Origin of the sequence: Bartonella sp. AP258QHHD, from assembly GCF_042196145.1 — a bacterium.
Taxonomy (GTDB): Bacteria; Pseudomonadota; Alphaproteobacteria; order Rhizobiales; family Rhizobiaceae; genus Bartonella.
Map to the genome: position 1 here is coordinate 57,672 of NZ_JBHIPR010000077.1, position 57,671 is coordinate 115,342.

At 37.2% G+C, this 57,671-nt stretch carries 45 protein-coding genes and 3 pseudogenes (2 of these 48 cut by a window edge); 18 read left to right on the plus strand and 30 right to left on the minus strand.

The genetic code is table 11. The features are described 5' to 3' along the window. The 4 genes and pseudogenes from ACFIMM_RS08550 to ACFIMM_RS08565 form a co-directional block, all read left to right on the plus strand. A protein-coding gene (locus ACFIMM_RS08550; RefSeq protein ID WP_375627650.1) for an asparaginase crosses the window boundary here: on the plus strand, positions 1-296 show its final stretch. It extends 694 nt beyond the left edge of the window; the window shows 296 of its 990 coding nt (coding positions 695-990); its start codon lies off the left edge, out of view; it ends in the stop codon at positions 294-296. Between the two features lie 123 nt (positions 297-419). Further along, complete coding sequence (gene coaA / locus ACFIMM_RS08555) at positions 420-1,418, plus strand: type I pantothenate kinase (RefSeq protein WP_375627680.1); 999 nt, start codon at positions 420-422, stop codon at positions 1,416-1,418. Positions 1,419-1,431: 13 nt separating this feature from the next. Beyond that, positions 1,432-2,799 carry a M17 family metallopeptidase gene (locus ACFIMM_RS08560; RefSeq protein WP_375668330.1) on the plus strand — a complete coding sequence of 456 codons (1,368 nt, stop codon included), beginning with the start codon at positions 1,432-1,434 and terminating at the stop codon, positions 2,797-2,799. A 159-nt stretch (positions 2,800-2,958) separates the two neighbouring features. Further along, a pseudogene (locus ACFIMM_RS08565) lies at positions 2,959-3,823 on the plus strand (NlpC/P60 family protein). Between the two features lie 898 nt (positions 3,824-4,721). Here the strand turns inward: ACFIMM_RS08565 and mutT are convergent. The 3 genes from mutT to ACFIMM_RS08580 all read right to left on the minus strand — a co-directional run bounded on the left by mutT (position 4,722) and on the right by ACFIMM_RS08580 (position 7,576). Continuing rightward, positions 4,722-5,135, minus strand: a complete 414-nt coding sequence (gene mutT / locus ACFIMM_RS08570; RefSeq protein ID WP_375627652.1) for an 8-oxo-dGTP diphosphatase MutT — start codon at positions 5,133-5,135, stop codon at positions 4,722-4,724. A 125-nt stretch (positions 5,136-5,260) separates the two neighbouring features. After that, positions 5,261-6,493, minus strand: coding sequence for a bifunctional glutamate N-acetyltransferase/amino-acid acetyltransferase ArgJ (argJ, locus tag ACFIMM_RS08575; RefSeq protein WP_375638357.1), 1,233 nt, complete (start codon positions 6,491-6,493; stop codon positions 5,261-5,263). A gap of 129 nt (positions 6,494-6,622) precedes the next feature. Continuing rightward, complete coding sequence (locus ACFIMM_RS08580) at positions 6,623-7,576, minus strand: peptidylprolyl isomerase (RefSeq protein ID WP_375611828.1); 954 nt, start codon at positions 7,574-7,576, stop codon at positions 6,623-6,625. Between the two features lie 435 nt (positions 7,577-8,011). On the opposite strand from ACFIMM_RS08580, the gene secA reads away from it, so the two are divergent. The 4 genes from secA (at position 8,012) to prmC (ending at position 13,323) form a co-directional block, all read left to right on the plus strand. After that, positions 8,012-10,729: a preprotein translocase subunit SecA gene (gene secA, locus ACFIMM_RS08585; RefSeq protein ID WP_375682820.1), complete on the plus strand. Its 2,718-nt coding sequence runs from the start codon at positions 8,012-8,014 to the stop codon at positions 10,727-10,729. Continuing rightward, positions 10,668-11,195 (plus strand): Fur family transcriptional regulator, encoded by a 528-nt coding sequence (locus ACFIMM_RS08590; protein ID WP_375692697.1) that lies wholly within the window; start codon positions 10,668-10,670, stop codon positions 11,193-11,195. The genes secA and ACFIMM_RS08590 overlap by 62 nt, the downstream gene beginning before the upstream one ends. A gap of 188 nt (positions 11,196-11,383) precedes the next feature. Further along, the gene (gene prfA, locus ACFIMM_RS08595) at positions 11,384-12,460 is read left to right on the plus strand and encodes a peptide chain release factor 1 (protein WP_375682819.1); all 1,077 of its coding nucleotides are present in this window, start codon (positions 11,384-11,386) and stop codon (positions 12,458-12,460) included. Next, positions 12,457-13,323 (plus strand): peptide chain release factor N(5)-glutamine methyltransferase, encoded by an 867-nt coding sequence (prmC, locus tag ACFIMM_RS08600; RefSeq protein ID WP_375682818.1) that lies wholly within the window; start codon positions 12,457-12,459, stop codon positions 13,321-13,323. Before prfA ends, prmC begins: the two co-directional genes overlap by 4 nt. Here the strand turns inward: prmC and nrdF are convergent. From nrdF to nrdH, 4 genes are read right to left on the minus strand one after another with little or no spacing between them, the layout of a single operon-like run. Beyond that, a complete protein-coding gene (gene nrdF / locus ACFIMM_RS08605) occupies positions 13,320-14,294 on the minus strand; it encodes a class 1b ribonucleoside-diphosphate reductase subunit beta (RefSeq protein WP_273722534.1) in 975 nt (324 codons plus the stop codon). The genes prmC and nrdF overlap by 4 nt on opposite strands. An 11-nt stretch (positions 14,295-14,305) precedes the next feature. Then, a complete protein-coding gene (gene nrdE, locus ACFIMM_RS08610; RefSeq protein ID WP_375638354.1) occupies positions 14,306-16,456 on the minus strand; it encodes a class 1b ribonucleoside-diphosphate reductase subunit alpha in 2,151 nt (716 codons plus the stop codon). Then, positions 16,438-16,836: a class Ib ribonucleoside-diphosphate reductase assembly flavoprotein NrdI gene (gene nrdI, locus ACFIMM_RS08615; RefSeq protein WP_375613294.1), complete on the minus strand. Its 399-nt coding sequence runs from the start codon at positions 16,834-16,836 to the stop codon at positions 16,438-16,440. Before nrdI ends, nrdE begins: the two co-directional genes overlap by 19 nt. Then, complete coding sequence (gene nrdH, locus ACFIMM_RS08620; protein WP_005774163.1) at positions 16,836-17,060, minus strand: glutaredoxin-like protein NrdH; 225 nt, start codon at positions 17,058-17,060, stop codon at positions 16,836-16,838. The genes nrdI and nrdH overlap by 1 nt, the downstream gene beginning before the upstream one ends. A 680-nt stretch (positions 17,061-17,740) precedes the next feature. Between nrdH and ACFIMM_RS08625 the strand changes: the two genes are divergently transcribed. The 3 genes and pseudogenes from ACFIMM_RS08625 (at position 17,741) to ACFIMM_RS08635 (ending at position 20,295) form a co-directional block, all read left to right on the plus strand. After that, on the plus strand, positions 17,741-18,493 hold the full coding sequence (locus ACFIMM_RS08625; RefSeq protein ID WP_375613293.1) for an ABC transporter ATP-binding protein: 753 nt from the start codon (positions 17,741-17,743) through the stop codon (positions 18,491-18,493). Positions 18,494-18,496: 3 nt separating this feature from the next. Further along, positions 18,497-19,366, plus strand: coding sequence for a metal ABC transporter permease (locus ACFIMM_RS08630; protein ID WP_375613292.1), 870 nt, complete (start codon positions 18,497-18,499; stop codon positions 19,364-19,366). A gap of 10 nt (positions 19,367-19,376) precedes the next feature. Continuing rightward, a pseudogene (locus ACFIMM_RS08635) lies at positions 19,377-20,295 on the plus strand (metal ABC transporter solute-binding protein, Zn/Mn family). Positions 20,296-22,219: 1,924 nt separating this feature from the next. Here the strand turns inward: ACFIMM_RS08635 and ACFIMM_RS08640 are convergent. The 7 genes from ACFIMM_RS08640 to ACFIMM_RS08670 all read right to left on the minus strand — a co-directional run bounded on the left by ACFIMM_RS08640 (position 22,220) and on the right by ACFIMM_RS08670 (position 31,278). Continuing rightward, a complete protein-coding gene (locus ACFIMM_RS08640) occupies positions 22,220-23,266 on the minus strand; it encodes a sn-glycerol-3-phosphate import ATP-binding protein UgpC (RefSeq protein ID WP_375613290.1) in 1,047 nt (348 codons plus the stop codon). A gap of 2 nt (positions 23,267-23,268) precedes the next feature. Further along, positions 23,269-24,120 (minus strand): sn-glycerol-3-phosphate ABC transporter permease UgpE, encoded by an 852-nt coding sequence (ugpE, locus tag ACFIMM_RS08645; protein WP_375613289.1) that lies wholly within the window; start codon positions 24,118-24,120, stop codon positions 23,269-23,271. 10 nt (positions 24,121-24,130) lie between these two features. Then, complete coding sequence (gene ugpA, locus ACFIMM_RS08650; protein ID WP_375627662.1) at positions 24,131-25,015, minus strand: sn-glycerol-3-phosphate ABC transporter permease UgpA; 885 nt, start codon at positions 25,013-25,015, stop codon at positions 24,131-24,133. A 95-nt stretch (positions 25,016-25,110) separates the two neighbouring features. Further along, entirely contained in the window at positions 25,111-26,445 is a 1,335-nt protein-coding gene (gene ugpB / locus ACFIMM_RS08655; RefSeq protein WP_375618067.1) for a sn-glycerol-3-phosphate ABC transporter substrate-binding protein UgpB, read from the minus strand. 965 nt (positions 26,446-27,410) lie between these two features. After that, positions 27,411-28,133: a glycerophosphodiester phosphodiesterase gene (locus tag ACFIMM_RS08660; protein WP_375611843.1), complete on the minus strand. Its 723-nt coding sequence runs from the start codon at positions 28,131-28,133 to the stop codon at positions 27,411-27,413. Positions 28,134-28,302: 169 nt separating this feature from the next. After that, the gene (gene guaA, locus ACFIMM_RS08665; protein ID WP_375611844.1) at positions 28,303-29,859 is read right to left on the minus strand and encodes a glutamine-hydrolyzing GMP synthase; all 1,557 of its coding nucleotides are present in this window, start codon (positions 29,857-29,859) and stop codon (positions 28,303-28,305) included. A gap of 132 nt (positions 29,860-29,991) precedes the next feature. Next, positions 29,992-31,278, minus strand: coding sequence for an RsmB/NOP family class I SAM-dependent RNA methyltransferase (locus tag ACFIMM_RS08670; RefSeq protein WP_375627664.1), 1,287 nt, complete (start codon positions 31,276-31,278; stop codon positions 29,992-29,994). 466 nt (positions 31,279-31,744) lie between these two features. Here ACFIMM_RS08670 and ACFIMM_RS08675 point away from each other — a divergent pair, with 466 nt between their 5' ends. Next, a complete protein-coding gene (locus ACFIMM_RS08675; protein WP_273722522.1) occupies positions 31,745-31,891 on the plus strand; it encodes a hypothetical protein in 147 nt (48 codons plus the stop codon). Positions 31,892-32,069: 178 nt separating this feature from the next. Here the strand turns inward: ACFIMM_RS08675 and guaB are convergent, their stop codons facing one another. The 3 genes and pseudogenes from guaB to ACFIMM_RS08690 all read right to left on the minus strand — a co-directional run bounded on the left by guaB (position 32,070) and on the right by ACFIMM_RS08690 (position 37,081). Further along, a complete protein-coding gene (gene guaB, locus ACFIMM_RS08680) occupies positions 32,070-33,569 on the minus strand; it encodes an IMP dehydrogenase (protein ID WP_375613284.1) in 1,500 nt (499 codons plus the stop codon). A gap of 150 nt (positions 33,570-33,719) precedes the next feature. Further along, positions 33,720-35,293, minus strand: a pseudogene (locus ACFIMM_RS08685) (phospholipase D family protein). 402 nt (positions 35,294-35,695) lie between these two features. Beyond that, positions 35,696-37,081 carry a sigma-54-dependent transcriptional regulator gene (locus ACFIMM_RS08690; RefSeq protein ID WP_375611848.1) on the minus strand — a complete coding sequence of 462 codons (1,386 nt, stop codon included), beginning with the start codon at positions 37,079-37,081 and terminating at the stop codon, positions 35,696-35,698. Positions 37,082-37,334: 253 nt separating this feature from the next. On the opposite strand from ACFIMM_RS08690, the gene ACFIMM_RS08695 reads away from it, so the two are divergent. Further along, positions 37,335-37,694: a hypothetical protein gene (locus ACFIMM_RS08695; RefSeq protein WP_375611849.1), complete on the plus strand. Its 360-nt coding sequence runs from the start codon at positions 37,335-37,337 to the stop codon at positions 37,692-37,694. A gap of 277 nt (positions 37,695-37,971) precedes the next feature. Here ACFIMM_RS08695 and ACFIMM_RS08700 read toward each other — a convergent pair whose 3' ends face one another. Both ACFIMM_RS08700 and ACFIMM_RS08705 read right to left on the minus strand, forming a co-directional pair. Continuing rightward, positions 37,972-38,964 carry an SIS domain-containing protein gene (locus tag ACFIMM_RS08700; protein ID WP_375613282.1) on the minus strand — a complete coding sequence of 331 codons (993 nt, stop codon included), beginning with the start codon at positions 38,962-38,964 and terminating at the stop codon, positions 37,972-37,974. Positions 38,965-39,003: 39 nt separating this feature from the next. Next, complete coding sequence (locus tag ACFIMM_RS08705; protein ID WP_375613281.1) at positions 39,004-39,894, minus strand: UTP--glucose-1-phosphate uridylyltransferase; 891 nt, start codon at positions 39,892-39,894, stop codon at positions 39,004-39,006. 265 nt (positions 39,895-40,159) lie between these two features. Between ACFIMM_RS08705 and ACFIMM_RS08710 the strand changes: the two genes are divergently transcribed. Beyond that, a complete protein-coding gene (locus ACFIMM_RS08710) occupies positions 40,160-41,416 on the plus strand; it encodes a lytic murein transglycosylase (RefSeq protein ID WP_375613280.1) in 1,257 nt (418 codons plus the stop codon). A gap of 14 nt (positions 41,417-41,430) precedes the next feature. After that, positions 41,431-42,507 (plus strand): SGNH family hydrolase, encoded by a 1,077-nt coding sequence (locus ACFIMM_RS08715; protein WP_375668325.1) that lies wholly within the window; start codon positions 41,431-41,433, stop codon positions 42,505-42,507. A 162-nt stretch (positions 42,508-42,669) separates the two neighbouring features. Here ACFIMM_RS08715 and ACFIMM_RS08720 read toward each other — a convergent pair whose 3' ends face one another. Beyond that, a complete protein-coding gene (locus ACFIMM_RS08720) occupies positions 42,670-44,694 on the minus strand; it encodes a M3 family metallopeptidase (protein ID WP_375632269.1) in 2,025 nt (674 codons plus the stop codon). 549 nt (positions 44,695-45,243) lie between these two features. Between ACFIMM_RS08720 and mgtE the strand changes: the two genes are divergently transcribed. From mgtE to ppa, 3 genes are all read left to right on the plus strand, one after another. Next, entirely contained in the window at positions 45,244-46,620 is a 1,377-nt protein-coding gene (mgtE, locus tag ACFIMM_RS08725; RefSeq protein ID WP_375627668.1) for a magnesium transporter, read from the plus strand. A 1,260-nt stretch (positions 46,621-47,880) separates the two neighbouring features. After that, complete coding sequence (gene typA / locus ACFIMM_RS08730) at positions 47,881-49,707, plus strand: translational GTPase TypA (RefSeq protein WP_375682816.1); 1,827 nt, start codon at positions 47,881-47,883, stop codon at positions 49,705-49,707. Between the two features lie 68 nt (positions 49,708-49,775). Further along, on the plus strand, positions 49,776-50,306 hold the full coding sequence (gene ppa / locus ACFIMM_RS08735) for an inorganic diphosphatase (protein WP_375613276.1): 531 nt from the start codon (positions 49,776-49,778) through the stop codon (positions 50,304-50,306). A 51-nt stretch (positions 50,307-50,357) separates the two neighbouring features. On the opposite strand, the gene ACFIMM_RS08740 is transcribed toward ppa, so the two are convergent. From ACFIMM_RS08740 to ACFIMM_RS08785, 10 genes are all read right to left on the minus strand, one after another. Further along, complete coding sequence (locus ACFIMM_RS08740) at positions 50,358-50,672, minus strand: DUF167 domain-containing protein (protein WP_375611858.1); 315 nt, start codon at positions 50,670-50,672, stop codon at positions 50,358-50,360. Positions 50,673-50,694: 22 nt separating this feature from the next. Then, positions 50,695-50,988 carry a YggT family protein gene (locus tag ACFIMM_RS08745; protein ID WP_375611859.1) on the minus strand — a complete coding sequence of 98 codons (294 nt, stop codon included), beginning with the start codon at positions 50,986-50,988 and terminating at the stop codon, positions 50,695-50,697. 325 nt (positions 50,989-51,313) lie between these two features. Beyond that, positions 51,314-51,874 carry an invasion associated locus B family protein gene (locus tag ACFIMM_RS08750; RefSeq protein WP_273790632.1) on the minus strand — a complete coding sequence of 187 codons (561 nt, stop codon included), beginning with the start codon at positions 51,872-51,874 and terminating at the stop codon, positions 51,314-51,316. A gap of 99 nt (positions 51,875-51,973) precedes the next feature. Further along, positions 51,974-52,501, minus strand: coding sequence for an RNA pyrophosphohydrolase (locus tag ACFIMM_RS08755; RefSeq protein WP_375611860.1), 528 nt, complete (start codon positions 52,499-52,501; stop codon positions 51,974-51,976). 39 nt (positions 52,502-52,540) lie between these two features. Beyond that, positions 52,541-53,851, minus strand: coding sequence for a S41 family peptidase (locus tag ACFIMM_RS08760; RefSeq protein WP_273790634.1), 1,311 nt, complete (start codon positions 53,849-53,851; stop codon positions 52,541-52,543). Next, positions 53,841-55,085, minus strand: a complete 1,245-nt coding sequence (locus ACFIMM_RS08765) for a murein hydrolase activator EnvC family protein (protein WP_375611872.1) — start codon at positions 55,083-55,085, stop codon at positions 53,841-53,843. Before ACFIMM_RS08765 ends, ACFIMM_RS08760 begins: the two co-directional genes overlap by 11 nt. A 133-nt stretch (positions 55,086-55,218) precedes the next feature. After that, complete coding sequence (rlmH, locus tag ACFIMM_RS08770; protein WP_375611861.1) at positions 55,219-55,701, minus strand: 23S rRNA (pseudouridine(1915)-N(3))-methyltransferase RlmH; 483 nt, start codon at positions 55,699-55,701, stop codon at positions 55,219-55,221. 1 nt (position 55,702) lies between these two features. Beyond that, positions 55,703-56,089: a ribosome silencing factor gene (gene rsfS, locus ACFIMM_RS08775; RefSeq protein ID WP_375610572.1), complete on the minus strand. Its 387-nt coding sequence runs from the start codon at positions 56,087-56,089 to the stop codon at positions 55,703-55,705. A gap of 111 nt (positions 56,090-56,200) precedes the next feature. After that, positions 56,201-56,794, minus strand: a complete 594-nt coding sequence (locus ACFIMM_RS08780) for a nicotinate-nucleotide adenylyltransferase (protein ID WP_375681871.1) — start codon at positions 56,792-56,794, stop codon at positions 56,201-56,203. 29 nt (positions 56,795-56,823) lie between these two features. Continuing rightward, a protein-coding gene (locus ACFIMM_RS08785; protein ID WP_375627674.1) for a glutamate-5-semialdehyde dehydrogenase crosses the window boundary here: on the minus strand, positions 56,824-57,671 show its 3' portion. Its footprint extends 409 nt past the window's final position; 848 of the gene's 1,257 nt are visible here — the last part of the coding sequence; the start codon falls outside the window, past its right edge — the gene reads right to left on this strand; it ends in the stop codon at positions 56,824-56,826.

Sequence of the window (57,671 nt, forward strand, 5' to 3'; positions counted from 1 at the left end):
CTGGAGTTGTTATTGCTGGTTTTGGTGCAGGACACTGTAGTTTTCAAGAAGCAGACCTTGTACAACAATATGCACAAAAAATACCAATCATTATTGCTAGTCGTTGTTGTAATGGCTCAACAACTCGTATAACTTATGGCTATAAAGGCTCCGAAATCGATATGATTGCTTCTGGTGCTCTCATGTCTGGTTATTTATCAGCCGTAAAAGCGCGTCTACTTTTATGGACTTTTTTGGCGCAAGGGCACTCATTAGCACAAATCCGTGCAAACTGGAATGACTGGACTATAAGTTAATGAAAAATGATCTACTATCTTAAAAGAAGAGAGCATGCAAAACAAAATTTACTTGAAAATGAAGCCGCTCATCTGTCTACTCTTAAATCAATTGCTGCTGCAAAAAATTCTCGACCAATACAAATGATTGATACGACTATACAAAAAATTAATCAGAAAGATAATCTGATCAAATCCGTTTCTGACCGATATTCACCCTATCGCGTTTTTACTGCACAAGAATGGTCAGAGTTTCGTGCAGACACACCTCTTACTTTGACTTTTGATGAAATTAAGCGTTTACGCTCTATTGATGATCCTATTGATCTTAAAGAAGTCCAACGCATTTATCTTTCTTTATCGCGTCTATTATCATGCCATGTTGAAGCAGTACAGGAACTTTTTCACAAACGTCAGCAGTTTCTCCATCAAGAAGAGAGTAGAAAAACGCCCTTTATTATTGGAATTGCTGGTTCTGTAGCTGTAGGAAAATCAACCACGGCTCGCATTCTTCAAGAACTGTTGAAAAGATGGACATCTAGCCTTAAAGTTGATCTAATCACAACGGATGGTTTTCTCTATCCTAACGCAATCTTACAGCAAAAAAATCGAATGAATCGCAAAGGATTTCCTGATTCCTATGACATTAAAAAGTTGCTGTGCTTTCTTTCGGCTATAAAAGCAGGTATCGGAAATGTCCGTGCCCCGCTTTACTCACATATGATCTATGATGTTCTAGAAAATCAGACTATTACCATTGATCGTCCTGATATTTTAATTGTTGAAGGTATTAATGTATTACAGGTCAGTGATCTTCCTAAAGATGGAAAAGCTATTCCTTTCGTATCAGATTTTTTTGATTTTTCAATCTATGTCGATGCTGAAACAGAAGTCATTCGTCACTGGTATTTGGAGCGCTTTAAACGTTTGCGTAAAACAGCTTTTCAAAATCCTGAATCCTATTTTCATCGTTATGCCCATCTCAATGAAAAAGAAGCTTCAAAAATCGCTGAGGATCTTTGGCAAACGATTAATTTAAAAAATTTACAGGAAAATATATTGCCAACACGACCACGGTCCAATCTCATTCTACGAAAGGGAAAAAATCATTTGGTCGAATATGTCGCACTTAGACGACTATAAGGATCTCATAACTATGCAGCACCACCACATTCATTTTACCTCAACACGTATCGATAACAGTTGCCCTATCATCTTGGTAAACCAAAGAACTCTTGCCAACTTATCACTTGATGCGTCAACAACAGCATGGATAAAAGTTAATGACTTTACTGGTAAAGCGGGACAAATACTCTTTATTCCTCACGAAACGGGGCATTTAAAAAAAGTTTTATTTGGAATTGGCAATGGTAACGATCCTTTTATCACAGGAGTTCTTGCTCAAAAACTTCCTGCTGGTCAATGGCATTTAGAAGGTACAACCTCTGATGAAATAAATACCTATCTTGGATTAGCATTCGGTAGCTATCAATTTAATCGCTATCGTCAAAATTCTTCTTTCAAATCATTATCTATCCATGTCAATGAGGCTATTGATCTTAATGAACTCCAACGAATTTATGAAGCTGTCTTTTTCGTCCGTGATCTCATTAATATTCCAGCCAATGATATGAACCCTGATACTCTCGAAAAAGAAGCTCGAAAACTAGGAAAAACCTATGGTGCTCATATCAAAAGTATTTGTGGAGACGATCTCTTAACCCATAACTTTCCGATGATTCATGCTGTAGGACGAGCAGGCAGCACTGCACCACGACTGATTGAGTTACTCTGGGGGCAAGAACATCATCCTAAAATAACGTTGGTGGGCAAAGGCGTAACTTTTGATACTGGAGGCCTCGATATTAAATCAGCCAATAACATGTTGCTTATGAAAAAAGACATGGGGGGTGGAGCAAACGTTTTGGGATTGGCTAAACTTATCATGGATGCAAAATTGCCTTTCCGTTTACGCGTTTTGATTCCAGCTGTAGAAAATGCAATTTCTGCGAATGCTTACCGACCAGGTGATATTCTTAAAAGTCGTAAAGGTTTAAGTGTTGAAGTAGGTAATACAGATGCTGAAGGGCGCCTTGTCCTTGCCGATGCACTCGCCTATGGTGATGAAGAAAGTCCACAATTCATGCTTTGTATGGCTACTTTAACAGGGGCAGCGCGTATAGCATTAGGACCAGATCTTCCCGCATTTTATTGTAATGATTCAATATGGGCACAACAAATTTCTGAATCTGCTCACGCTGTCTTTGATCCTCTTTGGCAAATGCCCCTTTGGAAACCTTACCAAGAGATGTTATCATCACCAATTGCCGATCTTAACAATGTAACTGGAAATAGCTTTGCTGGTTCTATAACGGCTGCTTTATTTCTTAATTCTTTTGTTGAAAAAGCTGAACATTTTGCGCATTTTGACCTTTATGGATGGGTTCCAAAAGAAAAACCAGGATACCCTATTGGTGGATCAGCACAAACTATTCGTGCCCTTTATAATATTTTTAAAAAATGAATTTTGACACAAATATCCACAAAAATGGACAATTTTGCAGCTTAAAGAATAATTGGTCTTACACTGTGTTCTTAGTTTTGTTTGAGGATAAAAACCTTACCAATACAGTTTTCATGAGTTTGTTTAAAGGTAAGGAGTAACAAAATGGAAAGCAAAAAGATGATCTCTAAAGACCCAAGACTTCATGCATTCAGAGATGATCTAGCAGATCAACGTCTTGAAACAGAAATTACAGCTCAACGCTTTGTTCAAGGTGAAAAAAGACGTGTTAATACAGCGGTCGCTGGACTTTTTAAAGAAAATAGTAAAAAAAGTGAAAGACAAACAGAATGCTTATTGGGAGAAGAACTTCTCATTTTTGAACAAGGGGAAACATTGTCGTGGGGACAATCACTCAAAGATGGTTATGTCGGTTATATTGATACAAAAGTTCTTTGTACATCAACCATAAAACAAACACATGTGGTTTCAGTACCACGCACATTTAAATATTTACACGCTGACTTACGTGGACCAATAGTATCCCCATTATCTATGGGAAGCAAAGTCAGTGTTGTTGATGAAATTGAAGTCCGTGACACAATGTATTCTATTCTTGAAAATGGAACAGCAATCATTACGAGCCATCTCAGCCCCATTGGACGCGTATATGAAGATTATGTCACAGTTGCAGAAACCTTTATCCGTACACCTTATCTTTGGGGTGGTGTCAGCGGTTTTGGAATTGATTGTTCGGGACTCATTCAGCTCTCTATGATGATGACCGATCAAATAGTCTTACGTGATACCGATATGCAGCAAGAAACTATAGGCAGTCTTCTTACAGATACTGATAAACTTCAACGAGGTGATTTAATTTTTTGGAAAGATCATGTTGCTATTATGGTCGATCACGCAAATATTATTCACGCAAATGGTTTTTCTATGGACGTTATGATTGAGCCATTGGAAAAAGCAATTACGCGTATCGCTAAAAAAAAATCAATATCCTATCGCAAAACGCCGTCCAATTCAAGAAACTTAATACATGCCTCCTATAAAAAATTAATTGAATGTTTTTATTATGCAATAGATTGATTTATAAGGATAATTATCCATCATTCACTCTGCATCAAGCATTCTAAATATCGTAAAATTCTCTTATTTCAAATCTGTTTTTATGTTGAATCAATCAAAATCGCTTGCTTGTTCATCACAAGCGAAATTGATGTATAAGTAAAAATGATTACGAAAAGAAAAATATCCCTTCTGAATGCTCTCAAATGCCAAGAGCTATCATAACTAACATTGGAACCAGCTTACTCCTTCACAAGCGTAAAGATAGTGGCGCTCAATAGATTTTATCTTATAAAGCTCTACCATTATACCATTCACGAGTGCCGGCACGAAATGGGCTTTGGAATATTGCGAGATGCCTCTTTTAAACAACCCCGCAAATATGCAACACAATGGCGTTCTATATTACGTAAGGGATATGCCCCTCTTAATCAAAAGCAACATTTTTTGAAATTTTTCCTATTATCGATATCTTATGAAAGAAATACTCCTAATATCTCTCGGTGCATCCAAGACAATCTCTCAATAATAATCGCGAAAAGTATAAATCCATTATCTACCACCATTTTTATGCTTATGAAGCGTGCAAAGGCATCATTATACACTTTGCCAATTCTCAATGTTGCGATAACCCTTGGCTATTGGAGAGTATTCTTTCAACACGTATTTTATTTCTTTCTTAAATAATTTTATCCACATGACCCGCCCCGCTTGGAACGTGCAAAAGAATGGTTTTGACTAATTTAACATAAAACAGATTTGAAATGAGAAAATTTTTATGACCCTGGACTTTCCCATTCAACATAAAAAATATAAATTATTATTTTAAATCAATATATTGAATTATATTTTCTTCTTATAACACATTAAAGAAGATGATTTTTCAATACCTGAACCAATGGTTTATCAGCATCAGGCATAGGGTATTTATCAAGATCATTAATAAAAACCCATTCTAAATTTTGGCCCTCTCGTCCTTGCGCAACGCCCTCATAATGGTCACAAAGATACAATGGCATTAAGAGATGAAATGTTTTATAGCTATGACTTGCAAATGTTAAAGGGTGTAAATTATTTGGTTGAACATAAATACCAAGCTCTTCCTCTAATTCACGAATCAATGATGCTTCCGGAGTTTCACCTTGCTCAACCTTGCCACCAGGGAACTCCCATAAACCAGCCAATGATTTTCCTTCAGGACGCTGTGTAAGCAAAACACGATTATTCTGATCTAACAGTGCACATGCAACAACAAGAAGAATGGAACTTTTCATACACATATCACTCCCCAATAGGGAACATAAAGATAACTGACTTTTCTATCATATCCCCTCTGCTCCTAAAAGAGCTCACATACCCCATTTGCTCTGAAAAATAATAAACTGTTAAATATAAAGTGCATCCATTAACTTCTGTAATCGCTATTGATCATAACGTACTCTTTTGTTAAATCGCAAGACCAAACCGTCGCCGTACTCTTACCCAAACCGATATCAACACGAATCGTGATGTGCTTACCTTGCATATAAGTACCTATTGTCTCTTCACAATACTCAGGATCTCGTACGCCATTCACGGCCACACGATGCTCACCAAACCAAATCGTCAATAGATCACGATCGACTTCAACACCGGCCTTCCCAACTGCCATAACGACCCGCCCCCAATTCGCATCTTCACCGGCAATAGCCGTTTTTACGAGCGGTGAATTTGCAATTGATAAAGCAATAGTTTTAGCTGCATTATTTGTTGTAGCACCCACCACATTAACCTCAATTAAATGACGAGCACCTTCACCATCACAAACAACTTGTAGTGCAAGTTCATGCAGAAGTGCACTCAATTGTTTCACAAAAACCCCATAACGCGGATCAGATTTACTTGTAAGACATGGAACATGTTCTTTTCCTGTCGCAAACAACATAAGCGTATCTGAAGTTGAGGTATCGCTATCAACAGTAATTGAATTGAAAGAACCCTCAACTGCCTCTGATAACATGGATTGGAGTGCATCCGAAGAAATGGTAGCATCACTAACCACAAATGACAGCATTGTCGCCATATCGGGTGCAATCATACCAGCACCTTTTGCAATTCCATTAATGGTAACACGCTCTCCCCCACAGTCAAAAGTGCGGGTCGCAAGTTTTGGAAATGTGTCCGTTGTCATTATGGCTTTTGCAGCTTCCAACCAATTTCCCTCTTCTGCTGTCTCTGTCATACTTGGTAAAAGATTGACAATACCCGATGCATCCATTGGCTCACCAATAACACCCGTAGAAGCTATAAAAATTTCATCTTCTCTAACCTTTAAAGCGTTCGCTGCTGCACAAATAATTGCATCGGTTGTGTGCTTTCCTTTGCTTCCTGTAAAAGCATTTGCATTTCCAGAATTCACAACAACACCCCTCGCAACCCCATGAGGAAGCGATGCACGACAATGCTCTACAGGGGAAGATGGACATTTTGAACGGGTAAAAACACCGGCCACACTCACTGGCTTATCGAATATGATGAAAAGAAGATCTGTACGATCTTTATATTTAATCCCAGCTTCAGCTGTTGCTATCCGTACACCAGATAATGGAGAAAGCTCTTGGATCTTTTGAGGCGACAAAGGAGAGATTTTCAAAACCACAATATGCTTTCTATAAAAAAATGAAATGATTGCAGATCAATAACCTCTCATAGAAAACTGCTAGGCTTTTTGAACAAAACTAACCTAGCAAATTATCTATTAAAGAGGCTATCTACTTATTTTTACTAGCTATTCCGTATCTTCTTCATCAGATGTCTCATCGGGAAGTAGCGTCCCATTTTGATGAAGCGATTCCATGATTTTTGTAACATTAGGATCAGGGTATTTCACATCTATCTTGCTACGCAAATCAACAATCAGTTCTTGATAGCGCTTTTTTATCAGCTGTGTCCGCAACATCTCTTTAACATCATCAAATGCAGGCGGTTGTTTTACACGACGATCTTCTAATTTAATAATATGCCAACCAAAAGGACTTTCAACGGGTTGTTTTGTGTATTCGCCAACTTTCAAACCAAATGCGGCATCTTCAAAAGGCTTGACCATTTGACCATGGCTAAAATAACCAAGATCACCCCCAACGGCAGCAGAACCATCTGTTGAACTTTTCTTTGCAATCTCTTCAAAATTTTCGCCTTTATTTAAATGCTTAATGATAGCTTCTGCTTCTTTTCTCGTTTTGACCAAAATATGACGCGCTTTAACCTCATCCTCTTTAGGTAAAGCAGCAACTTCTTGCTTATAAAGAGCTTCCAAATCAGTATCCGATATTTTATCAACAATCGCCTGTTTAAAATAAAGCTGTTGAAGAACATTGTCACGCATGACTGCCATACGTTTATCGTAAGCTTCTGTCTTATCAAGACCTTTGCTTCTTGCTGCTTTTGCGAGGGCCTGCATATCTAAATAAGCTTTTAGAACCATCATACGGCGTTGTTCATCAGGAAAACGTGCTAAATTAGGATTTATTTCAAGCGCTAAATCATCCAATTGGCCTGCTGTAATATTTTTCCCATCAATAACCGCCATAACATGAGAAGGAGAAACGGCTTTTTCAGAAGCTTTCTCTAAAGTCTTTAAATCACTCGACGATGAATTCAAACCTTCTTGAGCACTCACCCCTAAACTTGTACTTGCCAATAAAGTTGATGCTAAAAAAAGCGTGATAAAGTTAAATTTCATAAATATACTCCTTAAAAATGAAGGCAGGTTCAAGATTCCAATTTTCTTTACCATAACACTTTAATCTTTAAACATAGAGAAATAAATTAGTAATTTTATTTAAAAAAAGTATAAAATTATCCTTTTATCTCAGTTTCTCCAATCCTATCTAATGCAGATGAAAAACATGATAATAGAGGAAAATGACATATTGTATCTTAAATTACTTTGTATTGTATCAGTTAAATAGCATACTTAAAGTTGACATAAAGCGCTTAGCCTCTTATCTCTACTTTATAATTAGAGTGAAAAATTGCACACCAGCAAGTATAATGGTACCATCTGCATTTCATGATGTCACTAATGATATCAGATAATTTGAAGAAAATGTAGAGTATGGGGAGAGCGTATGAATTACCCAACAAGAGTGACAACAATTAAAAGAAAGGGCCAGAGATGGTCAGTTTAGGTGTTTTTGCCCGTAAGTTTTTTGGTTCAGCTCATGAGCGACATCTCAAAGCACTCCGCCAAAAAGTTGCACAAATTAATGCTTTGGAAGAACAATTCGTAAAATTAAGTGATGAGCAACTTTGCCAAAAAACAGATGCCTTTCGTAAACGTCTTAGTGAAGGTGAGGGTGTTGATTTGCTCTTACCGGAAGCTTTCGCGACTGTTCGTGAAGCCGCAAAACGTGTTTATGACATGCGTCCTTTTGACGTACAACTTATTGGTGGAATGGTCCTTCACGACTGCGGCATAGCTGAAATGCGTACTGGTGAAGGTAAAACATTAATGGCAACTCTACCAATTTATCTCAATGCATTGGAAGGTAAAGGCGTTCATGTTGTGACAGTAAACGATTATCTCGCCAGTCGTGATGCTGAAACAATGGGGAAAATTTTTAGTTTTCTAGGGCTTACAACAGGCGTGATTCTTCATGATCTTGATAGTGATGCCCGCCGAGAAGCCTATGCATGCGACATCACCTATGCCACAAATAATGAACTAGGTTTTGATTATTTGCGTGATAATATGGCCTTCGATCATAGTCAAATGGTCCAACGTGGACATCATTACGCAATTGTTGATGAAGTTGATTCGATTCTTATTGATGAAGCCCGTACCCCCCTTATTATTTCTGGTCCTCTAGAAGATCGCACTGACTTCTATAACCTTATTGATACATTTATTCCTGCCTTAACTCCAGAAGACTATGAAATAGACGAAAAACAAAAAACAACGACCTTTACCGAAGTTGGTACTGAAAAAATTGAAAAAATGCTCGAACAAGCTGGGCATCTTAAAGGTGAGAGTCTTTATGACATAGAAAATGTCGCTATCGTTCATCATGTCAATAATGCTCTAAAAGCTCATAAACTGTTTGCTCGCGATAAAGATTATATTGTTCGCAATGATGAAATCGTTATTATTGACGAATTTACAGGGCGAATGATGCCTGGGCGGCGTTATTCTGAAGGACTTCATCAAGCGTTAGAAGCTAAAGAGCATGTTGCTATTCAACCAGAAAACCAGACACTTGCTTCCATCACTTTCCAAAATTACTTCCGTATGTATAGAAAATTATCTGGCATGACTGGAACTGCAACAACAGAAGCCGAAGAATTCAGAAATATTTATGGTCTTGACGTTGTCGAAGTCCCTACAAATTTGCCAATACAACGTATTGATGAAGATGATGAGATTTATCGAACAGCAGAAGAGAAATATCGGGCAATTGTGCATGATATCCGTCAAGCTCACGAAAAAGAACAGCCTATTCTTGTTGGAACAACCTCTATTGAAAAGTCAGAACAATTGGCAGAGCGTTTGCGAAAAGAAGGCATTACCGATTTTAGAGTCTTAAATGCTCGCTATCACGAACAAGAAGCATATATCATTGCGCAAGCAGGAGTTCCTAGAGCTCTCACCATTGCAACCAACATGGCAGGACGCGGTACGGATATACAGCTTGGTGGTAATGTTGAAATGCGCATCCGACAAGAGTTACAGGATATCCCGGAAGGTCCAGAGCGGACAGCTAAAATTGAAGAAATAAAAAAAGATGTTCAGAAGCTTAAAGAAAAAGCTTTAGCGGCTGGAGGGCTTTACGTTATCGCTACTGAACGTCATGAAAGCCGTCGTATTGATAACCAGCTTCGTGGACGTTCTGGTCGCCAAGGCGATCCTGGTCGCTCAAAATTCTTTCTCTCTCTTCAAGATGATCTTATGCGTATCTTTGGCTCTAACCGTATGGATGGTATGCTGCAAAAACTTGGATTGAAAGAAAATGAAGCTATTATCCATCCATGGATTAATAAAGCCCTTGAAAAAGCACAAAAAAAGGTCGAAGCACGAAACTTTGAAATTCGTAAAAATCTGCTAAAATATGATGATGTCATGAATGATCAACGCAAGGTTATTTTTGAACAGCGTATGGAGGTCATGAACGCAGATGATTTATCAGAAATGATCCTTGAAATGCGTAATGAAGTCGTAGAGGATCTCGTAGAGGCTTATATTCCATCAGGGACATATTCTGAAAAATGGGATGCAAAAACTCTTGAAGAAGAGCTTCAACAACTCTTTAATCTTGAGCTTCCAGTGGAAAAATGGGCAAACGAAGATGGAATTGCCGAGGAGCAAATTCTAGAGCGTGTATCAGATGCTGTTACAAAACTTGAAAATGAGCGTACTGAACGATATTCTCCAGAAGTTATGGCTTATTTTCACAAAGCAGTATTGCTCGAAACTATTGATACGTTATGGCGTGAACATCTGGTGAGTTTAGACCATTTGCGTTCTGTTGTTGGTTTTCGTGGTTATGCGCAGCGGGATCCGCTCAATGAATATAAGACAGAATCATTTGAACTCTTTCAAAGTATGTTGAAAAATTTGCGCCGAATTGTCACTTCTAAGCTTATGCGCTTTGAAATCATTCAACACCCCACAGAACCGGCCATGCCTGAGCAAACTGATGCTGCTTCTTCTGTCTTTAATGATCAAAGTCAAGAAAATGCTCCCACCTTATGGGCACGATCACAAGAAAATAGATTTGTTAATCCACAAGATCGTGACCCTAACGATATAACCACATGGGGAAAAGTTGGACGTAATGAGCGTTGTCCTTGCGGTTCAGAGAAAAAATACAAACACTGTCATGGAGCCTTTGTTTGAAAAGCAAACTATGCAAATGAATAAAAAGCGAAATTATGAGCAAGAATTGCGCACAGCTGGTTTAAGAGTAACACGTCAACGACGAGTTATTCTTGATATTTTGACTGATACAAATGATCATCCTAATGCATTTGAAATTTTTCAGCGTGCAAACAAAATAGATTCGAATATTTCACTCTCAACTGTTTATCGAACCATGAAAATATTAGAAGGAAATGGAACAATTCATCGCCATAGCTTTAGTGGTGGTCCATCTCGTTTTGAGCAAGCAGATGGGCAACATCATGATCATCTCATTGATATAGAAACAGGACAAGTTATCGAGTTTCATTCTGATGTTATTGAAAAGCTGCAAGAGGAAATTGCAAAATCTCTTGGCTATGATATTATTCATCACCGCCTTGAACTTTACGGAAAAAAACACTCTTACAAAAGTAATCATATATCATTAGATAAAATACCTTAGGCAAATCAAATTTTATAAAAGTTTACCTTTAAAATATAATAGTTTTCATTGGCAAAAAAAAAAAGAATTGCTTTATTACCCCTCTTTGTATGATGCTATACAGTAATTCATTGCCAATATTATAACAAAAAATCATTGCAACAAAATATTATAAAAATTGTATTATGAAAAATTAGGCCAATATTATCATGGTTTCTTTGCCACAAGATCGTATGAGACAGCTTGAAAAGCGCTTTGAAATAATTGAAAGCCAAATGACGACGAATCCAAATGCTGAAACATATGTCAAATTAGCTTCTGAATATGCAGAACTACAACCCGTTATTGCCTCTATACGCGCATTAAATGCTCTTTACGAAGAGATTACAGAATTAGAAACGATTATCAACGATAAACAAACAGATATAGAGATGCGTAATCTTGCCCAGGAAGAGCTACCATCGTTATATAAAAAAGTAGAGCAATTTGAAAAAGAACTCCAGATTCTGCTTTTGCCTAAAGATGTTGCTGATGAAAAAAACGCTATTGTTGAAATTCGAGCAGGAACGGGTGGCTCAGAAGCAGCACTTTTTTCCGGTGATCTTTTCCGCATGTATGAACGTTATGCCCATGCTCACAATTGGAAAGTAGAAGTTATTTCACTCAGTGAGGGGGAAGTTGGCGGATATAAAGAGATTATTGCTACCATTTCAGGAAAAGGTGTCTTTTCTAAATTGAAATATGAATCAGGGGTTCATCGTGTGCAACGCATCCCTGAAACAGAGACAGGTGGACGTATCCATACATCTGCTGCTACCGTTGCTGTGCTTCCAGAAGCTGAAGATATTGATATTGATATTCGTCCTGAAGATATTCGTATCGACACAATGCGTGCATCTGGAGCAGGAGGACAGCATGTTAATACAACGGATTCAGCTGTTCGTATCACGCATATTCCAACAGGAATTATGGTCGTACAAGCAGAAAAATCACAACATCAAAACCGAGCACGAGCCCTTCAAATTTTACGGGCACGCTTATTCGATATCGAACGACAAAAAGCGGAAAGTGAACGTTCAGCTTCTCGTAAAAGCCAAGTTGGTTCTGGTGATCGCTCAGAACGTATTCGTACCTATAATTTTCCACAAGGACGCGTCACGGATCACCGTATTAATCTAACCTTGTATAAGCTTGATCGCATTCTAGAGGGAGATCTTGATGAGCTTATTCATGCACTCATCTCAGATCACCAAACAGCACTCCTGATGGAAATGGACAATAATTGAACAAATATTCTTTCAAAAATGTCATCCAACAAACTCAAGAAAAATTGCGCACGAAAGGAATTGCTGAAGCCAATCTCGATGCGAAAATACTCATTGAATGGATAACAGGAATAAATGCTGCTGAAAGAATTTCTCAACCAGATATACCTCTATCTTCTGAGCACATTACACAAATAGAACAGGCTGTCCAACGGCGGATTGCAGGCGAACCCGTCTACCGTATTATAGGAGAACGAGAATTTTATGGCATATCCTTCGCTTTGTCTCAAGAGACGTTAGAACCTCGCCCTGATACAGAAACGCTGATAGATCTTGTTCTCCCTTTTCTCCAAAAACAGATCAAAAACTCGAGAAAAATAACACTCCTTGATATGGGGACAGGAAGTGGCGCCATTGCCATTGCCATTCTTAAACAAATTCCACAATCCTATGCAGTCGCTGTCGATATTTCTGAAGATGCCCTTAAAACAGCGACAAAAAATGCAAAAAATGCTGAAGTAATACATCGCTTCACACCTCTTCTTAGCGATTGGTTTGATTCTGTCACTGGTCACTTTGATTTTATTGTTTCCAATCCTCCTTATATTCCCGCAAAAGATATCAAAAAACTTGCAAAAGAAGTGCGCTTACATGATCCATTGCGCGCTCTTGTCGGTGGAAAAGATGGTCTTGATTTTTATCGAAAGCTCGCCCATGAAGCAGCCAACTACTTAAAAGAAAACGGCACTATCGCTGTTGAAATTGGTTACTCTCAAGAAAAAGAAGTATGCAATTTGTTTGAAACAAATGGCTTTCAATGTTTAGAAATGCGCAAAGACCTCAGTGGAATACCCCGCGCACTTCTATTTGCATGCAAACATTAAAATTCCCAATCATCATCCGTAGTAGCAACCGCCTTGCCAATGACATAAGAAGAACCTGCCCCTGAAAAAAAGTCATGATTTTCGTCAGAGTTTGGTGATAAAGCTGCCAAAATAGCGGGATTAACACGACAAACCTCAGGGGGGAAAAGAGCTTCAAAACCTAAATTCATTAAAGCCTTGTTAGCGTTATAATGAAGAAAAATTTTAACATCTTCTGTCAATCCAAGCGCATCATAAAGATCTTCAGTATATTTGCACTCGATGTTATAAAGATCAAAGAGCAGGTTAAAAGCAAAATCTTTAATTTCTTGTCTTTTGGCTTCATCAAGCTTTGCAAAGCCCAATTGGAATTTATAACCTATATAATAACCATGGACTGCTTCATCACGAATGATTAGTCGAATGAGGTCTGCTGTATTGGTCAACTTAGCGCGACTGGCCCAATACATGGGCAAATAAAAACCAGAATAAAATAAAAAGCTTTCCAGCAAAGTCGAAGCAATTTTTTTCTTAAGTGGATCATTTGCTTCATAACGCTCAAGTACTAATCTAGCCTTTTTCTGCAAATGAATATTTTCTTCTGACCATCTAAACGCATCATCAACTTCTACCGTCGAACAAAGGGTTGAAAAAATAGAGGAATAAGAACGTGCATGAACCGCTTCCATGAAGGCAATATTCGTCAAAACTGCCTCCTCATGCTCTGTTATCGCATCAGCCAGAAGCGAAATGGCTCCTACAGTGTTTTGAATTGTATCAAGAAGCGTTAGTCCTGTAAAAACACGAATCGTTAGCTTGCGTTCTTCATCCGTTAAGCTTGACCATGAGGGAATGTCATTGGAAAGTGGAACCTTCTCAGGTAACCAAAAATTCCCAGTTAAGCGGTTCCATACTTCAAGATCTTTCTCATCATGTAATCTATTCCAATTAACAGCGCACACAACAGGATTTTTGGTTGTAATCTTTGTCATATGATGATCTCCTATAAACTGCACGAAACACAGCCATCTACTTCTGTTCCACTCAATGCTACTTGCCGTAATCGTACATAGTAAATACTTTTTATCCCCTTTTTCCAGGCATAAATTTGTGCGCGATTAATATCACGTGTAGTAGCCGTATCAGGAAAAAATAATGTTAATGAAAGACCTTGATCAACATGCTGTGTTGCCGCAGCATAGGTATCTATAATTTTTTCAGGGCCAATCTCATAAGCATCTTGGTAAAAATTCAAATTCGTATTATCCATATAAGGAGCAGGATAATAAACGCGCCCAATTTTTCCCTCTTTGCGAATTTCGATTTTTGAAGCAATCGGATGAATGGAGGAAGTGGCATGATTAATATAGGAAATAGATCCCGTGGGAGGAACTGCCTGTAGATTGCGATTATAAAGCCCGTACTCAATAACTAATTTTTTGAGTTCCTGCCAATCCTTTTGATCTGGAATAACAATATTATTCCGTGCAAAAAGCTCTTGCACAAGCGCAAATTGCGGTTTCCATTCTTTTTCAATATATTTCTCGAAAAAACGTCCATCTGCATAAGCTGATTTTTCAAACCCTGCAAACATTTCTTGACGTTCGTGCGCAATTAAATTGGAAGCACGTATGGCGTGATATGTCACAATATAAAAATAGATATTGGTAAAATCAATCGCTTCTGGAGACCCATAATAGATCTGCTCACGCGCTAGAAACCCATGCAAATTCATTTGTCCCAAACCAATCGCATGACTTTCAGCATTGCCTTTCGCAATGGAAGGCACACAATCAATATTGCTCATATCCGAAACAGCAGTCAGAGCGCGAACAGCAGATTCCACGGTCTGTCCAAAATCAGGACTTTCCATTGCTTTGGCAATATTCATGGATCCAAGATTACAGGATATATCACTTCCAATCGTGCGATAAGTTAAATCTGTCTCCAGTTCACTCGCCTCACTCACCTGCAAAATTTCTGAACATAAATTGCTCATACTTATGCGCCCAGCTATCGGATTCGATCGATTAGCAGTATCCTCAAATAAAATATAGGGATAACCCGACTCAAATTGAATTTCCGCTAATGTCTGGAAAAAAACGCGTGCACTTATTTTCTTTTTACGAATCTTTGCATTATCAACAAAAGAACGATAATGCTCCGTTAAAGAAATATCGCTAAAGGGCTTACCTGTCACACGCTCGATGTCATACGATGAGAAGAGATACATATCCTCATTATTCCGTGCAAGCTCAAAAGTAATATCAGGAATAACGACACCAAGCGAAAGCGTTTTAATTCTAACTTTTTCATCAGCATTTTCACGCTTTGTATCCAAAAACTTCATAATATCTAAATGATGAGCATGCAAATAAACAGCTCCAGCCCCCTGTCGTGCCCCAAGCTGATTGGCGTAAGAAAAAGAATCTTCCAAGAGTTTCATCACCGGTAAAACACCTGAGGACTGATTTTCTATTTGCTTAATTGGCGCCCCTGCTTCCCGCAAATTCGTTAAACAAAGCGCCACACCTCCACCACGTTTTGAAAGCTGCAAAGCCGAATTAACCGAACGACCTATCGATTCCATATTATCTTCAACACGTAGCAAAAAACACGAAACCAATTCACCTCGTTGTTTTTTCCCAGCATTTAAAAATGTTGGTGTTGCCGGTTGAAAACGTCCTGTAATAATTTCATCCACAAAACTTTCAGCAAGAGCTTTATTCCCTTGTGCCAAATATAAAGCTACAAGACAAACGCGATCTTCATAACGTTCAAGATAACGTTTCCCATCAAAAGTCTTCAGTGTATAGCTGGTATAATACTTAAATGCGCCTAAAAAGGTAGGAAAACGAAATTTAAATGCATAAGCACGTTTAAAAAGCTTTTTAATAAAAGAAAAATCATAAAGCTCAAATAAAGCTTTTTCATAATAACCTTCCTCTATTAAGTAATCTACTTTTTCCTTCAGGTTATGAAAAAAAACTGTATTTTGATTAACATGCTGAAGAAAATATTGCCGCGCAGCAAGCCGATCCATATCAAATTGAATATGACCATTTTCATCATAAAGATTAAGCATTGCATTCAACGCATGATAATCAGTAATCTGATCCGATTTCTGCGATTGTCCTATACCAATTGTTTCCAAAATCTTTCCAATCCCTTTTTTACATAAATAACGTCTTCATCAGTTCCACGCAGCTCAAAACGATAAAGGCAAGGTACACAACATTTTTCAGCAATAATTTTACTTGCTAGATTATAATAGCGACCAAAATTACGATTCCCACCGCCAATAACACCACAAATTAATTTTCGGTTCTCAGCTTCATTAAGAAACTGGACAACGGCTTTCGGCACGGCCCCTCTTCCTTCACCATCTGCATATGTAGGAACAACCAATACATAAGGTTCACCAACCAATGCAGAAGGCTTTCTTTTATCAATTTTGAAGAGTCTTTGCCCAAGCTGCGAGACAAAATGTTCTGTATTACCCGTTGCACTCGAATAATAAACAATAAGCCCCATTAAGCACAAAGACCACTAATCATATCTGGTCTAAAACCAGACCAATGATTTTCACCACAAACAACGACAGGAACCTGACGATACCCCAGAGATTGAACAAAACTGTATGCTTGTTCATCACAGGAAATATCAACAACACGATAATGAATGCCTTTTGCATCAAAAGCGCGGCGTGTAGCATCACATTGGACACAAGATGGTTTGCTATAAATAGTGATCGACATTTTCTTCAACTTTCACAATTCCAAACAATCAACCCTGAAAGGTCAATCTAATAATTTTATAGGTACTCAAGAATAACAAAAAATAGAAATTGTACGCAAAACATGTGGTTATTTTCAAATAATACACAGCTTCCTGAACATAACAGAATTCCTCATCAAATAACTTCAAAAACTATGATGAGAATAAGCGATTATTCTACAACTTAAATGGCAAAGCCCCCTAGTTATAAAACAATCTTTTGCTTGCATTACAATTCCCTCCTGCTGTCTAAAAAACTAATGTTCTAAACTACCGTTTTTCAAGAGCTCTGTTTGCTCTTTTACGGCAAAAATCAATTACAAAAACGAAAGGAAATCCTTCCAAAAGAGACCCTTCAGTAAAAATACTGCTATACCTTTGGCCAATAAACTCTTTACAATAATGGAAATAACTTAGATACCAAACGAAACACACTAACACCCTCTCTTGTGCTTATTTAGAATCACCAATCATTTTGATACTATATATAGTATATACTCTCTCTCTTTCGTCAAGGTGAATTCAATTATTATTTTTAATTTTCCACGATCTTCCCACTAAAATTTTCAGTACTCAAAACTATGTAATAATATAACATTTTGTTGACAAACGTTATATTATTACATAGTTTCCAAAATAATAAGCAACGATGGTAAAAAATATGGATCTGCACTTCAATAAAACAACATTAGGCTATAGGAATAGAATAGCAATAAAGAACTTTTCAGCAAAGTTAAAAGCTGGTTCATTGGTTGCAATAACAGGTGATAATGGCGCTGGAAAATCGACACTGCTAAAAGCCATCGCCGGATTGATTAAACCTCTTAAAGGAAAAATTACAAAACCAAAAAAAAGCCGCATTGCTTATCTTGCTCAGCAATGTAATATAGATCAAACATTTCCAATTGATGTGAAAACGCTTGTAAAAACAGGACTGTGGTCTTTTTGTGGATTATGGAAGAATCAGCGCCCTTATGATTCTAAGATTCAAAATGCTCTTAAAATGGTTGGGCTTACAGAACTCGCACCCCGTTCGCTTGAAACATTATCAGGCGGGCAATTACAACGCGCTCTTTTTGCACGTATCATTGTACAAGATGCCAATATTATTTTACTTGATGAACCTTTCAATGGTGTAGATCATAATACCCAAAAAGACCTTCTTGCTCTGATCACATACTGGCAACAGCAAGGACGCACAATTCTCACCGCACTCCATAACCCTCTCATCGTGCAAGAATTTTTCCCCCAAATGATTCAAATTGATCAACAAAACGCCTTTTATGGAGAAACAACACAGTTTTTAAACAACACCCTTCATCACGTTATGCCACCTCTCACATCCAATTCTTTCCCTATTAGCGCACAAAAACAAAATCTTCTCATCAATGATCCTCTCTTTCTTAGGTTATAAGACGTGTATGCATTTTTTCTTGCCCCCTTTGTTGATTTCCAATTTATGCAAAACGCCCTTATCGGTTCTATTTTTCTGTCTATTAGCGCTTGTCCTGTTGGTGTGTTTTTGATGCTCCGAGGAATGAGCTTGACAGGAGATGCTATCTCTCATGCCATTCTTCCTGGTGTTGCAATTGCTTTTCTGATTTGTGGCTTTTCCCTCATATCTATGACACTTGGTGGTATCTTCGCTGGTCTTATTGTTGCTTTAGCAACCATTTTGATTTCACGAAACAGCTTTCAGAAAGAAGATGCATCCATGACCGTCTTTTATCTTATTGCACTCGCGGCAGGTGTTATTATTATCTCACTGAAAGACTCAACAATTGAGCTGCTTCATCTCTTATTCGGATCGGTTCTTGCACTTGATGCACAAGCCCTTTGGTTAATCACTACTATAATGCTGATTACACTCTGCAGCCTTTGTATTTTTTGGCGTGCACTCGTTTTAGAAAGCTTTGACCCCCTCTTTTTTAAATCACTCTCTCCATTGAGTAAATATATTCATATTTCATTGCTTGGACTTGTGGTGCTGAATCTGGTTGGAGGCTTTCAATCACTAGGAACATTACTTTCCGTTGGTATTATGATGATTCCAGCCATTACAGCCCGTTTTTGGTTTTCACGGCTAGGCCCTATTTGCGCGCTTTCCACTCTTTTTGGAATCATTTCTAGCGTATGTGGTCTCCTGCTTTCTTTTCATCTTTCACTTCCCTCCGGCCCTGCTATCATCATTGCCGCAGGATTTATTTATCTTGTTTCCTGTTTGATAAGTCCACGTGGCTTTATTGTAACATGGTTTCCCCACCTCTTTTATACCTCCTCACTTTAAGGAAAAAAATGTGCCTAAGTTTGCTCAAAAATTTGTTCTTCTTGGAGCTTTATTGCTTGCCCTTTCTCCATTTTCTGCTTCTGCACACAATAAAATCAAAGTTGTTGCGAGCTTTTCTATTCTTGCAGATCTCGTAAAAAATGTAGGAGACAACCATATCTCTATGACCACTTTTGTAGGTCCCAATGCGAATACTCACACTTATGAACCTACCCCCCATGATGCTCAGGCTCTTAGAAATGCTCAAATTATTTTCATCAACGGGCTTCATTTAGAAGGATTTATTGATCGCCTCATTACAGCAAGTGGTACAAAAGCACTTCTTGTCGAAGTTAGCGCTAACATTCCCTCCCTCAAAATGAAAAATCAAGAACATAATGCCCATCACCACCACAGCGTTATTGATCCACACGCTTGGCAAACAATTCCCAATGTCAAAATCTATGTGAAGAATATCGCTGCTGCTTTTTGTAAAATCGATCCACAATCCTGTACCAGCTACAAAAAAAAATGCCGAAACCTACATCCAAAAACTTAAAATAGCACAAGATACCCTGAAAACAAAAATTGCTACCATTCCTAAAGATAAACGTATCATTATCACATCTCATGATGCCTTTGGCTATTTTGCCAAGGAATATGGTTTTACTATCCTTGCCCCTCAAAGTGCTTCAACAGAAACTGAAGCAACCGCAGCCGATGTTGCTAAACTTATAAAACAAATTAAAACGAATAAAGCAACTGCCCTATTCGTTGAAAATATCTCTAATCCCCGTCTCATAAAACAGATTGCAAAAGAAACAGGCTTAACAATTGGTGGAACACTTTATTCTGATGCATTGTCAAACAAAAATGGCCCTGCAGCAACTTATCTCGATATGATGGAACATAATGTGAATACCATCATTGATGCTATCACAAAACATTAAGATCTTCTATAAAAGAGATAAAAAAGAGTTCATAAAATCGTAAGTCTATGATTATGTTACTAATGATGCCCCAACAGCTATAATTGATAACATTGATATGAAATAAAGTTACTTTTACAGAGAAATTTATACTCTATAGATTCTAAGATAGATAAAGTAAGTGGATTTATTGCCTCATGGTGCCCAAACTGTCAGCAGTAGCATTCTATTTTTCAATGCTTTTTTTACAATAACTCTCGACACTTGAAACGATTCATAAGAAGAATTTGGTGTCTCTTTCTTAAAGTATTTTTATCTATCCAACTTCATTTATAACATGCAAGTAGAATTAGTGTATGAATAAAAACCACTTGAAGAAAAAATACCTCTTATGAAGAGTCTCAACACAATAATTGTTGCAATGTTGGAGACTGAAAGAGAGTATGATAATGGCCCCAGCTTGCATTTTTATAAGCATAAAGATGGCGATACACAATGGATTTTATGTTATACTACTTATAAACGACTGCGTGAAAAAATAGTTGGAACAACCTTGCAAGATATTTTTTAAAAAAAGTGCGTAAATTGGCAACCCAATAGCCTTCTGTTTAGGTATTCTGTTTTGTATGAGAGATGCAATTCTATTACGTAAAAAAATGTGTTCGGCAATACTTAATCGCCATTATGTAAGAGACACTGGCTCAGATGTTTTTGAAAATTGCAATACTAAATTAAAAGATGATGCTAAAGACAGAATCTATTTTTTATTTGATGCTTTCATATTCTCCCTAAATTAAGCTGTCTCCTCATTTTAGAAATTACACAAGCAGATAAGCTTATTCTACTTTGGCATACAAAACTGAATACAGCACTGAACCGTCTTCATATTTGTCTCAAACATACTGCTGTATAAAGTTTAGGTTGATTTATAAGCAACAAAAAGCACGCGCTTTATAAGAAAGTAATATCATAAAACCATTAATAAACTGGCAATATATTGAAAAAATATACCAGCTTTTATAGAATGCTTTGTAAAACAATAACATAACTGCCTTTGTCCCTGCTGATTCTTATAGGTATTCGCATCGATCCCTTATGTTATATTCATAAAGATCTGTTTGAGGATGATCTACAGGCAATTTTTAACTCAAGAATATAGAAAAGATCGATGAGATGTTACAGATGTGTTTCATCTGCTTTTATCGCTAAAAGTAATGAAAATTCTAAAACAAGCACGCCTTCTATCTCTCAGTGATTTTTTGCAACTTATCAGATACCCTTGCTGAGAATTGCATAGTGATTTACATGAGAAAAAATAAACTTGCAGCATGCGCGCATAGGTTTCTCTCTAATTTATGTGATTGGTAAAAAAAAACAAATGCTTCTTATAGGAGCTCTGAAACTATTTTAGATCATATGGCCAGCGGTAAGATAGAATGCGCCTATTCTCGTAGAGATTATTTAGAACAGCGTCGTATTTTGTGCATCAAATAGACTTCTTATGTTAGGGATCAAAGCTCAGATATGGGGCGCATCCTTCCTTATCTGTAACTCATTTTTTCTCTCTATTTCTCTCATTTGCTTTTATAATACACATAAATTATTACATCAAGAAACATATTATAATATGTTGTTTTTTATAACAAAATTATAAATGAGTAAAAATATGGTTAATAAAGATTTATTCTATATTGATATTTTTTTATAATGAAAATGATGTTTGAAAATTATATTCTTCTTACAGACCGTGAAAATGCAAAATTTCTTCATATAAATGTTTTGACATTCTCAGCGCTATGGGACAATAGATCATTATCAAAACTGTTAAAATTTTGTTTTTAATCCCATCGGTTACAACCTGAGTTTGTAAATGTAATTGAGCAAGTCAAAACACACCATTATCATGACGCAGCATAAAAGAGAGTCGTATCACATCAATTAATGCTTACTTATTATTTGTGCGCTTTCCTGTGTTTTTATTAAAAGTATGAAAATTCTGATGAGCAACAGTGAAACTTAGTTTTTGACCATAGTCGTGTGTCAAGCGTTCTTTTATTTCAATCGTAAAGATGATACCATTCCAACGCGTTAAAACATGGCAACCTGTTCCAATAAGCTTGATAAGCTCAATTTTTGTGTGAAAGACAGGCCCTTTATCTGGATGTTCGCCCAATAAGATTATTTCAGGTCTGAATGCTAAAAGATCAGTTTCTTCACCATAAGAAAATGAATGCCCTAAATGTTGTTCTAAGACATAGCGATCAAGAAAATTCATAGGAGGAGAACCAATAAAATCAGCAACAAATGTTGTTGCTGGAGTATCGTAAATTTCCATTGGTGTTCCAATTTGCTCGATAGCTCCTTTATTCAAAACGACTATTCTATCAGCTAATGTCATAGCTTCTAGTTGATCATGGGTAACATAGAGGCTCGTTGTTCCTAATGAACGCTGTAGTGTTTTTATTTCAATACACATTTGCGCCCGTAATTTTGCATCAAGATTTGAAAGAGGTTCATCAAAGAGAAAAACACGGGGTTGACGTACAATCACACGCCCCATTGCAACACGCTGACGTTGTCCTCCTGATAATTGTCGTGGTTTACGATCAAGAAATGGTTCTATCTCCAAAAGCTTTGCAGCATGTGCGATACGTTTTTTAATTTCTTCTTTAGGAGTTTTACGATTTTTAAGACCATATTCTAAATTTCCACGAACTGTCATATGGGGATAAAGGGCATAATTTTGAAAAACCATAGCGATATCACGATCAGCTGGTTCACGATCATTGATACATTCGTTATCAATGCATAATTCACCTGAGGTAACTTGTTCAAGTCCTGCTATAATACGTAATAAGGTCGATTTTCCGCACCCTGAAGGACCGACAAGAACAAGAAGTTCTTTATCGGCAACAGTTAAGTTTAAATCATCAATGACCAGAATGCCGTTGTCATACTGTTTTTTTATATTTGATAACTGGATTATGGCCACAATTACTTCTCCGTTTCAATAAGGCCTTTGATAAAAAGCCGCTGCATGAAGATAACAACAAGAACAGGGGGAACCATGGCAACAACCGATACTGCCATGAGTATATTCCATTGAGGATCATGTTGAAGTGATTCGACAATAAGCTGTTTTAAAATAATAAGGATCGTTTGATGATTTTGATCCGTTGTGATGATAAGAGGCCAGAGATATTGTATCCATCCATAAATGAACATAATGATAAATAAAGCAGCAATATTGCTTTTACTAAGAGGAAGAAGAATATCCTTAAAAAATTTAACTGGACCTGCACCATCAACACGTGCCGCCTCTAAGAGTTCATCTGGAACAGTCAAAAAAAACTGGCGAAATAAAAATGTAGCGGTCGCAGATGCAATAAGTGGAATAATCATTCCACTATAGGTGTTGACCATCCCCAATTTTGCAACAATCTCATAGGTTGGAAGAATACGAACTTCGACAGGGAGCATCAATGTAACAAAAATAAGAACAAAAGCAGTTTTTCGGAAGGGAAAGCGCATGTAAATAATTGCATAAGCAGACAAAAGTGAAATAATAATTTTTCCAACGCTAATCCCAAGAGCCATAATGAATGAATTCATTAAGAGTGGCCAGAGGTTGGGCAAACCCAGCTGTGCAAGGCCATCACCAAAGATTGTTTTATAATTTTCCAGAGCATATTTCCCAGGCAAAAGAGGAAGTGTTCCTGAGTTAAATGCTGCTGAACTATGAGTTGATGCAATGATAGCAACATAAACTGGAAAGCAAATAATGATAATACCAACAATGAGAATAATATGGGTTAGAAATTTCAAAACAGGGCGATTTTCAACCATAATTTGTTTCCTAATATTGTACACGGCGCTCAATCCAGCGAAACTGGATAAACGTTAAGACAATAACCATCAACATCAATATTGTTGATTGTGCTGCTGATGCACCGATTATTTGATTTCTAAAGCCATCGTCATATACTTTATAGACGAGGATGCTCGTTGCACGCGCAGGACCTCCAGAAGTTGTATTATCAATAATACCAAAAGTATCAAACATAACATAATTGACATTGACAATAAGAAGGAAAAACGTCGTTGGTGAAATTTGCGGGAAAACCACTGTCCAAAATCGTTTAAAGGGACCAGCACCATCAATGGCGGCTGCTTCTATTTGAGAACGCGGAACAGATTGAAGACCTGTAAGAAAAAAGAGAAAATTGTAAGAAATTTGTTTCCAACTAGCCGCAATGACAATAAGAATCATTGCTTGAGTGCCATTAATACGATAATTCCATAGCACTCCTATTTTCTCGAGAAAAAAAGGGATAATTCCGATGGTGGGATGAAAGATAAACAGCCACAATATACCTGCCAATACTGGAGCAACAGCATAGGGCCAGAGCAAAAGCATTGTATAAGCCTTTTTTGCACGGATGACACGATCAACACAGACAGCTAAGAGAAGTGATATTGTCATTGAAGCGACAGTAACTGAGATGGAAAATACTGCGGTTGTAAAAAGCGATTGCCGATAAGTAGGATCAGAAAGAACGGTTAGATAATTCTCAAAACCAATAAAGGTTGTTGTAAAGCCAAAAGGGTCTTCACGCTCAAAAGATGATTTTATTGCTTGAGCAGCAGGCCAAAAGAAAAACAAAAAAGTCACAAGAAGCTGAGGAAAAAGCAGTCCGTAAGAAAGTAGACTATTTTTAAAATATGCATGTTTTTCTTGCATTCATAGGGCTCTTTAAATGTAGAGACTTTAAAAAAGTAAACAAAAAGGACTCAACCGTTTTTGTTGAGTCTTTAATGTTTAACAATAAAACGAAATTAATGATTAGATCTTTCAAATTCACGCAAGAGTTTATTTCCACGTTCAACGGTCTCATCTAAACCATCTTTCGGCGTTTTTGAACCACTAAGAACAGCTTCCAACTCTTGATCAAGAATGGCACGAATTTGTGGTAAATTACCAAATCTTATCCCTTTTGAGTTAACTGTTGGTGGATTAAGATTAATCTGTTTGATAGCTATATCCGCACCTGGCGTTTTTTCATAGAAATGTTGTTTTTTGCTCAATTCATAAGTCGCTTTTGTGGTTGGGAGATAACCTGTTTCCTGATGCCATTTTGCTTGATTTTCTGTTTTTGAAAGAAATTTAAGAAAAGCGGCTGCCCCTGCATATTCCTTTGGAGTATGGCCCTTAAACGCCCAAATAGAAGCTCCCCCAATAACTGAATTTTGTGGTGCTCCTTCTGTATCCTTATAGTACGGTAGCATACCAACCCCCACATTAAACTGAGCTTCAGAAACAATTCCAGCATGTGATCCTGAAGATTGCATAAAAATTGCACAATTTTGTGCCATAAACATTGGTGTTGAATCTAATGCACCTGCTGGACCACCATAACGGAAAATACCTTGATCAGACCACTTTTTCAGGTCAGTCCACATACGCACTTGTAAAGGTCCATTAAATGTAAGTTCTGAATCAAGTCCTTTAAAGCCATTTTCCTTCGTTCCAAAAGGAACATTATGCAACGCTGAAAAATTTTCTATACCAATCCATTGAGCGGCATAAGCCATTGTAAAACCACAAGTTGCCGCTTTAGTCTCAAGAATTTTCTTGGAAAAGTTTTCTATATCTTGCCACGTTCTAGGAGGCTGTTCTGGATCAAGCCCTGCTTTTTTAAAGATATCTTTGTTATAATAAAGGATGGGTGTTGAAATATTAAATGGCATAGAGACGATACGTCCCTGTTCATCGGAGTAATAACCACTAATAGCAGGGAAATAATCTGTAGGATCAAATTCTTGTTTTGTATCAGCCATAAGTTGATAAAATGGGTAGATTGCACCTTTTGCAGCCATCATAGTTCCAGTACCAACGTCATAAATTTGAGCAAGTACTGGCTGTTTCTTTCCACGAAATGCTGCAATGAGTGAAATCAATCCCTCTTCATATTCACCGCGAAATGAAGAAACAACTTTATACTCAGATTGACTTGCATTAAAATCGTTAATGAGACTTTCAGTTTGCTTTCCTAATTCACCACTCATAGAATGCCAAAAGCTGATTTTTGTCTGTGCAAAACTTTCTGTCATCCCCGCTGTGGACATTATGATAGCAACCGTGGCCGCTATGGAAAGATAAAAACGACTCATGCTTCACCCTTTCTGAAGTGATGGAATACAAACTACCCCTAAATTTATAGTATTACACATGAACATGCTATGACAGTTTTATTTCAGAAACATATTCTCTCATTTAAACAGGAACCACCTAAAGGTCAAATGAATTTGTTTAAATTTATTTATTTTCTTTTATAAGCTTTCTTATGTATTCACGAAATACGCGTTTGTAACTATCTGAAAAAAGTGAGATGGCTTAAATAAGAAAAGTCACTTGGTAAAAAGATATAGATCGTAAATATCATTTCAATGACTATTTTAATATCTGGATTTACTTTTTTAAAAAGAATTGTTTATTCTTTTATTATTTGTCTTATAACTTTCGGCTTATAACTTTAACACGATGTTGCTACTGAATTTAAAGAAGAGACAAATAGAATTTTTTTAAAATTAAGAAAATCATTTTGAAGCGCTTAATAGTCTCTTTCCCTGTAACAAGATCACACCCCTCACGCAAAACAAAATGACACTGTATAACCAATTTCCATGCTGTTAAAAAATCTTTCAATACATCTACATTTCATGATAGCACCTATAAAATAAGCCCTAAAGCCTCTCCATTAAAGTATATAAGACTTTTTGTATGCCATCATTTTTACACTTCATAAAAGTGCAAAACGACATCATCATGTGCGATCCTAATGCTTCAACAAATCTTGCATTTAAAATACGTTAAATGAATATTTTTATTCTTTTCTCAATCATTTTTTATCCACACACCAACCCTGCTTGTAATGTGCAAACGAATGATTTTGATTGATTCATTGTAAAAATATTTGAAATAAGAGAATCTTACGTATTAAGGTCTCTTACTCACATGAATAAAATATTAATTATGATTATAAATCAATGTATTATTGTCGTATATTAGATAATTTTTCTTCTTTCATTACGCTAACTTTATGAAGATATATAGTTCCTTTTGTGTTGATGTATTTTTACCTTTGTGCACACAATTGCAATGCGAGATCAGGTTGATCTGTCGTAATATAATGTACAGGCATATCAAGCCAATATGATAACCGAGCTTTTCCATTAATTGTCCATACCCCTACAGTAAAACCAGCCTCAAGAGCTGATTCAATAAAGTTCTGTGAAACAATAGAGCCATCTAAACTTAGATCAGAATAACCTAATTGCTTCCATTCAGAAAAATGACGGTACATATCACCTTCGAAATTATCAACACATGGACCAGATGGTATTCCTGCTTCAATAAAAGGACGAAGGATAAAAGGATCAAAACTAATAGCAGAAACCCGTTCTGATAAATTTCGGCTTTTTATTAGCGCAAGCGCTTTTTGGGATAATATTGTTTCGCGCTCCACTTCACCACATGTCTTGATTTCAAGATGCAATGCAACATTCGTTGGTGCTAAAAGATCAAGCACTTCTTCTAATAAGGGAGGTGCTTCTTGGCTTCCTTTTACGCAGAGTTGTTTGCGTGTTTCATTATCAATGTCGTGAATATACCCCTTTTTTCCAACCAATTGGTCTAGACGGAAGTCGTGAAAGACAACCACTTCACCGCTTTTTAGCAAATGAACGTCGCATTCAACTTCATCAACACCTAACGCTATAGCATTATTAAATGCCGAAAGGGTATTTTCAGGATAAAGATGAGCTCCTCCACGGTGTGCAACAATTTTTTTCTCAGACATGCAAAATCCCACACTTCTCAATTTTAAACGATATTGACGTACAGATTGCCAGATAAAAGCTTATATCATATGAAAATACACAATCATTTTTAAATGATTTTTTCTACACTTTTCGAATATCAAACCCTCAGTCATATTTTATTCTTAAAAGACTTATCCTTCATTTTAATTATTCCCATTCAATAGTACTAGGAGGCTTTGAGGTTACATCATATACAACACGATTAATCCCTCTAACTTCGTTAATAATACGTGCTGCTGTCTTACTTAAAAACGCCATATCATAAGGATAAAAATCAGCAGTCATTCCATCTACAGATGTGACGGCGCGAAGAGCACAAACAAATTCATAAGTGCGACCATCCCCCATAACACCAACAGTTTGAACTGGAAGAAGAACAGCAAAAGCTTGCCAAATTTCATCATAAAGACCGGCCTTACGGATTTCCTCAAGATAAATAGCATCTGCTTCGCGTAAAATTTCTAATTTTTCACGTGTTACAGCACCTGGACACCGAATTGCAAGGCCGGGACCTGGAAAAGGATGGCGACCAATAAACTGCTCCGGTAGCCCTAACTCTCGTCCTAGCGAGCGAACCTCATCCTTAAAGAGCTCACGTAACGGTTCTACAAGTTTCATCTTCATCTGTTCTGGTAGCCCACCCACATTATGATGGCTTTTAATGGTTACCGTTTCACCAATAGCAGACACACTCTCAATAACATCTGGATAAAGTGTTCCTTGTGCTAAAAACTCTGCACCTCCTATTTTTTTCGTTTCTTCTTCAAAAACTTCAATAAAAAGGCGACCAATTGTTTTGCGTTTTTTTTCTGGATCTGTCTCACCTTTTAAAGCATTAAGAAACACATCAGCAGCATTAACGTGAATAAGCTCTATATTATAATGATCACGAAAGAGCGTGAGAACTTCTTCAGCTTCATTCTTGCGCATCAGCCCATGGTCTACCAAAATACATGTCAGTTGATCTCCTATAGCTTCATGAAGGAGTACCGCTACAACAGATGAATCCACTCCCCCTGAAAGACCACAAATCACACGACTTTTCCCAACTTTTTGTCGTATCGTAGCAATTGCCTGCTCACGATAAGAAGCCATTGACCAATTGCCTTTAATAGCAGAGATCTTATGAACAAAATTTTGCAAAAGTTTTGTACCATCCGGTGTATGGATAACTTCAGGATGAAACTGTACCGCATAAAAATGTCTTTTTTCATCCGCAATAGCCGCATAGGGAGCTCCTTTTGAGGTTCCTATGACACGAAAACCTTCTGGTAAAGCTGCCACACGGTCACCATGGCTCATCCATACTTGATAACGAGAACCTTTTTCCCACACTCCATCAAAAAGGGCACTCTCTTCTTGAACTTCCAAAAAAGCACGCCCAAATTCACGCTCATGTCCAGCTTCAACCTTTCCTCCAAGCTGAACACACATGACTTGTTCACCATAGCAAATACCCAAAATCGGAACACCCGCCTCAAAAATTTCCATTGGAGCACGCGGAGAGCCCTCATCAATAACGGAATAAGGACTCCCTGATAAAATAATAGCTTTAGGATTTATGCGGCGCACAGCTTCTAAAGCCAATTGAAAAGGAGCAATTTCACAATATACCCCCATTGCTCGTACCCGTCGTGCAATAAGTTGTGTAACTTGTGAACCAAAGTCAATAATAAGAACAGTGTCTGGATGTGATATGCTCATAGAAAACCAATCAACAATTGTAAAAGAAAACTCATGAGAGTTATGATTTAATCTTTCTCTTTTCACAAGCCTATTTTCTTACGAAAAAGATTATTCTCGTAAAGTTTATGATAAAAAGTGCAAAAATATGGATCAATGTTTTTTTTGCAACACAGATAAAAAGAACCCATCTGTTTGTGTTGTGGCTGGCGACAAAGTAAGTCCATAATTTGAAAAAACTGGTTGCACAGGAGAAAAACTAAAATGTTTCTGCCAAAGCGCTGGCATATCTATTGGAGAAAAATGAGAATGTTGTTGAAGGAAATGGGAAATTTGTTCCTCATTTTCATCTGTAAAAAGAGAACAGGTAATATAGATTAAGCGCCCATTTGGCTTAAGATAAGCTATCGCTTCATTCAAAATATCCCTCTGTTCTGTTTGGCGTTGTTTCACTTGTTCTAATGTTAAACGCCATTTCGCATCTGGACGACGACGCCATGTTCCTGTCCCACTACATGGTGCATCTAGTAGAACTCTATCCATCTGGCCTATTAATGGCTTCAATTCTTCTTTTTGTGCTCGTGTTTGTACATTACGAACACCAGCGCGTCGAAGACGATCAAAAATAGGAGCTAAGCGCGCTTTATCGGAATCATAAGCATAAATTTGCCCACGATTGTTCATATCGGAAGCTAAAGCTAATGTTTTGCCACCAGCACCTGCACAATAATCTAATACCTGCATGCTCTCTTGCGCTTCCACAAGGTGAGCAACAATTTGAGATCCTAAATCCTGTATTTCAAAGTGTCCTTTTTGAAAAGCTGGTTCCACTTGAACATTGGGATGACGATTAAACTTTTCAATCGGTGCAATTCTTAAAGCTTGCCCAAACCATGGAAAAGATTTAAGTTTGGTTTTTGCTAATTCTTTCAGCACCTTTTCTGGTGTTGCCTTTAGGTTATTTACCCGTAGGTCTAAAGAAGGACGCGTTGCTAACGCAGCCGCTTCAGTGATCCAATTATCACCAAATAAAGGACGCAGATGCGCTTGACACCATTGCGGAATATCACCACGAATATAGTCTGGAGCATCCACTAATTGCTGACCTTGCCACGATTTACGCTGTTTAGCCCCTAATAACTGCGGTGCAAACCGATCTTCTGTCAACTCACCGTCAATTTGCTCCAGCGTCATTTTTCCAGAATCTAATAAGGCACCAAAAACGATATCTCGGATATCATCACTCTCCATACGCCATTGTAAAGAATAACGTCGTCTTAAAACATCATAAACGATTGTACCAATAGCTGCACGATCACCTGCTCCAGCAAAGCGATGAGAAAGACCCCAATCCTTTAAAGCTTCTCCTACTGGGCGATGCTTCATTTCTATCTCTGTGAGAACATCTATTGCTGCTTGCAAACGCCCACCTAATCGCATTCATTTCTCCCATTAAAATAATAAAATTTTAAATCATCTAAAAAATAATATTATCGCCTTCTTGCCAATGAAACCTTCTCAACGCCATAAAAAATTTACATTCAATCTTAAAACGATCTGATCATACTTTTTTATAAGATCCAATTTAGAGTATCTAAATTTTTCCTTTCATCTTCTGCCCATTCGTTTTTTATCCTTCTACCTCTTATACTAAAAGATACGTAGCCATCCATAAAAAACTTATTTCCGCCATGCATTACGAAAAAAACAAACTCTTTAATTTATTGGCGTAAAATAAAGTTTACGAGGATTGTCTGAACAATAGAAAAAATCTTCTCATAAAATTAAACAAGCTTATCTTACGTTCAACAAAAAATTAACTTTTTAGAAAATGCTTGGAACCACTATTTGGCATGACCGTTTTTACTCTAATGGCAACTGCCAGACAATTTTAAAGGAGAAAATAATGACTTATAATAATGGAAAAACAACTTCGTCTAAAAGCCGTCATAATACAATGCCCTCAAACAACGGAAAGAAATCCGTTCAAAGTGATCAGACAAACACTCGCCAACGTGCGTCAAAGACTGGACGGAAGACAACAAAAAGTTAATTCTAATTTTATATAACTTATTTCATATAGTCTTAACAGAAAGAATTAGAGTTTTAACCTCTAATTCTTTCCTTTTTGGGATTATTACACCAAATTACAAACAGAAAAAGCGCAGTCTCTCTTTCTTGTTCTCGGCAAATTTTATATTTATGCAATATGATATTAGGCTCTTGTATCTTTAAACTGGCCCACGATAATTTGGACTCTCTCGTGTGATAGAAACATCATGCGTATGACTTTCATGGAGTCCCGCATTCGTAATACGTACAAACGTTGCTTTTTCACGAAACTCTACGAGATCTTTTGCTCCAACATACCCCATCGAAGCACGAAGTCCACCAGCAAGCTGATGTAGAACTGATGCTATAGGACCTTTATAAGCCACCTGCCCCTCCACACCCTCAGGAACCAACTTAAGTTCATCACGAACATCATCTTGAAAATAGCGATCTGCCGATCCTCGTGCCATAGCACCAACAGATCCCATGCCGCGATAAGCTTTAAAGGATCGTCCTTGATAAAGATAAACTTCGCCAGGACTTTCTTCTGTACCCGCTAAAAGAGAGCCAATCATAGCAGCACAAGCCCCACCTGCTAAGGCTTTAGCAAAATCACCCGAAGCTTTTATCCCCCCATCAGCAATAACGGGAATGCCCGCTTTTTCAGCAACTTCTGCAGCATTCATAATGGCTGCAAGCTGAGGAACACCAACACCTGCAACAATTCGCGTTGTGCAAATAGAACCAGGACCAATCCCAACTTTTATAGCATCCGCACCACTGTCAATCAAAGCCTGTGTTGCTTGAGCAGTCGCCACATTACCAGCAATAATAGCTGGAGAAAACGTCATTTTTTTAATACGCTCAACAGTGTCTAATACACGCTGAGAATGTCCATGTGCAGTATCAATTACTAGAATATCAACGCCTGCATCAATTAATCGTTCAGCCCGCTCAAACCCATCGTTCCCTACACTACTTGCAGCTGCAACACGCAAGCGACCTTGTGAATCTTTGGCAGCGTTTGGATTTAATTTTGCTTTTTCAATATCCTTAACTGTTATCAGTCCGACACAACGATTCTGTTCATCCACAACTAATAATTTTTCAATACGATGATGATGTAAAAGATACTTCGCTTCATTGAGTTGAACATTTTCACGCACTGTGATTAAATTTTCATGCGTCATTAATTCATAAATTTTTTGTTTAGGATCCGATGCAAAACGCACATCCCTATTTGTCAAAATGCCAACAAGCCGTCCAGCAGTTTCACCTTTAGCACCATTTTCAACAACCGGAATACCGGAAATACCATGAGAGCGCATCAAAGATTTTGCTTCTTCAAGTGTTGCATCTGGTCCAATGGTGACTGGATTAACAACCATACCAGATTCAAACTTTTTTACTTGGCGAACTTCTTCTGCCTGCTCTGCAGGAGACATATTACGATGAATAACCCCAAGACCACCAGCTTGAGCCATAGCAATTGCCAAACGCGATTCTGTTACCGTATCCATTGCCGCAGAAAGCAATGGCAAATTGAGCTTAATATCCGCTGCAATGCGCGTACTGAGATCCACTTGACTAGGCATAACAAGAGAATGACCGGGTTGTAAAAGTACATCATCAAAAGTCAGTGCCAATGCACCTGTCCCCGTTTCAACAATCTTTGCCATATCAAAATTCCTTTTATAATAAAACACCGCAAGAAGCTTTAAAATACAACTGCGGTTCTCATACATGGTAGATTGGCAAAAAATTATGCCATGCTACAAACAAAATGAAAAGAAAAATAAATATTTTTTTTAAGTGTGGTTTATAAAAATTTACAATTGTGATTCAATAGGTAACCAACTTATTATTTTTGCAAATGCGCGACGCCAAAAATTGCTTTCTGGCTCATAGTCAATGCTATATTTTTTTTCATTTTCAATAAAATCCCAATAAATACGATTATTATCACCAAGACGCAGATGATAGCTCATTTCCCCTGTGGTTTCTTCAGAAAACAACAAATCTAATCTTGCTGTAATGGGAGCACATTCAAAAAGAATGCCCATTTCTGTATTTAATGATGCTGATCTTGGATCAAAATTTAAAGATCCAATAAAAGCTGTTTTACGATCAATTAAAAAAGCTTTGGCATGTAGACTTGCCTTACTCGATCGAAACAATCGTAACCCATGAGTATTGCCTTCCGCTTTTAATTCATAAAGATTAACACCACTTTTCAACAATGCCTTACGATAAGGTACATAACCACCATGCACTAATGCTACATCAGTAGCTGCTAAAGAATTTGTCAGAATTTTGACATCAACACCTTTTGAAACCAAATTACTAAAATTCTGCGTGCCAACCTTACCAGGAACAAAATAAGGTGACGTAATCTGAACCGTTTTTTGGGCATTTCCAATAACCTTTGAAAGTGCCTTCATAAGCCAATTACTTGCTTTTTTACGCAATGCTTTTTCTGGAGGGTCAGAAAGAACAACAACTTTGTCTGCTAAAAATAACCGCTTTCCTGTTTGGATAAAACAATTAAAGTTAATGTGCTCTTTGACATAATCTAAATAAACTTTTGCAACTTTGGAATCACGAAACTTTCGTAATTTATCTTTCCAATAGCTAAGATCACTTGCGCTTTTAGGAACAACCAAAGTATGAATTGGCAAAACAACAGCACTATTCCAAAAATCATCAAAGATACTTTCTACCTTTTTAACAGAAGGACCGATTAACATCAAATCTAAATCTCGAAAATGGGATTCTTTACCAGCATCAAAATAAGAATCTGCAAGATTACGTCCTCCTACAAAAGCGACCCTGCCATCAACAATAAAAGCTTTATTATGCATTCTACGTGTTACAGTAATTGCCCGTAATATAATTTCTAAACCACGGCGTAAACCACCTTTACGCGATCGCCCTGGATTAAACATTCTCACCTCAATGTGAGGATGTTTATCTAGCGCAATATAAGCTGGATCACGTGCCTGAGCATTAATATCATCCAAAAGAAGCCGTACCCGAACCCCTCGATCAGCTGCCTCAACTATTTCACTTAATAATAGGCGCCCCGTTAAATCATCATCCCAAATATAATACATCAGATCAAGGCTACGCCCAGCCTCTGCAGCTCCTATTGCCCGAACACAAAACGCATCCAAATTGCTGATAATGAGGGAAAGGGCATCTTTATCAATCCCCAATCCATTTTCTTTCTCAGCTAATTGACTGACGATACGATCAAGCTTAGTTTCATCTTTCTGAAGAGGTAACGCATAAGAACATTTTCCCCTAGCATTTTTCACAAAACGCCCATAGGTGTAGATTGCCAACATAGATGCAATAAAAAAAAAAAGAGGACAAAACCAATAACAATCTGTAAAAGAGTCAAAGAGGGCAAACTTTCTATTTTAAACTATCACATCATCAGTAATGCAAACGATAACACTAATCACTTTATCTTAATCGTATAGCAGATAAAATGCCACTTCTTGCTTAAGAGAGTATAAATTTAATATTGATGATACAAAAATTTTAGCGGTAGTATTTAAAAGTTTTTAAAAATGCTTCTCTGTTTTAATAAATGTAAACTTAACTAAAATTGTATAAATTGAAACAAACGATTAAAATAGTCACATAAAATTTATATTTGATTTAAATCAACAAAATCATCCACTATAGATAAATTTTACAATAAATGATTGTTTTCTTCAGCTTTCCCCCACGGACTTTATCAAAATTCACTCTATTTTTTGAAACGCTTGCTTGTCATGAAGAGAAATTTGTTATGAATTTACTTTCGTTCTTGATTTCTTATTGCTCTCAATTCTTCCATTTTTCTATAAAGTGTAGAGCGACCAATATGAAGGCGACGCGCAATCTCACTCATATGTCCTTTATAATGTTTAATCGCTTTCTCTATAATATCATGCTCCATTTCTGCAAAAGTACGTACATGCCCATCAGTATTCAAAAATTTTATCGATTCTTGCTCATTATCTTCTTGCATATTACCCTCAATGATATTGGGAACATTCATTAATGAATTTCCCATTAATTGCGGAAAATCTCGAACAGTTAATAACGGTCCTTCACTGAGTAAAATCGCACGAAATAAAAAGGTTTCAAGCTCATTTCTATTGCCAGGCCAATCATACTGCATAAGCAAGGAAAGAGCAGAGCCTGCTAAACCATGGACATGTGATCGCCCTGTTTCTGTGATAATGCGATCAATCAAACGTTGTGTGATCTCTGGAAAATCATCCCTTAATTCTCGTAAAGCAGGAACGCTAATAGACAAGTGAGAAAATTGTTCAAACAAACTATGCAAAAAAAAGTTCTCATTAACCAAGTCCTTTAAACGCGATGTTGAAATAGCGATGATCCGAAAAGGAAAAAAATCTCCTTTTGTATCCCTTTCCCTTTCTTTAAGGTAATGAGCAAACCGTTTTTGCTGTATGGGCTCAAGTCGATCAATATCACAAAGGCAAAGTGTCCCTTTTTCAAGAGAAGAAACCAATGGTAGGAATTCTTTAAACCACTGCTGATTTTCTTCTTCTGGATCAACGATGGCTGAACATTGAAAGCGAACAAAAACACCCTCCGAAAATAATCCCTCATGATGAATAATCCGAGCTAATGTCTCACGTCCTGTTCCAGCTTCTCCCTCTATCAAAAGATTCTGTAAAGAAGTTGCTGCTTGTCTCGATTGTTCTAATACTATCTGCATAGCTCTACTTTTTACGCAAAGATCAGAAAACCGTAAATGATTCTCTTTTTTTCGCCGAATATCTCGAACCTCATGCTCCAAGGCAGAAATAAGAGCAAGGATATCCAAAGTAACTCTTACACGTAATAATGTTACTGGATGGATCCAATAATCAATAGCTCCAGCTGTTAAAGCTTTCTGGAGTAAATGCTGATTCTCTTGTTGTGCTATAACGACAATAGGAACAGAAACACCAGCAACTCTAATCATTTTAATCAAATCGCTCACACTCAAATCACTCATAACGACATCAAGGAGTGCAAGCACAATGTTTTTACGCCTGTGTAAAAGATCAATCGTACGGAGACCATTTTCTGCTTCAATGACACGATAACCAAAACCTCGCAGCATAGAAGAAAGTTCTATACGTCTTCCATAATCTTCACTCGCAACAAGAATGGGACCAACCATAATGTCAATAATCTCCTTTGAGACTACTTAGCAGCTTAATATAAAAATTGTTGTAAACCATAAGAAATATTTTACCTCTTGTGTTTCACTTACGAAATTCATCAAGCTGTCAATTAAATACAACATTAAGGCATTTTTTTCCATTTTTTTGCTTTTTCATTGATTTTTATCAAATTTTTCATATTGACTCATGGGGTAATTTAATAATGTTATAGAAACTAGAGAGCAAAATAATCTAAATAGAGTGCAATAAATGAAACATACCTATCATATTTTATGTCTTACAATTACCGCCTTGCTGTTAAGTGCCTGTAACTTTTCGCGATATTATAACTCAAATATGCCAACTGGAATTGATGGAAAATGGGTTGATGAGAATGGTATTATTTCTTCTTTCCACAATGGTGTTTTTGAAACGCATGCAGCAGATACAGAAGAAAAACTATCAGAAGGAGCATATAATTATCTCAATGCCCAAAATATAGAAATTGAAATACGCTCTATTCTCCGTGGAACAATTTCTAGAGTCAATTGTACAATGTCATATGACGCCACACAACTTCTCTGCACCTCACATACAGGAGCACAGTTTTTCCTTAAGCGGAAATCTTAACAAAGTACAAGGGAAACCTCTCTTAAGAACAGAGGGAGCACACACATTAAGCAGGAGGCGATATCCTTTCTCCTCCTGATAGAAAATCCTCTCTAAAATACGCAAAGAGGCTAGTATAATCTTTACCCTGAAAATTTTCTAAACATTATGAAATGCGTAAAATAATCATTTTCTTCCACAAAATATCAGTAAAGCCACCTCACAATAAAATTGTAACTTTGTATCATTCAATCTATTTCAACCTAAAATAACATTTTATTTGATAGGGAAGCTTAATCTAAGCAGCGCCAATGCGCAAAAGATCATGAAAATGAACAATTCCTATCGGTTTTTTATCTTCAACCACAAAAAATGCACCAATCTGATGATCATTAATAAAAGCTGTTGCTGCACCAACAAGTGTATTTGGCTTTACAACTTTAGGAGCTTTGGTCATCACCTCGTCAACATTAAATTTTGATAAATTAAAATGAATGTTACGTGCAAGATCGCCATCAGTTACAATTCCGATTAGTTCACCTTCTTGATTCACAACACCAACACAACCAAAATGTTTTTCCACCAAAACATTCATCGCTTCAGTCATAGCTGTTCCCTGCATAACCAAAGGAATATTATCACCCTCATGCATAATATCACACACGTATTTAAGGCTTGCACCAAGAGAACCACCAGGATGATATATTTTGAAATCCGTTGCGGTAAAACCACGCATTTCTAAAAGAGAAACCGCTAATGCATCTCCCATTGCCAATTGCATAATTGTTGAAGTTGTAGGGGCTAAACCATGGGGGCAAGCCTCTTCTATCTTTGGTAATAATAGTACAATATCAGCTTGTCGTCCTAACACAGAGTGCTTACTTGATGTCATCGCAATAAGGGGGATACGAAAACGCGCCGCATAACTTATAATACCACTTAACTCTTGAGTTTCACCAGACCATGATAAAGCAAGAATAACGTCATCAGAGCCAATCATACCAAGATCACCATGATTGGCTTCTGCAGCGTGAACAAAAAAGGCAGGTGTTCCAGTTGAGGCTAAGGTTGCTGCAATTTTTGTCCCTATATGACCACTTTTTCCAAGACCAGTAATAACCACATGTCCACGAGCATTTCTAATAGTTTGAACAGCCGCTTCAAAAGAAGAAGAAAGACTTTCCAGAAGAGCTTTTTCAAGAGCTTCAAGCCCCTGCTTTTCACTAGCAAGTGTTTTAAGCGCTGATGCTACTGCACCTTGCAAAGCCATATGAGGAGACGATATTGTCATAATCAAATTCGATCAATAAAATTAAGTGAGAGATCTATATCACTTTTCGACATTAATGGTTTCTAGTAAATTTTTCAATGAAGCAGAAACGTGGCTGTGCATATCAGCGCGTGCCAAAGAAAATGCAACGTTGGCTTCAATAAAACCAGCTTTAGAACCGCAATCAAAAGTGCGCCCTTTTACTTGCAAACCCCAAAAATCTTGCTCATTTGAAAGCCGTATCATAGCATCTGTTAATTGAATTTCATTTCCTGTTCCCCGTTCTTGAGTGGAAAGAATATTAAAAATTTCTGGCTGCAAAATATAACGTCCATTGATGTACAAATTTGATGGTGCCGTACCTTGTGCTGGTTTCTCTACCATTTTTGTGATTTCAAAACCATTTGCAATCTGTTTGCCTTTCCCAACAATACCATATTTATGTGTTTCTCTAGGATCGCATTCCTGAACTGCTATAATATTTCCCCCACCCACCTTTTCATAAAGGCTCATCATTTCAGAAAGACAGCCCTTTTTCGCTTGTATCAACATATCCGGTAATAACAAAGCAAAAGGTTCCCCTGCAACTAATTCACGTGCACACCAAAGAGCATGCCCTAATCCCAAAGGTTGTTGTTGCCGAGTGAAAGAAGTTGACCCTGGTAATGGCTGTAAACGGTATAAATGTGCAAGATCTTCTTTCTTTCCACATTCAGCAAGTGTCGTATATAATTCAACTTGCTCATCAAAATAATCCTCAATAACGGCTTTGTTACGTCCAGTTACAAAAATAAAATGCTCAATACCAGCTTCCCTCGCCTCATCCATAACATATTGAATAACAGGTTTATCAACAACTGTTAGCATTTCTTTAGGAATCGTTTTTGTCGCAGGAAGAAAACGCGTACCAAGACCTGCTACTGGGAATACTGCTTTCCGGATTTTACGCACACTCACCCTCCTCAATGAATTCATATAACTTTTTTGTTTTATTTATCATATGTTTTTACGAAATGGTAAAAAAGATATCTTATTGTTTTGATTATCATTATAATGAGCAATAAAAATGTAAAAAGAGTCTGAGAATTTATTGAAGGGATTAAAACGTATTATTTATTTCAGTTTTTTCCTCTTCTTGATCATATTATCGATTAAACTAAATACAAAATAAAGTTATTGCACATCTAATGAATTGAATATTAATGGGGATTTCAAAATGCAAAAAACAGAATTGAAGACTTTCTCTTTTTTAGAGAAGTCAATAGCTTGGAGAACTCTTCTCACTGGCTCTGCCGTTATTTTTTCTGCTTTTTTAATGTTTTTTGCACCCCTTTCATATGCTGATAGCGGATTTAAACACTGGATTAAAGAATTTAAAAAAATAGCTATTGCTCACAATATTACCCCCTCTACGTTTCATATGGCGTTTAAAGGTGTTAATGCCATTGATCCAGAAGTTCTAAAAAGCGCCGCATACCAACCGGAATTTGTTGCTCCTTCATGGAACTATTTCGATAATCGTGTCCATGATATTGCAATTGAGGAAGGACGACGCCAAACTCAAAAATGGAACAAATGGCTTCTTCAAATTGAAAAACGTTTTGGTGTTGATCGCAATATTCTGCTTGCTATTTGGTCAATGGAAAGCAACTATGGGAAGGTTTTAGCTAATAAAAGTGTAATGCGTGATACCATTCGCTCTCTTGCAACTTTAGCCTATGCTGATAAAAAACGTGCAAAATATGCATATACACAGCTGATTGCTGCTATGAAAATTCTACAAAGTGGCGAAATTAAACGCTCTCAACTCACTGGATCTTGGGCCGGTGCATTGGGGCATACACAATTTATTCCAAGCAGTTATCTCGCCTATGCAGTTGATATGGACCAAGATGGACGGCGTGATATCTGGAACTCTGTTCCAGATGCTCTGGCTACTGCTGCTAACCTTCTCCACAAAAATGGCTGGCAACCTAATCTTATTTGGGGAGTAGAGGTAAAAGTGCCGCAGGGGAAAACCCTTCCTGAAGGCTGGTATTCCTTTGAACAATGGAAAAAATTAGGTGTAAAACACGCAAATGGGCACCCTCTTCCTACATCAGCTGAACAAGCAATATTAAAATATCCAGATGGAGCAAAAGGACCTATATTTTTAGTCACAAAAAATTTCTTTGTTCTGAAACATTATAATAATGCAGATCGTTATGCGTTTGCTGTTGGCCTTCTTGCTGATCGCATTGCTGGACATCCTAGATTGGTAAATGATTGGCAAAGACCTTTTCAACCTCTTACTTTCCAGGAATGTAAAGAACTACAATCTCGCTTAAGTGCACTGGGCTATTATAAAGGGAATGTTGATGGAAAAATCGGAACAGCTTCTCGCAAAGCAATTAAAGCTTTTCAACTGCGTCACGGTCTAAAAGCAAATGGATATCCATCATCTCAAGTGCTTTTTCTCCTTCGCAAACAATAAGGGAGACTAAATTTTTGTCTTCTTTTCGCCTGATATACTTGACATTATTGCTGTTTTCACTTTCTATTGTGGGGATCTTACAGCCATCCCCAAGTAAAGCAACGAACTTCTTCAAATGGTTGTCACAACAAAACAAACAGACACAGCAGCCACCGCAAATTATAGAACAAAAAATAGACAAGCCGCAAAAAAAGATCGTAACACAAAAAAACATACAAAAGCTAAAAAATGAGAATGCAAAGCGCATTCTTGTCATAGGGGATTTTGCAGCTTCTGCTGTTGCTGATGCACTTAAGAAATTTTTTATAAATAATAGCGATATCGTTATCATGAACAACACAATGCCAGCTTCCGGCTTAGTTCGAACGGATTATTATTCTTGGCAAAGCAATATTTCTAAACTCATTGATCAAAATAGCCCCGATGTTATTATCATGATGATCGGTGCAAATGATAATCAACCCATCACAGACTCTCATAACATGATTAACACAGATCAGTCAGAATGGATACGCATCTACAAACAAAGAATTATCGAAATTACTGAAAGTCTTCACGCCTCTGGAAAATCATGGATATGGATAGGTCAGCCTTCTTTTGGAAATGATCTTTTGACACAAAAAATGAAAATTTTTAATGCGCTCTATAAACAAGAAACAGAAACAGCAGGAGGGTATTTTCTCGATATCTGGAGCGGCTTTAGTGATGAGACAGGAAATTTTTCTTTTTCAGGCTATGATATTAATGGAAAAATAACCAAATTACGCACCAATAATGGCATGCATTTCACCCCTGAAGGAAAGAAAAAACTTGCCTCTTATTTAGAAAAACCATTGAAAAATATTTCAAATTTTTATGCCTTTTCTCATGAAAATTCTTACTCAACCGATCAAGTTATTCAAAAACTTATACAAGAATCAGAGAATCAAGAGCGGAGTAAAATTATGCGTCAGCCTCCAATGAGCCTCGATGATATGGCACAAAAAAACACTCACCTTTTAGGCAAAAGAAAGTCAAGTTTTATAAAAAAATCATGGTTTCCACCAAATGGGCATCAAAAAGATCGAGCTGATAATTTTTCTTTCCCATAATGTCTATTTAAAATACAAAATCTATTTTCCTCTATAAACAAAAAGCGAATAAGATAAAAAACTCTGTTTACAGAGCTATAATGAAGAGAAAATTTGCATAAATCGCAACTGTACCTTTCGAATAATATGAAAACGGCATGGTGTTAACCATACCGTTATATCTTATAGTCCACGTTTGTTAATCATTGCCTCTGGTAAAGGCATTCGTCCCCGAAAAGCTTTATAAAGCTCCTCTGGATCACGACTTCCTCCAGCGGAGTAAATAAAACGTTTCAACTTATCAGCAAGCTCTGAATTAAAAACATCTCCCGTTTCTTCAAAAGCTTGAAAAGCATCAGCATCAAGGACTTCCGACCACATATAAGAATAGTAACCAGATGCGTAACCATCCCCCGCAAACACGTGCATAAAATGTGGGGGACGATGACGCATAATAATTGTATCAGGCATTTGCAGCTTTTCTAATTCTTGGCGTTCAAACACTGTTGGATCAGTGACTGTTTCGCCTTGATGAAAAGCCATATCCACTAAAGCTGATGAGATAAATTCAACGGCAGAAAATCCTGCATTAAATGTCTGTGCTACTAAGACTTTATCTATCAACTCTTGTGGCATAGGATGGCCTGTTTTTGTATGTATAGCATAAGATTTTAATATCTCTGGTACTGTTAACCAATGTTCGTAAAGTTGAGAAGGTAGCTCAACAAAATCACGTGAAACAGATGTTCCCGACACAGATGGCCATGTGACATCAGAAAGCAAACCATGCAATGCATGTCCAAATTCGTGGAAAAGCGTACGTGCATCATCAAGTGATAAAAGAGCAACTTCCCCTTTAGGTGGTTTAGCAAAATTACAAACATTGTAGATAATAGGCTTTTGTCCGCCATCCAATTTATGTTGTGATTGCAAACTACTCATCCACGCACCGGAGCGTTTTGAAGAACGTGCAAAATAATCACCAATAAAATGCCCAAGTAGACTTCCATCAGACTTTTTTACTTCCCACAAACGTGCATCAGGATGCCAAAGTGTAACAGCGTTTTTTTCTTCAAATGTAATGCTAAAGAGTTTTTCGGCTACCCCAAAAGCCGCTTTAATCATAAGATCAAGCTGAAAATAATATTTAATCTCAGCGCTATCGAAAGAAAGTTTTTCAGTGCGAAGCTTTTCAGCATAATAACGCCAATCCCAAGCAGCTAAAGATTCATTGCTGCCCTGATTGTTGGCAAAATTTTGTAAGTCAATTTGCTCAGTAGAAGCTTTCGCTCTTGCGCGCTTCCATACAGGCATAAGCAAATCCATAACGGAATCAACACTTTTAGCCATAGTATTATCGAGCTTCAAATCTGCGAAAGATTTATATCCCAATAATTTAGCCTGCTCATCTCGAAGCGCAACAATCTCTACAATAATTGTTTTATTATCATTCTTGTTATTATTTTCACCACGTTTAGCCCAAGCTTGGAATGCAACCTCACGCAAATCACGACGATCAGAAAATTTTAAAAAAGGTTCAACAATCGAACGTGCTAGTGTTAATGCATACGCTTCTTCATTGCCTCTTTCACACGCAATTTCCTTCATTGAAGCAATGAGATCTTGCGGTAAACCAGATAAGTCTGTTTGTTTTAAAAACAGAATCCATTCAGCTTCATCATTTAAGACATTTTGTCCAAAAGTAGCATTTAAAAAAGCAAGTCTTTCATTAATTTCCAAAAGCCGTTTCTTAGCTTTTTCATCGAGTTTTGCCCCATGACAAACAAACTTTTTCCACCATAATTCAAGAACACGTGTTGTTTCACTCTCAAATGTGCCCAACTGCGACTGTTTATAAAGCATATCTATTTTCGCAAATATCCGCGCATCCATCATCATTTTTGAAGAATAACGAGAAAGTTTTACAACGAACTCTTGCTCTAGCTGTTGAATTAATACATTCGTATGAGCACTGGTGCGTAAGAAAAATATTGAACAGACACGATCAAGCGCTTTGCCGCAAAGCTCAAAAGGCTGCAAAAAATTCTCAAGCGTTGGTGGTTCTTGCACCATCGCAATTGCCTCTAGTTCTTCTTCTGCTTCTTGAAGTGCCTGTTCAAAAGCGGGTTTAAAATCTTCGTCACTTATAGAAGAAAAATCAGGAAGACCTAAAAATCCCTTCCAGTCCAGCACTGCTGCTTTTGTCATAATACTTTATGTCTCCATTATAAATTTAAACTGTAACAATTATCTTTACGACACAAATTGATAACATACTAAAACTATTTCGTGAGTTTCAAAACTACCTTTCAAAACCCTATTGAATAAAAAAACCTGAAAATCGTAAAGTTCTTTCATTCAAACCATATTATATTGAAGCAATAAAGATTATTCGCTCGCACATCACAATAGAATTGCATATTAACAAAAACACTTGGAGAAAAGCATAATCTCCACTCTTTATAAAATATTGCTTTAGATTCTTTTGAAAATCGCAAACTACATTAAAGAAATGATGGTAAAATCAGAACTGATTTTTACATTTACGTTTTTATATTATCCTCAAATTAAGCTGTATTCTCGTTTTAGTGATTCAGAAACTTGTTTATAACTTATAATTTATCCTTGACTTTACTTCAAATATTAACAATTGGGAATATAGCTGGGGAGTTTTTTTAAATCTTCCATAAACTTTTGTTTTTATCTCATCTATTATCTAGATTTACAACTCTCCAACTCTTCAGGAGGTACTTTATCATGACTGAAATCAAAACGGCCTTCGACTTCAAAAAATTTTCTCCTGAAGCTCTCGCTGAAAAGTTAAAGAACCAGCATTTTGCAGACTCTATTGATATCATCAATGAGCTCGATATCATGGAACGTGTAACTATTCTTAGTCTTCTGCCTCTTGATTATGTTATCGAACTTTTTGATAAACCAGAGCTTGAGCAACCTGCTGCCATCCTAGAACTTCTCCCTATAAATCGTGCTGTTGAAATTCTTGATGGCATGTCTGCCGATGCTGCTGCAGACGTCTTTCAAGAAATGGATAAGGAAACCCGTACACGACTTTATGCCTTGCTTAACCCCTTAACGCGCGCTGAACTTAAAAAACTCACCAGTTATCCTGATCATACAGCAGGAGCACTGATGACAACAGAGTTTATAGCCGTTCCTTCAAACTGGACCATACAAAAAACTTTGGATCACATTCGTGAGGTCGAGCGAACACGTGAAACAGTTTATACCAGCTATGTAATTGACCCCAAAACAGGTACTCTTCTCAAAGCTGTTTCCCTGCGTAACCTTATTCTTGCCTCACCTGATGAACAAATTCTTAATGTCCCTACCCATGACTCGCCCATTACAATATCACCTTTCACACATCATGAAGATATCGCACGCCTTTTCCAGCGCCATGATCTTCTCTCTGTGCCTGTAGTTGATGAAAGTAACCATGTCATTGGCATTGTAACCGTTGATGACGTGCTTGATACTATGGTCGATGAAATGAATGAAGATGCCTATAAATTTGGGGGTATGGAAGCACTTAATAAGCCCTATATGCAAATTAAGTTTCCTGAAATGATGAAAAAACGCGGAGGCTGGCTCGCTTTACTCTTTATCGGTGAAATGCTGACAGCAAGCGCTATGCAACATTTCGAAACAGAACTCGAAAAAGCGATTATTCTTACACTGTTCATACCTCTCATTATGAGCTCAGGAGGAAATTCCGGCTCACAGGCTACATCCCTTATTATCCGTGCATTGGCTTTACGTGAACTCACGTTGAAAGACTGGTGGAAAGTGATCATTCGTGAAATTCCAACAGGACTATCCCTTGGTCTCTTACTAGGAATTATTGGTGTTACGCGCATTGCTCTTTGGCAAAAACTAGGTATCTACGACTATGGCCAACATTGGATTGCTATTTCGACAACAGTGGGTACAGCTTTAGTTGGAATCGTTACCTTTGGTTCTCTTTCTGGATCTATGTTGCCTTTTATTCTTAAAGGTTTAAAATTTGATCCAGCAAGTGCTTCTGCTCCTTTTGTGGCAACTTTAGTAGATGTCATGGGCATTATAATCTATTTTTCTGTAGCTTCTCTCATTTTGTCAGGAACTCTTCTTTAAACATGTAAAGTAAAAACTCTTACTTATGGAAAAATCTTGTCATGTAACCTAAGATTCTTTCCATAAGAGAATAAGCTTTATTATTTATTTTCTAGCGCACCGCTCTATAGATAATTTATTATTTTTTTGAATAACAGCTCCGAATAACGTAATTTTACCTCATCATAAAGCTTCTCATATTAAATCGATTAAAGTCATCTTCTTGCCAGTCACAAACGAGATCGGTGTATGTCTAAAAACTATTCAAGAAAAAATAAAATACTTCTTATATCCTCTCTCTCTCGTATCAAAAACTGGCGCAATATTGACAGCTGAGAAAGAATAATCATGATGATACTCAACAGGCTTTATATTTCTTCACAAAGGCGTTAATAGTATACTATTCGCGTATATTATATCATTTATGAGCTCTATCATGGAATGGATGTAGTGTACGTTAAGCAATCTCTCTTAAGTACATGAATATGCAACAAAAAGTATATGCTGTTTAAAGTGTTCTGTTTGGCATGAAAAGCATACTCCTATTAGAGAGTGCAATTAACAAAAGTAAGGCAATGCACTATCTCCATGGTTTAAAAGATATTACTTTAGATGCTTTTGAAATTATAAATTGGATTAACAGCAAAGATGGGAATTTTCTTTGGATGCCTTCATATTCTTTCTAAATAAGACTGTATTCCGGGTTCATAAATAAATCAAACAGATATAACTCTTGCCCTAATCTGGCATACAAAAGCTAGAACTTCTTATAAAATTCTTAATCGTCTCAATATTTACCTCAAATACACGATTGCATTAAATCTGGATTTTGATTGACAAGTTATAGAATAAGAAAAAGCTTTATTTAGAATAAGAATGTTGTACAGTTGTCAATAAATTGGCTATGGATTGAGAGATATTCCGGATTTTTATTAATCTCTTTGCAAAACAACAACAATAATATGGCTAGCTTTATACTTACTCTTACAAGAGCTCATATAAATTCCTTGTGTCATATTGATAAAAATCAAGTTGACGGTGATTTTTTGGATAATTCTTAGCTCGAGAATAGAACATACGTACTATAAAAACTTTTACGAAGCTTCAGAAATTGAAGCTCAATAGAGCCTTAAAGACTTGGATAAATAGTTTTGCCATAAAAATATTGCCTCCATCTTCCAAAATTATAAAAAAACATGTAAAAGGTTTTCTAATAGTCAGGCAAAGAATGTAAAGACTTTACCTCAAATGAAATTTCATTAAACGAAAAGAAGAAAATTTATGCAATTGCGTAACATTGCCATCATTGCCCACGTTGACCATGGGAAAACAACGCTTGTAGACGGGCTTCTCAAGCAATCAGGAAACTTCCGTGATAATCAGCGTACAAGCGAACGTATGATGGATTCAAACGATATTGAGAAAGAACGCGGAATTACAATCCTAGCGAAAGTGACATCTGTTGTTTGGAAAGATACTCGAATTAATATTGTTGATACACCAGGACACGCCGACTTTGGTGGAGAAGTTGAACGCATCCTCAATATGGTTGATGGAGCCATTGTACTTGTTGATGCTGCTGAAGGACCGATGCCACAAACAAAATTTGTCGTTGGCAAAGCATTGAAAGTAGGATTGCGCCCTATTGTTGCTATTAATAAAATTGACCGACCGGATGCACGCGTTGATGAAGTCATTAATGAGGTTTTTGACCTTTTCGCTGCTCTTGACGCAACCGATGAACAGCTTGATTTTCCTATTCTTTATGGATCTGGACGCGATGGATGGATGGCGGAAGCCCCTGAAGGACCAAAAGATCAGGGATTAGGTCCTTTATTTGATCTTGTGACGCAGCATGTCCCTTCTCCTAATGTAGCAGAAGGACCGTTTCGCATGATTGGAACTATTCTTGAAGCGGATCCGTTTTTGGGACGAATTATTACAGGACGGATTCATTCTGGCTCTTTGAAACCCAATCAAAATGTCAAGGTTCTTGGACAAGATGGAAAACTTTTAGAAACTGGGCGTATTTCAAAAATTTTAGCGTTTCGTGGCTTAGAACGGCAACCTATTGAAGAAGGAAGTGCTGGTGATATTGTTGCGATTGCAGGTCTGCAAAAAGGTACCGTAGCTGATACTTTCTGTGATCCTACTGTCAATGAACCCCTTACTGCCCAACCAATTGATCCTCCTACTGTTACTATGAGTTTTCTCGTCAACGATAGTCCCCTTGCTGGAACTGAAGGCGATAAAGTAACAAGCCGTGTCATTCGTGACCGATTGTTAAAAGAAGCAGAAGGCAATGTCGCTCTTAAAATTGAAGAATCAGCCGATAAAGATTCTTTCTACGTTTCAGGACGAGGAGAATTACAGCTTGCAGTTCTCATTGAAAATATGCGCCGTGAAGGATTTGAACTTAGTGTTTCACGCCCACGTGTTGTTATGCAAAAAGATGAAAATGGAATAACTCTTGAGCCAATCGAAGAAGTTGTTATCGATGTTGATGAAGAATATTCCGGTATTGTTGTACAAAAAATGTCTGAACGTAAAGGCGAAATGGTGGAGTTACGTCCTTCTGGAGGTAATCGTGTCCGCCTTGTCTTTTATGCCCCAACCCGAGGACTCATTGGTTATCAATCTGAACTTTTAACGGACACACGTGGTACAGCAATTATGAATCGCCTTTTCCATGCTTATGAACCTTATAAAGGAGACATTGCTGGTCGTGTTAATGGTGTTATGATTTCAAATGACAACGGTGAATCTGTCGCTTATGCTCTTTTTAATCTTGAAGATCGTGGACCTATGATCATCGATGCGGGTGTGAAAGTCTATCAAGGTATGATTATTGGCATCCACTCACGAGATAATGACTTAGAAGTTAATGTGTTAAAAGGAAAAAAACTCACCAATATGCGCGCTTCTGGAAAAGATGAGGCCGTAAAGTTAACGCCTCCCATTAAAATGACGTTAGAACGCGCCTTATCGTGGATACAAGATGATGAGCTTGTAGAGGTAACCCCTAAAAATATTCGTCTCCGCAAGCTCTATCTTGATCCTAATGAACGTAAACGTTTTGAAAAAACACGTGCATCAATTTCAAATTAATTTCATAATCTCTTTGGTAAAATATTTAATTGTATTGAGCCTCACTATATTCCAGAAAGGATGTCTCTATGAATATTAAGGAAATACCCGTAGGCAAAAATCCACCAGAAGATATTAACGTTATTGTGGAAGTCTCCCTTGGTGGGCAGCCAATAAAATATGAGATGGATAAAAAGTCGGGTGCATTATTTGTTGACCGTTTTCTTCATACATCAATGGTTTATCCTGGAAATTACGGTTTTGTCCCTCATACGCTTTCAGATGATGGTGATCCTATTGATGTCCTTATCTGTAATACCCGTCCACTTATGCCTGGTTGTGTTATCAATGTTCGCCCCATCGGAGCTCTAATGATGGAAGATGATGGTGGTAAAGATGAAAAAATTATTGCCATTCCCACTACAAAATTAACAAAACGCTATATCAATATTCATGACTATACAGACCTGCCCGAGATTACACTCAAACAAATTGAACATTTCTTCAAGCATTACAAAGATCTGGAACCTGGAAAATGGGCTAAAATTGAAGGATGGCGTGATAAAAACTTTGCTCATGAATTAATTAAGCAAGCTGTTGAGCGCAATAACAAAATATAACGATTTAATAAAATAAAGCCTATTTTTTATAGGCTTTGTTATTTATTTTTTCTACGAGATGTAATCTCTAAAGGATTGCCATATCTGTTTTAGCTCTTCTAAATGTGTTGAAAAGTAAAGTTGTTTGTAGCGAGATATTGCACCGTTTTTCAGAGAAATAGAAGAAGATGGGATTCTCCACTGCTTCGCAAGAAATTTAATGAGAGCTTTATTCGCTTTTCCATCTTCAGGAACAGCACGAAGGCGTATAACCAGATATTGTTTTTCACCATCCCTACATTCAACCCCTATTATTTTGTCAACAGATGATTTTGGAATGAGATATACAAACAAAATCAAGTTATTTTTATCAACTTGATAAAACATGTATTCGCCTCAAGTAATATTTCTATACATACATGTTTGCGTAAACGCGCCACATAAAAGTACGAATAAAATAAATAATAATGAACACTACAATAGGTGAAATATCAATCGTTCCAAAATTTGGTAAAATTTGCCGGATACGGCTTAGAACGGGATTTGTAAGACGATATAGAAAGCTTCCTATCAAAACAACAAAGCGATTGCGCGAATTTATGATATTAAAGACATAAAGCCAAGAAAAAATGACACTCGCGATTAAAATATCAATATAAATCTCAAAAATCAAATCAATCGTTCGAAGCAATGCATAAATCATGCGTCATCCCTTTCAATCAAGGAAACAGAAGAGCGTATAGAAAACCTTCATTAAAGCAGGTCTGTGTATCAAAAAATGGTTTTATATTTCAATACTCTTTTTTCTTGAATAAAAACAGACATCTAAATTCTTCATCTCTCTATTTAATGACGATGCAGTTAGAAAACAAATATCAAAATTAAAAATAGCACATAAAATAGAAGAAACGGCAAAAAATCTGAATATCCCTTATAGGATTAATCTTAAATCTCATCGTTTTAATTATTAATTATAAAAAACAAACAAACTAAAAACGGCCTTTTAAAGGCCGCTTTTAGTTTTAAAATTATTTCTGCAAAGCAGTCAAACGATTAAGAGCACTGCTAAAACCATCTAGCTGAACAAATAAATCATTCAAAGCTGGTTCACCTGCAGCAGCAATTGTCATCGCCAACTTTAACTGTTTTCCAGAACGTAAAGCTGCTACGTGATTTTTGTCAAAAACGACAGGAACCACACAACCTGCTGGTACACAAGTCCGGATACCGGTTTCGATAACAGCTTTTCCCTCATCAACTTGTAAACGAACAGGTTTAGAAACCAAAATGCCAAAAGGAACTGTTAAATTACCAGATACAACACCCTCAGCATCGAGAGTAAGGCCCATAGCCACAACAACACGCCCCTGCTCATTTACTTCTTGACGGTGCATAAAACAAATTCTTTTCCCTTCTTGTATACCACAGTTAATAGTCCACAAACCGTAGGTTTCAGTCAAAGAAGAAGCTCCATTTGGCAATGTCGCTGCCGCATCTTTTGATGCAGGAGGCTTTGAACTTGTTGCAAATGCAACAGATGAAATACTCAAGAGAGTAAAAACTATAAGTAAATTAAATAACTTTTTCATTTTATATTCCTGTTCTTCACATAAAAGATAAACATGTTTATTATTTATTATAATATAAAGCATCTTAATAAAAAAAGCTTTCTCATAATCATATAGCTTTTATAATGGTCTAAGGCTACCTCGAAATTCGCTGACAACTTTCGTATAAACGTGCTTTTTAAAAGAAACAGCAATCAACGGAAGGGTTTCTAGATCAATCCATTTCCATTGATCGAATTCCGCTTTATTGCCATCTGGTGGCGGATTAATCGCAATTTCAGAAAGCTTTCCTGTAAACTGGAAAGCAAACCATTTTTGTATTTGCCCACGATATTTATTTGTTAATGTGCACCCAATAAGTTCTTGTGGAAAATCATAATGGAACCAATTTTGTGCTTCTTTAATCAACTTTACAGATCGAATACCCGTTTCTTCATAAAGTTCACGATATGCCGCATCTAATGGTTTTTCATCTTCATCAATCCCTCCTTGAGGAAGCTGCCAACGATGAGATATGTCAATATCTGCATCTGCATGAATGGGCATCATTAAACGACGCCCAACCCACACTTTCCCCTCATGATTAAAGACAACAATCCCAACACATTTGCGATATGGAAGAATCTTCAAATTAATATCTGCATCCATTTAATATTCCTCAAAATCGCAAGCTATAGATATCAATTCTCACTTTAACACATCCTTATTGGGATCTGGTGGAAATGCTGCATTTGCCATTTCACCTCGTAACAGTTTATAAGCCTCATTCAATTGAATATCATCTTTAGGGTCTTTGGGAACAAAAGCAGCTGAACCAGATCCTTTATTACTCTCTCGTTTTCCTTTGATATGTCCTTTTAATGCAGACTCACCAACTTTTACATCATAACCTTTATATTTTTCAGGGAGTGGTTGCTCTACAATAATATCAGGTGTGATCCCTGTTCCTTGAATAGAAGTGCCTGATGGCGTGTAATAAAGTGCTGTTGTTAAGCGTAAAGCCCCATTTTCACCCAAAGGAATAATTGTTTGAACAGATCCTTTACCAAAAGACTGCGTCCCTAAAATTGTTGCACGACGATGATCTTGCAGTGCACCCGCAACAATTTCAGAAGCACTTGCTGAACCACCATTAATAAGAACAATGAGCGGTTTTCCATTAATGACATCACCTGGCTTCGCATCAAATCTTGTCACATCACTCTTTTTGCGCCCACGAGTCGACACAATTTCACCTTTATTGAGAAAAGCACTCGAAACATTAACAGCTTGATCTAAAAGCCCACCGGGATTAAGCCGCAAATCAAGGACGTAACCTTTTAGCTTATCTTCAGGAATTTTAGATTGGATATCTTTAATTGCCGCTAGAAGATTATTTAATGTCTGTTCAGAAAACTGGATAACTCTTAAATATCCAATATCACCTTCAACCCGATATTTCACCGCTTTTACTTTGATAATATCACGAACAATCTTCACTTCAAATGGCTTATCAACGCCAGAACGAATAATTGTTAAGGTAATTGGTGTTCCAGGAGCACCTCGCATCTTATTAACAGCTTCATTCAATGTTTGACCATTCGTTTGTACATCATCAATTTTTGAAATAAGGTCTCCTGCTAGAATACCTGCTTTTGAAGCGGGAGTATCATCCATTGGTGAAACAACTTTAATTAAGTTTTTTTCCATAGTGACCTCAATACCAAGACCTCCGAACTCTCCTTTCGTAGAATCCCGCATATCCTTGGCTTCTTCAGCATTCAAATAAGATGAATGAGGGTCCAGTGATGTGAGCATGCCATTGATAGCATTTTCAATAAGCTTTTTATCATCTGGAACTGTAACGTATTGCATACGCACACGCTCAAAAACATCGCCAAATATAGCTAGCTTTTTATATGCATTATCTTCATTATTCGCAGCAACAGACTGCACCATAATCATTGAACAGGCGCCGAGCAATACCCCAGCGACCAAAAGAATAACTTTACGAATCATTTTGGCTCCTTCTTATTTTTTCAGTCTGCCACCAAGGAGTTGGATTTACAGGTTTTCCCTGCTTTCTAAACTCAATGTAAAGCATTGGAGAAGTTTTTCCTATATCCAATGCAACACTGTTTGAAATAAATTGCATTTCCATTATACCCAGAGGCTCACCTGAAAGAACAAACTGCCCCTGTTTTACATTAATTCTCGACATTCCAGTAAGAATGATATGATAACCATTTCCAACATTGAGAATGATTAAATGTCCGTAAGAACGAAATGGCCCAGCAAAAGCAACAAAAGCATCCACAGGTGATATAACAACAGCTCCTGACTCTGTTTCTATCGTTTCACCAAAGCGCGTAATCTGCGAACTTTTGTTAGAGTGATGTATTCTTTTTCCTGAAACAGGAAAAAGTAAAGAACCTTTTCGGCTTTCAAAATTGGACTGTTCTAACAATTGCAAACTTTTCCGTACCTGTACTGATGCATCAGAGCTAAGTTTTGACTGACGGTCGAGCTCTAAAATCAATTCTTCTAAAGACTGCGCTTTTTTAGCAAGAGCAATATTTTTTTGTTGCTGTTCTGTAAGTTCTTTTTCTGATTTTTTTTGTAGTTTGTTTTTTTGGTCTAATAAAAGCTCTAGACGTTTTCGCTGCTCTGCTTGATTTTGCAGCTTTGTCTTTAATGCCTTATATTCCGTAGTAATGGAATTACTCAAATTGGTCAACTCCTTGAGTTTTTCTGTTAAATCTCGTGTTTTCTCTTGCATCTGAGGAATAACGGTACCTAATAAAACAGAACTACGTATAGAAGCCAACGCGTCCTCTGGCTGTATCATAAGAGCAGGAGGCGGATTCAATCCCATACGCTCCAAAATTGCAAGAACTTCCGCAAATTCAGCACGACGATTTTTTAAACGTTGATAGACTTGTACCCGCTTTTCTATCATTTTTTTAAGCTTTTCTTCCCTTTTAGCAATATCATCTGCTACTATACGTTCTTCTTTAGCCGCCTTTATGAGTGCATCACTCAAAACACGTTGATCTTTTTTTAAATGCTCAACTTGATGCATAAGAAAAGCAACACGCTCACGCGAAAGTGAAATATTTTGGCGAATTTCTCCTAATTCTTTATGGACTTCCGTACTCCTCATTGTATCTTCCGCATGCGATACAGAAAAGCAAAAAAATATACTCAAGAGCAGAATGACAAATATGACGCACTCCTCATATAAATATAGCATCTTTCTATGAAGAAGCTTTTTCATTTGCAAAAACCATGACACCTCATCGTATACATTAGAGATGCTTTAAATGGTGTCAGCTAAAACAATATTAATAAACATATAAATAAGTGCTAAAAATTGAACAAAAATATTAAAAACGATGATACGGATGATTATTTTCAATTGTTACAGCGCGGTAAAGTTGTTCTGTAAGAAGAATACGTGCAATTTGATGTGGCCACGTCATCAAACCAAAAGATAAAAGAAAATCAGCACGCTTCCTTATTTGTTCATTATGCCCATCAGGTCCTCCCAAAGCAATGACGACATCTCGAATGCCCTCATCACGATAACGCCTCAATTTTTCAGAAAAAGAAATTGACGAAATCGATTCTCCACGCTCATCTAACACAATTAATCGACATTTTTCAGGTAAAAATTCAATAAGTTTTCTCCCCTCTTCCTCCATACGTTGATAAACTGTTTGAGCACGACTTTCTGGTATCTCTTGTAACTTTTTTAAATGAAAGCCTACATCTCCAGAAATTTTAGAAAAACGATCCAAATAATGCTGAACTAATTTTTGCTCCGCCCCACTTTTCATACGACCAACCGCAAAAATAGAAATTTGCATTTTAATGATCTCCGAAGAGAAGCAAAGCCGTATCGTTTAAATCCGGCGTCATCCATATTTTTTCTAAATTATAAAAAAGACGAATTTCTGGACGAAAAAGATGAATGATAATATCACCTGTATCAATCAATACCCAGTCACCTCCAGCAAGCCCTTCTACACGCGCAAGCCCCTGCCCACTATCTTTCCAAGTATGTAATAAATGATCAGCAACAGACGATACATGACGCTGCGAATTTGCTGAAGCTATGACCATATAATCAGCCAAAGATGACTTCCCTCGAATATCAATAGCAACAATATCTTCTGCTTTTGTATCTTCTAAACTCTTGAGAATAACTTCAAGACTCTCACTAACAGAAAAAACTTTTTTTTCTTTTGAAGGCATAGTATCGTAAGAGTGTTTGTGTGCAATGTTTTTCAGATCAATATCCTTTCTTATCGTTGTGGAATCTAAAAAAGAGACTTCTCTAAAGAGAAACAGAATCTTATGAAATGTTCAAGAAAAATCATTCTTCTTCAAACGAAGGTTTGTTGAAGATTGAAAAGATAAAGGTCCATGCAAATAAGTCCAAACTGGTGGCTTGATAAAAGGTAATCGCTTACTTTCTCTCTCATCCAAACGAAAACGGCGATAAATATGTGCCATAGGAGAGGAAAGTGCTGACCAATTGCCTAAAGGACGATCAATAATCGCAATAGGAAGCATAGAGACGATATCATGCCATCGATACCAATGATGTATCGTCGCAAAACTATCTGCCCCCATAATCCATACAAAATTTACGCCACTGTAATGGGTAAGAATATGAAAAATCGTATCTACTGATACTTTGCTCCCTATAGCCTGTTCAAAACCTGTCAAGCGAATTTTCGGATGGTCAATAAGTTTAAAACTTAATCGCATTCTCTCCTCTAAAGGGAGCAACTGTGTACAATCCTTTAAAGGATTTCCTGGAGTGATCATCCACCATAACTGATCAAGATGCAAACGCCGAATGGCAATTTTTGCAACAAGAAGATGCCCCGCATGCGGTGGATTAAAGGAACCACCAAAAAGACCCACAACATTAGATCTTTCAACATGTGGCATACAATTTTTCCATGGAAAAAATGGTGTTCTCAAGCTCTAACCTGACCATTTCCTTTAACGTGATATTGAAATGATGTTAGCTGTTCAACACCTATGGGACCACGTGCATGCATTTTTCCTGTTGCGATACCAATTTCCATTCCAAAACCAAATTCACCTCCATCAGCAAATTGTGTAGATGCATTGTGCAATAAAATAGCTGAATCTAAATGATTAAAAAAATTCTTCACCACTTCCAAATCCTCAGCAATAATCGATTCCGTATGTCCTGATGAATAACGCTTGATATGAGCAATGGCTCCCTCAACACCCTCAACCGTTTTAACAGAAAGAATAGCATCAAGATATTCATGCGACCAATCTTCTTCAGAAGCTAATTTGACATCTGGCATAAGAAAAACAATATCTTCTGTGGCACGAATTTCACACCCCTTTTCCTGTAAAGCAGTTAAAACAGGAAGAAATTTTTTTAATGCTTGGCTGTCAATGAGAACTGTCTCAACAGCACCGCATATCCCTGTTCGCCGCAGCTTTGCATTTAAAACAATATTGCGTGCCATATCTAAATCTGCCGATTTATCAATATAAATATGACAAAGTCCCTCCAAATGAGCAAAAATTGGAACACGTGCATCAGACTGAACACGAGCAACAAGGCTCTTTCCACCACGTGGTACGATCACATCAATCGCTCCATCCAACCCTTTGAGCATTTCCCCAACGGCAGCACGATCTGTCGTTCCAACCATTTGGATGGCATCTTTAGGTAAACCAGAGCGCTCTAAACCTTGTACCAAAGCTAAATGAAGAGCATGAGAAGAATGAAAGCTATCCGAACCACCGCGCAAAATCGCAGCATTGCCAGCTTTTAAGCACA

Excerpts from the sequence above, each read along its gene's own strand:
- coaA (WP_375627680.1), top strand. The coding sequence starts at position 420 with ATGATTGATACGACTATACAAAAAATTAATCAGAAAGATAATCTGATC.
- ACFIMM_RS08560 (WP_375668330.1), top strand. The coding sequence starts at position 1,432 with ATGCAGCACCACCACATTCATTTTACCTCAACACGTATCGATAACAGT.
- mutT (WP_375627652.1), bottom strand. The coding sequence starts at position 5,135 with ATGTGTATGAAAAGTTCCATTCTTCTTGTTGTTGCATGTGCACTGTTA.
- ACFIMM_RS08580 (WP_375611828.1), bottom strand. The coding sequence starts at position 7,576 with ATGAAATTTAACTTTATCACGCTTTTTTTAGCATCAACTTTATTGGCA.
- secA (WP_375682820.1), top strand. The coding sequence starts at position 8,012 with ATGGTCAGTTTAGGTGTTTTTGCCCGTAAGTTTTTTGGTTCAGCTCAT.
- ACFIMM_RS08590 (WP_375692697.1), top strand. The coding sequence starts at position 10,668 with ATGAGCGTTGTCCTTGCGGTTCAGAGAAAAAATACAAACACTGTCATG.
- prfA (WP_375682819.1), top strand. The coding sequence starts at position 11,384 with ATGGTTTCTTTGCCACAAGATCGTATGAGACAGCTTGAAAAGCGCTTT.
- nrdF (WP_273722534.1), bottom strand. The coding sequence starts at position 14,294 with ATGACAAAGATTACAACCAAAAATCCTGTTGTGTGCGCTGTTAATTGG.
- nrdI (WP_375613294.1), bottom strand. The coding sequence starts at position 16,836 with ATGGGGCTTATTGTTTATTATTCGAGTGCAACGGGTAATACAGAACAT.
- nrdH (WP_005774163.1), bottom strand. The coding sequence starts at position 17,060 with ATGTCGATCACTATTTATAGCAAACCATCTTGTGTCCAATGTGATGCT.
- ACFIMM_RS08625 (WP_375613293.1), top strand. The coding sequence starts at position 17,741 with ATGGATCTGCACTTCAATAAAACAACATTAGGCTATAGGAATAGAATA.
- ugpE (WP_375613289.1), bottom strand. The coding sequence starts at position 24,120 with ATGGTTGAAAATCGCCCTGTTTTGAAATTTCTAACCCATATTATTCTC.
- ugpA (WP_375627662.1), bottom strand. The coding sequence starts at position 25,015 with ATGCAAGAAAAACATGCATATTTTAAAAATAGTCTACTTTCTTACGGA.
- ugpB (WP_375618067.1), bottom strand. The coding sequence starts at position 26,445 with ATGAGTCGTTTTTATCTTTCCATAGCGGCCACGGTTGCTATCATAATG.
- ACFIMM_RS08660 (WP_375611843.1), bottom strand. The coding sequence starts at position 28,133 with ATGTCTGAGAAAAAAATTGTTGCACACCGTGGAGGAGCTCATCTTTAT.
- guaA (WP_375611844.1), bottom strand. The coding sequence starts at position 29,859 with ATGAGCATATCACATCCAGACACTGTTCTTATTATTGACTTTGGTTCA.
- ACFIMM_RS08670 (WP_375627664.1), bottom strand. The coding sequence starts at position 31,278 with ATGCGATTAGGTGGGCGTTTGCAAGCAGCAATAGATGTTCTCACAGAG.
- ACFIMM_RS08675 (WP_273722522.1), top strand. The coding sequence starts at position 31,745 with ATGACTTATAATAATGGAAAAACAACTTCGTCTAAAAGCCGTCATAAT.
- guaB (WP_375613284.1), bottom strand. The coding sequence starts at position 33,569 with ATGGCAAAGATTGTTGAAACGGGGACAGGTGCATTGGCACTGACTTTT.
- ACFIMM_RS08690 (WP_375611848.1), bottom strand. The coding sequence starts at position 37,081 with ATGGTTGGTCCCATTCTTGTTGCGAGTGAAGATTATGGAAGACGTATA.
- ACFIMM_RS08695 (WP_375611849.1), top strand. The coding sequence starts at position 37,335 with ATGAAACATACCTATCATATTTTATGTCTTACAATTACCGCCTTGCTG.
- ACFIMM_RS08700 (WP_375613282.1), bottom strand. The coding sequence starts at position 38,964 with ATGACAATATCGTCTCCTCATATGGCTTTGCAAGGTGCAGTAGCATCA.
- ACFIMM_RS08710 (WP_375613280.1), top strand. The coding sequence starts at position 40,160 with ATGCAAAAAACAGAATTGAAGACTTTCTCTTTTTTAGAGAAGTCAATA.
- ACFIMM_RS08720 (WP_375632269.1), bottom strand. The coding sequence starts at position 44,694 with ATGACAAAAGCAGCAGTGCTGGACTGGAAGGGATTTTTAGGTCTTCCT.
- mgtE (WP_375627668.1), top strand. The coding sequence starts at position 45,244 with ATGACTGAAATCAAAACGGCCTTCGACTTCAAAAAATTTTCTCCTGAA.
- typA (WP_375682816.1), top strand. The coding sequence starts at position 47,881 with ATGCAATTGCGTAACATTGCCATCATTGCCCACGTTGACCATGGGAAA.
- ppa (WP_375613276.1), top strand. The coding sequence starts at position 49,776 with ATGAATATTAAGGAAATACCCGTAGGCAAAAATCCACCAGAAGATATT.
- ACFIMM_RS08740 (WP_375611858.1), bottom strand. The coding sequence starts at position 50,672 with ATGTTTTATCAAGTTGATAAAAATAACTTGATTTTGTTTGTATATCTC.
- ACFIMM_RS08745 (WP_375611859.1), bottom strand. The coding sequence starts at position 50,988 with ATGATTTATGCATTGCTTCGAACGATTGATTTGATTTTTGAGATTTAT.
- ACFIMM_RS08750 (WP_273790632.1), bottom strand. The coding sequence starts at position 51,874 with ATGAAAAAGTTATTTAATTTACTTATAGTTTTTACTCTCTTGAGTATT.
- ACFIMM_RS08755 (WP_375611860.1), bottom strand. The coding sequence starts at position 52,501 with ATGGATGCAGATATTAATTTGAAGATTCTTCCATATCGCAAATGTGTT.
- ACFIMM_RS08760 (WP_273790634.1), bottom strand. The coding sequence starts at position 53,851 with ATGATTCGTAAAGTTATTCTTTTGGTCGCTGGGGTATTGCTCGGCGCC.
- ACFIMM_RS08765 (WP_375611872.1), bottom strand. The coding sequence starts at position 55,085 with ATGCTATATTTATATGAGGAGTGCGTCATATTTGTCATTCTGCTCTTG.
- rlmH (WP_375611861.1), bottom strand. The coding sequence starts at position 55,701 with ATGCAAATTTCTATTTTTGCGGTTGGTCGTATGAAAAGTGGGGCGGAG.
- rsfS (WP_375610572.1), bottom strand. The coding sequence starts at position 56,089 with ATGCCTTCAAAAGAAAAAAAAGTTTTTTCTGTTAGTGAGAGTCTTGAA.
- ACFIMM_RS08780 (WP_375681871.1), bottom strand. The coding sequence starts at position 56,794 with ATGCCACATGTTGAAAGATCTAATGTTGTGGGTCTTTTTGGTGGTTCC.